The 57524-nt window shown below is 71.6% G+C and carries 48 protein-coding genes and 1 pseudogene (2 of these 49 running past the window's edge); 32 read left to right on the forward strand and 17 right to left on the reverse strand.

Translation table 11 applies throughout. The annotated features are described in order from the left end of the window. Positions 1-93: the 3' end of a hypothetical protein gene (locus ACWEN0_RS29255; protein ID WP_451980400.1), read on the forward strand. 342 nt of this gene lie to the left of the window's left edge; the window shows 93 of its 435 coding nt (coding positions 343-435); the start codon falls outside the window, past its left edge; the stop codon is at positions 91-93. Between the two features lie 250 nt (positions 94-343). Here ACWEN0_RS29255 and ACWEN0_RS29260 read toward each other — a convergent pair whose 3' ends face one another. Then, positions 344-616, reverse strand: a complete 273-nt coding sequence (locus ACWEN0_RS29260) for a hypothetical protein (RefSeq protein WP_451980403.1) — start codon at positions 614-616, stop codon at positions 344-346. Positions 617-652: 36 nt separating this feature from the next. Further along, entirely contained in the window at positions 653-1273 is a 621-nt protein-coding gene (folE, locus tag ACWEN0_RS29265; RefSeq protein ID WP_451980406.1) for a GTP cyclohydrolase I FolE, read from the reverse strand. 86 nt (positions 1274-1359) lie between these two features. Here folE and ACWEN0_RS29270 point away from each other — a divergent pair, with 86 nt between their 5' ends. Next, the gene (locus ACWEN0_RS29270) at positions 1360-2016 is read left to right on the forward strand and encodes a helix-turn-helix transcriptional regulator (protein WP_451980408.1); all 657 of its coding nucleotides are present in this window, start codon (positions 1360-1362) and stop codon (positions 2014-2016) included. 8 nt (positions 2017-2024) lie between these two features. Here the strand turns inward: ACWEN0_RS29270 and ACWEN0_RS29275 are convergent, their stop codons facing one another. The 3 genes from ACWEN0_RS29275 to ACWEN0_RS29285 are packed head-to-tail and all read right to left on the reverse strand — an operon-like array spanning position 2025 to position 4529. Then, positions 2025-2804, reverse strand: a complete 780-nt coding sequence (locus tag ACWEN0_RS29275) for a sulfite exporter TauE/SafE family protein (RefSeq protein ID WP_451980411.1) — start codon at positions 2802-2804, stop codon at positions 2025-2027. Between the two features lie 53 nt (positions 2805-2857). Then, positions 2858-3964: a CU044_5270 family protein gene (locus ACWEN0_RS29280; protein WP_451980414.1), complete on the reverse strand. Its 1107-nt coding sequence runs from the start codon at positions 3962-3964 to the stop codon at positions 2858-2860. Next, the gene (locus ACWEN0_RS29285; RefSeq protein ID WP_451980417.1) at positions 3957-4529 is read right to left on the reverse strand and encodes an RNA polymerase sigma factor; all 573 of its coding nucleotides are present in this window, start codon (positions 4527-4529) and stop codon (positions 3957-3959) included. Before ACWEN0_RS29285 ends, ACWEN0_RS29280 begins: the two co-directional genes overlap by 8 nt. Before the next feature lie 115 nt (positions 4530-4644). On the opposite strand from ACWEN0_RS29285, the gene ACWEN0_RS29290 reads away from it, so the two are divergent. From ACWEN0_RS29290 to ACWEN0_RS29300, 3 genes are all read left to right on the forward strand, one after another. Then, positions 4645-5517 (forward strand): hypothetical protein, encoded by an 873-nt coding sequence (locus ACWEN0_RS29290; protein ID WP_451980420.1) that lies wholly within the window; start codon positions 4645-4647, stop codon positions 5515-5517. A gap of 82 nt (positions 5518-5599) precedes the next feature. Then, complete coding sequence (locus ACWEN0_RS29295) at positions 5600-6643, forward strand: LacI family DNA-binding transcriptional regulator (RefSeq protein ID WP_451980720.1); 1044 nt, start codon at positions 5600-5602, stop codon at positions 6641-6643. A 164-nt stretch (positions 6644-6807) separates the two neighbouring features. After that, on the forward strand, positions 6808-10887 hold the full coding sequence (locus ACWEN0_RS29300) for a beta-galactosidase (RefSeq protein ID WP_451980423.1): 4080 nt from the start codon (positions 6808-6810) through the stop codon (positions 10885-10887). Here ACWEN0_RS29300 and ACWEN0_RS29305 read toward each other — a convergent pair. Both ACWEN0_RS29305 and ACWEN0_RS29310 read right to left on the reverse strand, forming a co-directional pair. Further along, positions 10868-11572 carry a DUF6008 family protein gene (locus tag ACWEN0_RS29305; protein ID WP_451980426.1) on the reverse strand — a complete coding sequence of 235 codons (705 nt, stop codon included), beginning with the start codon at positions 11570-11572 and terminating at the stop codon, positions 10868-10870. The genes ACWEN0_RS29300 and ACWEN0_RS29305 overlap by 20 nt on opposite strands. Positions 11573-11681: 109 nt before the next feature. Next, the gene (locus ACWEN0_RS29310) at positions 11682-12332 is read right to left on the reverse strand and encodes a LysE family transporter (RefSeq protein ID WP_451980429.1); all 651 of its coding nucleotides are present in this window, start codon (positions 12330-12332) and stop codon (positions 11682-11684) included. Between the two features lie 188 nt (positions 12333-12520). On the opposite strand from ACWEN0_RS29310, the gene ACWEN0_RS29315 reads away from it, so the two are divergent. Together ACWEN0_RS29315 and ACWEN0_RS29320 are read left to right on the forward strand one after the other, a co-directional pair. After that, entirely contained in the window at positions 12521-13315 is a 795-nt protein-coding gene (locus ACWEN0_RS29315; RefSeq protein ID WP_451980432.1) for an SDR family NAD(P)-dependent oxidoreductase, read from the forward strand. A 221-nt stretch (positions 13316-13536) separates the two neighbouring features. Beyond that, the gene (locus ACWEN0_RS29320; RefSeq protein WP_451980435.1) at positions 13537-13662 is read left to right on the forward strand and encodes a hypothetical protein; all 126 of its coding nucleotides are present in this window, start codon (positions 13537-13539) and stop codon (positions 13660-13662) included. 1 nt (position 13663) lies between these two features. On the opposite strand, the gene ACWEN0_RS29325 is transcribed toward ACWEN0_RS29320, so the two are convergent. Together ACWEN0_RS29325 and ACWEN0_RS29330 are read right to left on the reverse strand one after the other, a co-directional pair. Further along, positions 13664-15112 carry a cellulose binding domain-containing protein gene (locus ACWEN0_RS29325; protein WP_451980438.1) on the reverse strand — a complete coding sequence of 483 codons (1449 nt, stop codon included), beginning with the start codon at positions 15110-15112 and terminating at the stop codon, positions 13664-13666. A 120-nt stretch (positions 15113-15232) separates the two neighbouring features. After that, positions 15233-17272, reverse strand: a complete 2040-nt coding sequence (locus tag ACWEN0_RS29330) for a phosphocholine-specific phospholipase C (protein ID WP_451980442.1) — start codon at positions 17270-17272, stop codon at positions 15233-15235. Positions 17273-17504: 232 nt separating this feature from the next. Here ACWEN0_RS29330 and ACWEN0_RS29335 point away from each other — a divergent pair, with 232 nt between their 5' ends. The 16 genes and pseudogenes from ACWEN0_RS29335 to mmsB all read left to right on the forward strand — a co-directional run bounded on the left by ACWEN0_RS29335 (position 17505) and on the right by mmsB (position 38327). Then, entirely contained in the window at positions 17505-17750 is a 246-nt protein-coding gene (locus ACWEN0_RS29335; RefSeq protein WP_451980445.1) for a hypothetical protein, read from the forward strand. Between the two features lie 177 nt (positions 17751-17927). Continuing rightward, positions 17928-18767: pseudogene (locus tag ACWEN0_RS29340) on the forward strand (glycoside hydrolase family 16 protein); the annotation flags it as partial. A 248-nt stretch (positions 18768-19015) separates the two neighbouring features. Then, on the forward strand, positions 19016-19939 hold the full coding sequence (locus ACWEN0_RS29345) for a D-alanyl-D-alanine carboxypeptidase family protein (RefSeq protein ID WP_451980448.1): 924 nt from the start codon (positions 19016-19018) through the stop codon (positions 19937-19939). Further along, positions 19936-20895 carry an endonuclease/exonuclease/phosphatase family protein gene (locus ACWEN0_RS29350; protein WP_451980451.1) on the forward strand — a complete coding sequence of 320 codons (960 nt, stop codon included), beginning with the start codon at positions 19936-19938 and terminating at the stop codon, positions 20893-20895. Before ACWEN0_RS29345 ends, ACWEN0_RS29350 begins: the two co-directional genes overlap by 4 nt. Before the next feature lie 193 nt (positions 20896-21088). Beyond that, positions 21089-22138, forward strand: a complete 1050-nt coding sequence (locus ACWEN0_RS29355) for a LacI family DNA-binding transcriptional regulator (protein WP_451980454.1) — start codon at positions 21089-21091, stop codon at positions 22136-22138. A gap of 56 nt (positions 22139-22194) precedes the next feature. Continuing rightward, complete coding sequence (locus tag ACWEN0_RS29360; RefSeq protein ID WP_451980457.1) at positions 22195-23196, forward strand: ABC transporter substrate-binding protein; 1002 nt, start codon at positions 22195-22197, stop codon at positions 23194-23196. 30 nt (positions 23197-23226) lie between these two features. Continuing rightward, positions 23227-24720, forward strand: a complete 1494-nt coding sequence (locus ACWEN0_RS29365; RefSeq protein WP_451980723.1) for a sugar ABC transporter ATP-binding protein — start codon at positions 23227-23229, stop codon at positions 24718-24720. Further along, positions 24717-25748, forward strand: coding sequence for an ABC transporter permease (locus ACWEN0_RS29370; RefSeq protein ID WP_451980460.1), 1032 nt, complete (start codon positions 24717-24719; stop codon positions 25746-25748). Before ACWEN0_RS29365 ends, ACWEN0_RS29370 begins: the two co-directional genes overlap by 4 nt. After that, complete coding sequence (gene yjfF / locus ACWEN0_RS29375; protein ID WP_451980463.1) at positions 25745-26728, forward strand: galactofuranose ABC transporter, permease protein YjfF; 984 nt, start codon at positions 25745-25747, stop codon at positions 26726-26728. The genes ACWEN0_RS29370 and yjfF overlap by 4 nt, the downstream gene beginning before the upstream one ends. Before the next feature lie 29 nt (positions 26729-26757). Next, positions 26758-30567, forward strand: a complete 3810-nt coding sequence (locus tag ACWEN0_RS29380) for a LamG-like jellyroll fold domain-containing protein (RefSeq protein ID WP_451980466.1) — start codon at positions 26758-26760, stop codon at positions 30565-30567. Positions 30568-30591: 24 nt separating this feature from the next. Continuing rightward, entirely contained in the window at positions 30592-32220 is a 1629-nt protein-coding gene (araB, locus tag ACWEN0_RS29385) for a ribulokinase (protein ID WP_451980469.1), read from the forward strand. Then, on the forward strand, positions 32220-32960 hold the full coding sequence (locus ACWEN0_RS29390; protein WP_451980472.1) for an L-ribulose-5-phosphate 4-epimerase: 741 nt from the start codon (positions 32220-32222) through the stop codon (positions 32958-32960). The genes araB and ACWEN0_RS29390 overlap by 1 nt, the downstream gene beginning before the upstream one ends. A 13-nt stretch (positions 32961-32973) precedes the next feature. After that, positions 32974-34473 (forward strand): L-arabinose isomerase, encoded by a 1500-nt coding sequence (araA, locus tag ACWEN0_RS29395; protein ID WP_451980475.1) that lies wholly within the window; start codon positions 32974-32976, stop codon positions 34471-34473. Between the two features lie 16 nt (positions 34474-34489). Next, on the forward strand, positions 34490-35593 hold the full coding sequence (gene chvE, locus ACWEN0_RS29400) for a multiple monosaccharide ABC transporter substrate-binding protein (RefSeq protein ID WP_451980478.1): 1104 nt from the start codon (positions 34490-34492) through the stop codon (positions 35591-35593). Continuing rightward, positions 35590-37110, forward strand: a complete 1521-nt coding sequence (gene mmsA / locus ACWEN0_RS29405; protein WP_451980481.1) for a multiple monosaccharide ABC transporter ATP-binding protein — start codon at positions 35590-35592, stop codon at positions 37108-37110. The genes chvE and mmsA overlap by 4 nt, the downstream gene beginning before the upstream one ends. Beyond that, on the forward strand, positions 37107-38327 hold the full coding sequence (mmsB, locus tag ACWEN0_RS29410) for a multiple monosaccharide ABC transporter permease (RefSeq protein ID WP_451980484.1): 1221 nt from the start codon (positions 37107-37109) through the stop codon (positions 38325-38327). Before mmsA ends, mmsB begins: the two co-directional genes overlap by 4 nt. Before the next feature lie 56 nt (positions 38328-38383). On the opposite strand, the gene ACWEN0_RS29415 is transcribed toward mmsB, so the two are convergent. Continuing rightward, positions 38384-39823, reverse strand: a complete 1440-nt coding sequence (locus ACWEN0_RS29415) for a DUF1996 domain-containing protein (RefSeq protein ID WP_451980487.1) — start codon at positions 39821-39823, stop codon at positions 38384-38386. 220 nt (positions 39824-40043) lie between these two features. On the opposite strand from ACWEN0_RS29415, the gene ACWEN0_RS29420 reads away from it, so the two are divergent. Continuing rightward, the gene (locus ACWEN0_RS29420; RefSeq protein WP_451980490.1) at positions 40044-40844 is read left to right on the forward strand and encodes a substrate-binding domain-containing protein; all 801 of its coding nucleotides are present in this window, start codon (positions 40044-40046) and stop codon (positions 40842-40844) included. A 17-nt stretch (positions 40845-40861) separates the two neighbouring features. Beyond that, the gene (locus ACWEN0_RS29425) at positions 40862-41986 is read left to right on the forward strand and encodes an acyl-CoA dehydrogenase family protein (RefSeq protein ID WP_451980493.1); all 1125 of its coding nucleotides are present in this window, start codon (positions 40862-40864) and stop codon (positions 41984-41986) included. Here the strand turns inward: ACWEN0_RS29425 and glpK (ACWEN0_RS29430) are convergent. After that, complete coding sequence (gene glpK, locus ACWEN0_RS29430) at positions 41983-43932, reverse strand: glycerol kinase GlpK (RefSeq protein WP_451980496.1); 1950 nt, start codon at positions 43930-43932, stop codon at positions 41983-41985. The two genes, ACWEN0_RS29425 and glpK (ACWEN0_RS29430), sit on opposite strands and share 4 nt — an antisense overlap. Before the next feature lie 127 nt (positions 43933-44059). Then, on the reverse strand, positions 44060-44827 hold the full coding sequence (locus ACWEN0_RS29435; RefSeq protein WP_451980499.1) for an IclR family transcriptional regulator: 768 nt from the start codon (positions 44825-44827) through the stop codon (positions 44060-44062). Between the two features lie 152 nt (positions 44828-44979). Here ACWEN0_RS29435 and ACWEN0_RS29440 point away from each other — a divergent pair, with 152 nt between their 5' ends. The 3 genes from ACWEN0_RS29440 to ACWEN0_RS29450 are packed head-to-tail and all read left to right on the forward strand — an operon-like array spanning position 44980 to position 49040. Next, complete coding sequence (locus tag ACWEN0_RS29440; RefSeq protein ID WP_451980502.1) at positions 44980-45801, forward strand: MIP/aquaporin family protein; 822 nt, start codon at positions 44980-44982, stop codon at positions 45799-45801. Positions 45802-45816: 15 nt separating this feature from the next. Continuing rightward, positions 45817-47334, forward strand: coding sequence for a glycerol kinase GlpK (glpK, locus tag ACWEN0_RS29445; RefSeq protein ID WP_451980505.1), 1518 nt, complete (start codon positions 45817-45819; stop codon positions 47332-47334). A gap of 17 nt (positions 47335-47351) precedes the next feature. Continuing rightward, complete coding sequence (locus ACWEN0_RS29450; RefSeq protein WP_451980508.1) at positions 47352-49040, forward strand: glycerol-3-phosphate dehydrogenase/oxidase; 1689 nt, start codon at positions 47352-47354, stop codon at positions 49038-49040. Positions 49041-49050: 10 nt separating this feature from the next. On the opposite strand, the gene ACWEN0_RS29455 is transcribed toward ACWEN0_RS29450, so the two are convergent. Then, positions 49051-49923 (reverse strand): aminoglycoside phosphotransferase family protein, encoded by an 873-nt coding sequence (locus ACWEN0_RS29455; protein ID WP_451980511.1) that lies wholly within the window; start codon positions 49921-49923, stop codon positions 49051-49053. 91 nt (positions 49924-50014) lie between these two features. On the opposite strand from ACWEN0_RS29455, the gene argG reads away from it, so the two are divergent. Beyond that, positions 50015-51469: an argininosuccinate synthase gene (gene argG / locus ACWEN0_RS29460; RefSeq protein WP_451980514.1), complete on the forward strand. Its 1455-nt coding sequence runs from the start codon at positions 50015-50017 to the stop codon at positions 51467-51469. 50 nt (positions 51470-51519) lie between these two features. Here argG and ACWEN0_RS29465 read toward each other — a convergent pair whose 3' ends face one another. The 4 genes from ACWEN0_RS29465 to ACWEN0_RS29480 all read right to left on the reverse strand — a co-directional run bounded on the left by ACWEN0_RS29465 (position 51520) and on the right by ACWEN0_RS29480 (position 55144). After that, positions 51520-52527, reverse strand: a complete 1008-nt coding sequence (locus tag ACWEN0_RS29465) for a medium chain dehydrogenase/reductase family protein (protein WP_451980517.1) — start codon at positions 52525-52527, stop codon at positions 51520-51522. Between the two features lie 71 nt (positions 52528-52598). After that, the gene (locus ACWEN0_RS29470) at positions 52599-53168 is read right to left on the reverse strand and encodes a TetR/AcrR family transcriptional regulator (protein ID WP_451980520.1); all 570 of its coding nucleotides are present in this window, start codon (positions 53166-53168) and stop codon (positions 52599-52601) included. Positions 53169-53214: 46 nt separating this feature from the next. Then, the gene (locus ACWEN0_RS29475; protein ID WP_451980523.1) at positions 53215-54348 is read right to left on the reverse strand and encodes a permease; all 1134 of its coding nucleotides are present in this window, start codon (positions 54346-54348) and stop codon (positions 53215-53217) included. 94 nt (positions 54349-54442) lie between these two features. Continuing rightward, positions 54443-55144, reverse strand: a complete 702-nt coding sequence (locus ACWEN0_RS29480) for a S1 family peptidase (protein ID WP_451980526.1) — start codon at positions 55142-55144, stop codon at positions 54443-54445. A 418-nt stretch (positions 55145-55562) separates the two neighbouring features. Here ACWEN0_RS29480 and ACWEN0_RS29485 point away from each other — a divergent pair, with 418 nt between their 5' ends. From ACWEN0_RS29485 to ACWEN0_RS29495, 3 genes are all read left to right on the forward strand, one after another. Beyond that, positions 55563-56153, forward strand: a complete 591-nt coding sequence (locus ACWEN0_RS29485) for a DUF6801 domain-containing protein (RefSeq protein ID WP_451980529.1) — start codon at positions 55563-55565, stop codon at positions 56151-56153. Positions 56154-56350: 197 nt separating this feature from the next. Next, the gene (locus ACWEN0_RS29490; protein ID WP_451980532.1) at positions 56351-56938 is read left to right on the forward strand and encodes a papain-like cysteine protease family protein; all 588 of its coding nucleotides are present in this window, start codon (positions 56351-56353) and stop codon (positions 56936-56938) included. Continuing rightward, positions 56935-57524, forward strand: the 5' portion of a protein-coding gene (locus ACWEN0_RS29495; RefSeq protein ID WP_451980535.1) for a hypothetical protein. 178 nt of this gene lie beyond the right edge of the window; 590 of the gene's 768 nt are visible here — the first part of the coding sequence; it begins with the start codon at positions 56935-56937; its stop codon lies off the right edge, out of view. Before ACWEN0_RS29490 ends, ACWEN0_RS29495 begins: the two co-directional genes overlap by 4 nt.

Below are 57524 nucleotides of genomic sequence, written 5' to 3' on the forward strand. Positions count from 1 at the left end.
GAGTACGCCCGCCGGGCGCGGCGCGGTGACCTGGCTTCGCGGGTGCGGGCGATCGCCGGGGCGCGCGGTGGCCGCCATCGGCGTGCGGATTAGCGGCGGTTCGGGGCGGGGCCGTTGCTGGGTACGCGCGCAGCGACCTGGCTTCGCGGTGCGGGCCGCCATCGGCGTGAGGACCGGCCGGGTCCGTCCGGATCGGACGGACCCGGCCAGCTCGTGAGGGGCCGGGCGGGGCCGGCCAGTGCGGCCGGATCCACGCCGTGGTGGCAGTGCAGGTTCGCGAAGTGTTCGCCCGGCTCCGGCCCGAGCCTCGCGTGCAGCGGTGACGGGCTCGGCTCGACGACCGTCACCTCGCAGCCGTACGTCCGCGCCGCCGCCTCCAGGCCGATCCAGCGGGCGCCGGCCACGACGACGCGGCCAGCGCGTCGCGCAGCCGGTCGGCGTGGGTGAGGCGGCGCAGGTAGTGGACGCCCTCGAGGTCGTTGCCCGGCACCCGCAGCCGTGGCGGCGACGCACCTGTCGCCAGCGGCAGCTTCGTGTAGCCGAGGCGGTCGCCGCCGACGAGGACGACCCGGCCCCCGAACCCCTTCCGCTCGCAGCGTTTCCGCGGCCTTCGCACCGGTCAGGCCGCCGCCGACGATGACGAAGGCGTCTATCAGGCGCTGACTCCCGTGAGGGCGAAGAACTCCTGCCGCGTCTTGGGTTCCTCGCGCAGCAGGCCGTGCAGCGAAGACGTCACGGTCAGCGCGCCGCTCGCCCGCACCCCGCGCAGCGACATGCAGAGGTGCTCGGCTTCGATGACGACGCCGACGCCCTTCGGGGAGAGCTGCTCCTGCAGCCAGTCCGCGACCTGCTTGGTCAGCCGCTCCTGCACCTGCAGGTCGAGGGCGAACATCTCCACGACGCGGGCGAGCTTCGAGAGCCCGAGGATCCGCTCGCCGGGCAGGTAGCCCACGTGCGCGACGCCGCGGAAGGGCAGCATGTGGTGCTCGCACAGCGACTGCACCGGGATGCTCTTCGCCAGGACGAGCTCGTCGTAGCCCTCGTCGTTGGGGAACGTCGTCAGCTGGAAGTCGCGCGGGCGCAGCATCTCGGCGTAGGCGTGGGCCACCCGCCGCGGCGTGTCGCCCAGGTGCTCGGTCGTCGGGTCCTTCCCCAGCGCCCGCAGCAGGTCGGCGACCGCGCGCTCGGCCGCGCGCAGGTCCATGGCGTCGCGGTCGGGGACGACACCGAGGTGCCGCAGCGGGACCGGTTCGCTGACGGGGTCGACGCTCACAGGGACCTCCTTAGATGACCAAGACGTGCCGACGTTAGAAGCCCGCGCGGGTTTTCGTCAACGATTGTTTGTTTTAGAGTGCTCGGATGCACAAGTCCCAGGCGGGCGCGCTGGCCGCGGTCGCGGCGCTGGACGAGCCGACGCGGCGGCGGCTCTACGAGTATGTCGTCCGGAGGCCCGGGCCGGTGAGCCGCGACGACGCCGCGGCGGCGCTCGGCGTGCCCCGGGCGACCGTCGCGTTCCACCTGGACCGCCTGGTCGGGGAGGGGCTCCTGGCCGTCGAGTTCGAACGCCGCACCGGCCGCTCCGGGCCGGGCGCGGGCCGTCCCGCGAAGCTGTATCGCCGCTCCGACCGGCAGGTGAGCGTCTCGGTGCCGGAGCGGCACTACGAACTCGCGGGCGAACTGCTCGCGTCCGCCGTCGAGGAAGCCGACGAAACCGGCGGCTCGGCGCGGGCGATCCTGAGGCGGCGCGCCCGCGAACACGGGGCCGAACTGGCCGCCCGCGGCGGGGACACGGTCGGCACGCTCGAAGAACTCGGGTTCGAGCCCCGCCTCGAAGACGGCGGGGTGCTGCTCGGCAACTGCCCGTTCCAGCGGCTCGCCCGGACGCACCCGCGGCTGGTGTGCGAGATGAACCTCGGACTCGTCGACGGCCTCCTCGCCGGGGCGGGTGACCGCCGCTACCGGGCCGGCCTCGAGCCGCAGCCCGGCTACTGCTGCGTGCGGCTCTCGCCCGCCTGACGGGCGTTCTAGCGCGGGAGGAACGCGAGGGCGAAGAGGAAGGCGCCGAAGCCGACCAGGGCCGCCGAGGCGACGCGGTGGAGGTGGTTTCCCCGCAGCCGCCGGGCGAGGCGGCTGCCGAGCAGGACCCCGGCGCCGGCCAGGACGCCGAGGACACTGCCGAGTCCGAAGTGGACGGACCCCTGCGCCGCGTAGCCGAGTGTCGCGAACCCCACCAGCGGCAGCTGGATCAGCTGCCCGGCGGCGATCGTCGTCAACGCCGGGACGCCGAGCGCCAGCAGCACCGGGACGAGCAGCACCGGCCCGCCGGTGCCGGTCAGCGCCGAGCCGAACCCGACCGCGGCGCCGACGGCGACCGCGGCGGGCGCGGGCAGCTCACGCGATTCGCGCGGGCGGGCCCACAGGTTGAAGGCCCCGGAGCTGACGGTCACCACGGCGAGGAACAGCCAAAGCACGGTCTCCGGCACCACGCCGTTCACCAGCGCACCGGCCGCGGCGGCCGGTGCCGCGCCGAGGGTGAGGAAGCCGCCGAAGCGCCACGGCATCGCCTGGTGCCGCGCATAGGCGAGGGTGCCGGCGACCCCGGTGAACAGGAAGCACCAGCTGCTCGTGCCCGCCGCCGCGTGGACGTCCAGCCCGGCGAGCCAGGTCAGGGCGGGCGGCAGCAGGACGCCACCGATGCCGACGGCGCCGACGAAGACGCCGACCGGCACCGCCAGCAGCAGGACGGCTCCCGTGCCGCTCGTCAGCAGCCCGGCCACGGCCAGGGCCGCATGACTTCGCAGCACCGTTCACCTCCCGGCCGTGCTCTCTGCCCGCCCGAACCTACGGGCTTCGGGCGCTACTTGGCCGGGGGCTCGCCGAGGCGGGAGGCGACGCCCGTGGTGATCGCGCTGGCGCCGATCTCCGTGCCCGGCTTGATCCACGGGCTCTCCGGCTCCGCGCCCGCGACCTCGCGTTCGCCGAGGAACGCGCCGGTCACCGGGTCGATGATCAGCTGCCGGATCTCGTGGCGGTCGTCGAGGCCGAGCGCGACGCCCGCGCGGCCGTCGAGGTTCGTCTCCGTGGCCAGCACCGTCATACCCGGGATCTTCGCCAGCGCCCGGTACCACTGCGCCCGCAGTCCGGCCGGCATCAGGCCGGCCCGCAGGATCTCGGTGCCGAAGTGGAACATCACGCTCGGCGTCGAGCCGCGGCCCTTCGTCAGCTCCTGCAGCTTCGCGTACAGCGCCGCCGGGTCGTTCGGGAGCGTCGCGTAGAACGCCGGGCTGTCCCAGTCGGCCGGGTCGTCGCACTGCTTGGCCGGCTTGGCCTTCGGGAAGAAGTCACCGCACCGGCCCTGCCACTGGCCCTGGTCGGTGTTCGTGACGTCCGGGACGGGTGCCTGTGCCTGCGGCACGGACCCGCCGAGGAACTTGCCGGTGTTCAGGATCCGGCGGCTCTCCTGCCAGACGTCGTGCGCGTCGGCCGGGATCCAGCGCTGGATCTGCTGCTCCCACAGGTAGGTGTAGCCGGTGTCGTCACCGGTCTGGACGCCGCGCTGGACCCACGTGTGCTCGTCGACGTACCGGAACTGCCCGGGCCCGACCGGCTGGTCGGCCGCGCCGACGCTCAGGTCGGCGGCCCGGTTCAGCACCTGGACCGCCGACATCAGCTTGATGTCCGGCCAGTTCGCGGTCGGGTTCGCGCTCGGGCGCGGGTTCGGCGCCGCGGCCGGCGGACCCGCGGGCGCCGACCCGGTCTGGACGACGACCGTCACCGCGACCACCCCGGCCACGGCGGCGGCGACCGGCACGGCGAACCGCCAGGTCCGCTTCGGTCGCAGCGGGACCACGGTCGTCTCCGCGCCGAGTTCGGCCATCAGCTTCGCGCGGGCCGCGGACAGGTCGGCGGGCGCCGTGCGGGCGTCGCGGTGGAGCTGCTCGAGGGTTTCGTCGAGCTCATGCATGGGGGTTCTCCTCGGTGGGGACGAGCAGGGCCTGGAGGCGGTGGCGCACGCGGTGCAGGCGCGAGCGGACCGTGCTGGCGGGCACGCCGAGCGCCTCGGCGACCTCGGCCGGTTCGAGCCCGGCCCACGACGTCAGCAACAGGACGTCGCGGTCCTGTTCGGACAGTCCGGCGAGCTCGCCGGCGAGCACGCGCAGGCGGGCGGCCGCGTCGACCCGGCCGGCGACGGCGGTGTCGTGGTTCTCGGCCGGCCGGTCCTCGGCGCCCGCCCGCGCGGTCAGCTGGAACCCGCGCACCTCCTGGCGGACGTGGTTGCGCAGCAGGTTGGTGGCGATGCCGTAGAGCCACCCGCGGACGGGCGCCTTCTCGGGGTCGTAGCTGGCGCGTCTTCGCAGGGCGACGACGAACGTCTCGGCCACGAGGTCGTCGGCGGCGTGCCCGCCCACCCGGCCCGCGAGGTAGCCGCGCAGGGGAGGAGCGTACTCGTCGAAGAGCCGCGAGAAGACCTCTTTCGGATCCCGGGCGGCGAGGTCGGGCCGGTCGAGCCGTTCCACGATTCTGGTCACGCTACTGGTTGTCGTGAACCGCAGCCCGCGTCCCGGCCGCCCGCCCGGATGAGACGCAGGCCACATCCCGGCCGTCCGCGCCGAACACCGGAGGGGCCTGCGGACAACAGCCGGTATGCACAGAGGAAACGCGATGCTGCTGGCCGGGACGTGCGCGGGTGCCGTGGTGGCGATGCTCGTCGTGGCGGCGGCGGTGCGGCCGCCGGCTCCCGTCGCGGCGGCGAGCCCGGCCCTGCCGGCCGCGCCGGCCCTGACGACGAGCGTGGCGACGACCGCGACGTCGGCGACCCGCTCGAAGTCGCCGCTGCCGGACGGCGCCGCGCTGGCCGCGCTGGTGCCCGGCAGGCTCAGCGTGCTCGTCCGTGACCGCCGGACCGGCCGGGACGTCGTCTCCTACCGGCCGGACGCGACCTACACCTCGGCGTCGCTGGTCAAGCTCTTCATCGCGCTGGAAGCACTGCGGCGCGACCTGCCCGCCGGCCAGGTCGCGGAGATGCTGTCGCGCAGTGACGACGACGTCGCCAGCGGGCTCTGGGTGCAGCTCGGCGGGCCCGCGATCGTCACGGCGTGGGCCGAGCGGATCGGGCTCGAGTCGACCCGCCCGCCGGCCGACGACGGGCACTGGGGGAGCACGCTCGTCAGCGCCGCAGACGTCGCGCGCGTGTACCGCTACCTGATGGAGGACTTCCCGGCCGGGCCGCGGCAGACCGTCCTGCGGGCCCTCGACGGCGCCACCGAGCACGGTGCCGACGGGTTCGACCAGTTCTTCGGCATCCCGGACGCGGTCACCGCCACGGACTGGGCCGTCAAGCAGGGCTGGTCCTGCTGCGACCCCGGCCGCACCCTGCACACCAGCGGGCTCGTCGGCGACCGCCGGTACATCGTGGTGGTCCTCAGCGCCCAGCCGTCGTCGACCGGGTGGGCGACGGCGTCGCGGCACATCACGGCCGTCGTGAAAGCGCTCTCCGGTCCGCTCGGCTGGTCCTGACGCGCCCGGCGTCCGCCGCCGCGGGGCCGTTCGGCGGTACCGTCTCGGGGTGGTGGAACGGCGCGAGGCGGAGGGGGCCAGGGTGGTGGACCGGGCGAAGGCGGGGGAGCAGGCCAGGACGCCGGCCGCGGCGCCGCGGCAGCCGAGCCTGGCCGACGTCGCCGGCATGGCCGGGGTGTCCCACATGACCGTCTCGCGCGTGGTCAACGAGAGCGGGCCGGTGCGCCCGGAGACCCGCGAGCGCGTGCTCGCCGCCGTGCACAAGCTCGGCTACCGGCCCAACACCGCCGCGCGGACGCTGGTCACCGGCCGGTCCGGCACGCTCGGCGTGGTCGCGCTGGAGTCCAACCTCTACGGGCCGGCGAGCACGCTCTACGGCATCGAGAACGCCGCGCGGGAAGCCGGCTACGGCATCGCGATCTGCAGCGTCACCCGGCCCGGGCGGACGTCGATCGGCGACGCGGTCGAGAGCCTGCGGCGCCAGGCCGTCGAAGGCATCGTCGTCATCGCCCCGCACGTCACGGCCGGGCGCGCGCTGGCCGCGGTGCCCGCGGACATCCCGGTGGTGGCGGTCGGCGGCGGCGACGCGGCGCCGGTGCCGGTCATCTCGGTCGACCAGTACGACGGCGCCCGCCGCGCCACCGAGCACCTCCTGGCCCTGGGCCACCGGACGGTCTGGCACGTCGCCGGCCCCGAGGACTGGCTGGAGGCCCGCGACCGCGAACGCGGCTGGCGCGAGACCCTCGAACGTCGTGGCCTGCGGGTGCCCGCGGTCGTCCGCGGCGACTGGAGCCCGCGGTCCGGCTACGAGGCCGGCCGCGCGCTCGCCGGCAAGCGCGGGCTCAAGGCGGTCTTCTCCGCCAACGACCAGATGGCGCTCGGCCTGCTGCGGGCGTTCACCGAGGCCGGCATCCGGGTGCCGGAGGACGTCCACGTCGCCGGGTTCGACGACGTGCCGGAGGCGGCGTACTTCAACCCGCCGCTGACCACCGTCCGCCAGGACTTCATCGAGGTCGGCCGCCGCACGTTCGGGCTCCTGGAAAACCGGATGGCGGGCGGCGACGCCGGGGCGCGGCACCTCGTGCCGGCCGAGCTGATCGTGCGGGAGAGCACCGGCCCGCGCTGATGTCCCGTGAATGACCTGTTCCGGACAGGGATCGGACGACTGTTAGCGTTAACACGACGTCGGCACTGATCCATCCCGGTGTTGCATCTTGACCGCTTCTGTGGAGTTGCCAAAGGATCGTGTGCGGTTCTGGTTCAGTGCTGCTCCAGCCGGAGGTCCCCGCCATGCGCTCCGCCGTCGCCGCCCTGCTCGCCGCCGTCCTCGCGCTCGTCGGCGTCGTCGTCCCGCAAGCCGCGGCCGCGCCACCGAAACAGCCGCACACCGTGACCTACGACGGCTACTCGTTCCTGGTCGACGGCAACCGGACCTACCTGTGGTCGGGGGAGTTCCACAGCTACCGCGTCCCGAGCCCCGACCTGTGGCTCGACATCTTCCAGAAGATGAAGGCCGCCGGCTTCAACGCGACGTCGCTGTACTTCGACTGGGGCTACCACTCGCCGCGCCAAGGCGTCTACGACTTCACCGGCGTCCGCGACCTCGACAAGCTCCTCGACATGGCGCAGCAGGCCGGGCTCTACGTCATCGCGCGGCCCGGGCCGTACATCAACGCCGAGGTCGACGGCGGCGGCTTCCCGACCTGGCTGTCCACCACCCCCGGCCACACGCGCAGCGCCGACCCGGTCTACCTGAAGTATTCCGACGAATGGCAGACGCAGATCGACCGGATCATCGCGCGGCACCAGCTCACCACCGGCACCGGCAGCGTGCTCGCCTACCAGGTCGAAAACGAGTACTACAACGGCAACGCCGACGGCCGCGCCTACATGAAGCACCTCGAGGACAAGGCCCGCGCCGACGGCATCACCGTTCCGCTGGTGGGCAACAACAACGGCACCTTCAACGCCGGAGAGGCCGCGCTCGACGTCGACGCCGCCGACTCCTACCCGCAGGGCTTCGACTGCTCCAACCCCACGCGCTGGAACGGCGTGCCGGACATCAGCTACGACCACGTCCCCGGCAAGCCGCTGATCACCGCCGAGTTCCAGGGCGGCGCCTTCGACCCGTGGGGCGGGCCCGGCTACGAGAAGTGCGCCCAGCTGATCAACGACCAGTTCGCGAACGTCTTCTACAAGCAGAACATCGCGGTCGGCGCCACCGGCCAGAGCTTCTACATGCTGCACGGCGGCACGTCGTGGGGCTGGAGCGCGATCCCGCAGAACTACACCTCCTACGACTACGGCGCCGCGATCACCGAAGGCCGCCAGTTCGACCCGAAGTACGACGAAGACAAGCTCATCGGCTACTTCACCCAGTCCGTCGCCCCGCTGACCAAGACCGACGGCCTGGCCGGCGCGCCGCTCACCGACCCGGCGCTCACCGACACCGCCCGGATCAACCCGGACACCCGCACGCAGTTCCACACCCTGCGCCACACCGATTCGACGTCGACCGCGACGAACACGACCACGATGGCGCTCGACCTCGCCGCGCACGCCGGCTACACCTACGACGACCGCGCGGCCGAGCTCGGCTACACCGGCACCTGGAGCCACCCCGGGTCCGAAGTGGACTACACCGGCGGCGACTACCAGCACACGGAGTCGTTCTCCGAGGTCACCGGCGACAGCGTGAGCATCCCGTTCACCGGCACCGGGATCCGGTGGGTGACGTCGAAGGACCCGAGCCACGGCATCGCCGACGTCTACCTCGACGACGCGAAGGTCAGCACGGTCGACCTCTACGGGACGAGCAAGCAGAACCAGGTCACCGGCTACGAGGTCCGCGGCCTGCCCGCGGGGGCGCACACGCTCAAGATCGTCGTCACCGGGCAGAAGAACGCCAAGGCGACCGGGCCGTTCGTCGTGGTCGACGCCGTCGACCTGCTGTCGGGCAGCACCGACTACTACCCGGTCGTGCCGCAGCAGCCCGGCACCGGTCTCACCCTGAACGGCCGTCAGTCGAAGATCGTCGTCGCCGGGTACGACCTCGGGCGGACGCGGCTGCAGTACTCGACGTCGGAGGTCATGACGAGCGCGGCCATCGGCGGCCGGGACGTCGCGGTCCTCTACGGCGACCAGGGCGGTCCCGGCGAGACCGTGCTGCGGTTCGCGAACCAGCCGTCCGTGCAGGTCCTCGCCGGTGCCGCGACGTCCACCTGGGACGCCACCCGCGGCGACCTGCGGCTGAACTACACCCACGACGGCCTGACGCGCGTGCTCGTCACCGCACCCGGGCAGCGGCCCCTGCTCCTGCTGCTCGCGGACAAGGCGACGGCGAAGACGTTCTGGCGCCAGGACACCGCGGCGGGCCCGGTGCTGGTCCGCGGCACCCACCTGGTGCGGACCGCGGCCGACGACCACGGCACCCTGAACCTCACCGGCGACACCGGCACCGACGGCGCGTTCGAGGTCTTCGGTACCGAGAAGTCGGTGACGTGGAACGGATCGCGGGTCGCGGCCCAGCCGACGGCCAGTGGCAGCCTCACCGCCACCGCACCGGCCGCGACGCCGGTGACGCTGCCCGCGCTCACCGGCTGGAAGCACCAGCAGGAGTCACCGGAGAGCCAGCCCGGCTTCGACGACTCGGCGTGGCCGGTGGCCGACAAGGACACCAGCAACAGCTCGACGACGCTCGGCACGAAACCGGTGCTCTTCGCCGACGACTACGGCTTCCACACCGGCAACACCTGGTACCGCGGCCGGTTCACCGGCGACGGGAAGCAGACCGGCATCACGCTGTCGAGCCAGAGCGGCGGCCCGGCGGGCGCGTTCTCGGCGTGGCTCAACGGCGTCTTCCTCGGCAGCTCGAAGGACCCGCAGCACACGTTCCCCTTCCCGGCGGGCACCTTGCGCGCCGGCGAGAACGAGATCTCCGTGCTGACCGTGAACATGGGCCACGAGGAGGACTACGGCGCGGCCAACGGCAACAAGGCCGCGCGCGGGCTCACCTCCGCGCGGCTGACCGGGGCCCCGCTGACGTCGGTGACGTGGCGGCTGCAGGGCGTCCGCGGCGGCGAAACCGGGCTCGACCCGACGCGCGGCCCGCTCAACACCGGCGGGCTGTACGGCGAGCGCGCGGGCTGGTCGCTGCCCGGCTTCCCGGACGGGCGCTGGACGCCGGCGTCGCTGCCCGCGAAGGACACGACGCCGGGCGTCTCCTGGTACCGGACGACGGCGGACCTGGACCTGCCGCGCGGCCAGGACACCTCGCTCGGCCTGACGATCACCGACGACCCCGGGCGGCAGTACCGCGCACTGCTGTTCGTCAACGGCTGGCAGCTCGGCCAGTACGTCAACTACCTCGGACCGCAGCACAGCTTCCCGGTCCCGGCCGGGATCCTGAACCCGAACGGCCACAACACCCTCGCGATCGCCGTGTGGAACCTCGACGGCAGCACCGGCGGGCTCGGCAAGGTCGCGTGGACGAACTACGGCAGCTACCGCTCACCGCTGGCCGTGGCGCAGAACGCCTCGCCCGGCTACGACCCCGGGCGGTACGCGATGCCGGCCGCGCCGACGGCCGGGGTGTCGCTGACCGCACCGGACACGGCGTCGGGCGGGCAGCGGTTCACCGCGTCGGCGACGGTGCGGGTGCCCGCGGGCGCGCCGACGGCGTTCGACGTGCGGCCGGTGCTCACCGCCCCGGCCGGGTGGACGGTCGGCACGGCGTCCCCGCCGTCGGTGGCGAAGATCGACAGCGGCAGGTCGGCGACGTTCACCTGGCCCGTCACCGCACCCTCCACAGTGGACACGGCGGCGCTGAAGGTCGCGGTGGCGTACCGGCAGGCCGGTCGGCCGGGCACGGCGAGCGACGAGCGGATCGTCGGCGCGGTACCGCCGGCGCCTCCCGCCGGACAGGTCGCCGTCAGCTCACTGCCGTTCCTCACCGCGACGAACGGCTGGGGCCCGGTCGAGCGCGACACGAGCAACGGCGAGGCGGCCGCGGGCGACGGCAGGCCGATGACGATCGGCGGCGTGTCCTACGCGAAGGGCCTCGGCGTCCACGCGCCCGGCGACGTCCAGCTGTACCTGGCCGGTGCGTGCTCGCGGCTGACGGCTTCGGTCGGCGTCGACGGTGAAACCGGCACCGGCGGCAGCGTCAGCTTCAGCGTCGCGGTGGACGGCGCGACCAAGGTGACGACGCCGGTGGTGCGCGGCGGCCAGGCGGCCGTGCCGATCGACGTCGACGTCACCGGGGCCCAGGTCCTGGACCTGCTGGTGGCCGACGGCGGCGACGGCAACGGCAACGACCACGCGGACTGGGCGCTGCCCACGCTGACCTGCGCTACGCCGCCCGCCGGGTGAGGTCCGGGACGGGCCGGGCGGTGAACGTCGCCCGCACCTCCCGGCGCTCCTTCCCCAGGTGGTACAGCGCCAGCCCGAAGATGATCGAGCCCACCACGTTCGCGACGAAGTGCCACCAGACGCGGTAGGTGGTCAGGCCCGGACCCGGGTCGATCAGGCCGAAGAACGTGGACAGGCCGATCGCGCGGGAGCCGAACGCCACCGACAGCGTCAGGACGAGGTGCTCGAGCCCGTGCAGGCCCTGCATCCACACGCCCATCTTCGCCCAGCGGCGGGCGCGGGTCTTGAGCGCCCGCCGCGTGATCACCATGACGCCGGCCAGCCCGGCCAGGAAGATGAAGTTGCCGGTGAGGTGCAGCAGTTCCATCCCGAACGTCGGCCGGCCGGGCAGCAGCATCTGCAGGCCGTTCGCCAGGCCGGTGCCCCACGGCGTCATCCACGCCGGGGAGTTCGGGTGCCCGAGCCAGTAGCCGACCTGCGCGATGTGCTCCTGGACGTGGCCGAGCTGGCCGAGCACGCCGAGGCCGATCACCGCGACCGAGCCGCGGTACACCCACGGCCGCACCGGCCCGCGGTTCGCGTAGGCGAGGATCCCGACCGCCGCCCACATCGCCAGCGCCCAGAGCACGAGCAGCGTCGCCCCCGCGACGTCCCAGCCGGACATCGCACCCATCGGCATGGTCATGGCCGTCTCCCGTCGTCTCCTGCCGAGACTAACCGGGAAAGCGGCTCGCGACGTCTTCCGGCGTGCGCCCGGCAACGGGACAAACCGTTACACCGCAACGCTTTTCCGGTCAGGCGAGGACAAGTCGGACGGCGAGCGCGGTGATCACCGCACTCGACACCAGCGCCGTCACGAGCCGGCCGCGCGGTCCGGTGAGGACCCGCCCGAGCAGGGCCCCGCCACCGGCGAGCAGGGCTTGCCAGCTCGCCGAGGCGGCGAAGGCGGCGAGCACGAACACGGCTTGGCCGGGCACCGGCACGGCGGTGCCGGCGCGGCCGCCGACGACCAGGGCGGTGAAGTAGACGACCGTCGTCGGGTTCACCAGCGTGATGCCGAGCAGGCTGACGTAGGCGCGTCCGGGGCCGAGCGGCGTGACCGGCCCGGTGGCGGCGTCGCGGTGGGACCGCAGTGCCGAGACGGCCCCGCGGACCGCCAGCACGACCAGGATCCCGGCCGAGACCAGCCGCAACGGCCCGGCGACCGGGGTGATGACGCCCGCGACCGCGGCCCCGCCGAGCACCGCCACCAGCGCGTACACGCCGTCGGCGGTGGCGACGCCGAGGGCGGCGGCCAAGCCGGTGCGCAGGGACGTGCGGGCGGTGAGCGCGACCAGGTAGGTCGCGACGGCGCCGACCGGGATCGCGATGCCGTAGCCGGCCAGCAGGCCGGCGAGCAGCGCGGCGGTCACGGCTTCGCGGCGATCGACCCCCGCGGACGGCACGGCTGCTGCCGGACCGGCGCGGCGGTCGCGGCGACGGTCGGCAGGAGGGACGTGCGGTGCGTGGTCATGGCGCAGATCGTGGCGGCCGGGGATGCGCGGCGGCAACCGGTTTTCCCAGCCGGTGCGCTCCGGCGAGCTGTGCTTGAATCGCTCGGAACGCACGGCCGAGGCGAGAAAGGGCTTTCACGATGCGGGTCGACCTGAGCGGGAAGACGGCGCTGGTCACCGGGTCCACGCAGGGCATCGGCGCGGCGATCGCGGCGGGCCTCGCGGCCGCGGGTGCGCGCGTCGCGATCAACGGGCGGAGCGAGACGGGGGTCCTGAAGGCGATCGCGCGCCTGAAGGAGGAGGTGCTGGACGCGGACCTGGTGCCCGCCCCGGGCGACGTCTCGGACGAGGCCGGCGCGGCCCAGGTCGTCGAGGAGGTGCCCGACGCCGACATCCTGGTCAACAACCTCGGCATCTTCGGCGCGCAGGAACCGCTCGAGATCACCGACGCCGACTGGCGGCGCTACTTCGAGGTCAACGTGCTGGCCGCGGTGCGGCTCACCCGCGCCTACCTGCCGGGGATGACCGGGCGCGGCTGGGGCCGGATCCAGTACATCGCCAGCGATTCGGCCGTCGTGATCCCGGCCGAGATGATCCACTATGGAGTGTCGAAGACGGCGCTGCTCGGCGTCTCGCGCGGGTTCGCCAAGCACGCGGCCGGCACCGGCGTCACGGTGAACGCGGTGATCGCGGGCCCGACGCACACCGGTGGCGTCGAGGACTTCGTCTACGAGCTGGTCGACAGGGATCTGCCGTGGGACGAGGCCCAGCGAGAGTTCATGAAGAAGCACCGGCCGCAGTCGTTGCTGCAACGCCTGATCGAGCCCGAGGAGATCGCGAACCTGGTGGTGTACCTGAGTTCGCCGTTCGCCTCGGCCACCACGGGTGCCGCGGTGCGCGCCGACGGCGGGTACGTCGACGCGATCCTGCCGTAGGACCCGCTCCCGCCCGGGCGCACGGGGGAGGCCCGGGAGGGAGCGGGAGTGGGTGGCCGGGGTTTCACCGCACCGGCACCCCGTTCAACGACTCGCCCGGCCGGGAGTTCCCCCGACGCGGAGTGACGTGCGTCGCGGCCGTTCGGGGTACCCCGCGCAGGGGTCGCCCGGACGAGCACGGGGGCTGTACCGATCGGGCTCCGTCGTTCATGATCGACTTCATGGACCACATCGAGACACCGGTCAAACCCGGGCGGGGCCTGCGCCGGGTCCTCCTCGCGGCGGCGGCGGGCGCCGTGCTCGCCGCCGCCGCGTGGGTGGCCCTCTGGCTGGCCATGCACCTGTGACCTACGGCGTGACCGGGATGTTCGTCAGACCGGACCTGGCGTTCGTCACCGTGTTGGAGGCGTACACGACGTTCGGGTCGGCCGAGCACTTCGACACCGAACTGATCTTGATCGCGTAGTCGCCGACGCCGCCGAGATCGGACTTGTTGCCCCGCCAGACGTTGCCGCAGCCGTTGTCGAACGACGGGCTCGTGCTCGGGTTGTGGTTCTCGTAGCCGTTGGCGAACGTGCCGGGCGGGGCGAACGTGCCCGTGTTGTTCTCGATCGTGTAGCCGATGCCCTTGACGTCGATCCAGGAGTCGGCCGAGTTCTCGCCGGAGATGCCGCGTCCGTCGAAGGTGTTGCCCCGGATCACGCCGTCGAACGTGCCTTCCTTGACGTCGATCGGCTCGGCCGCGACGAACGGGCCGATGTGGTTGTCCAGCACCTGGATCCGGTCGCCGCGGTCGACGCCGCCGGAGTTGCCGTGGCAGCCCCAGTTCGAGTTCGCCGAACCGAGGTAGACGCCTTCGCCGTACCCCGGCTGGACGAGTCCGGTGTAGGTGATCGTCGAGTTCTTCAGCACGCTGTCGGCCGAGGAGCGGCGGAAGTGGATCGCCTCCTCGTCGATGTGGTTGACGTTCACGCCGTCGATCGTCGTGTGCGGGGAGTTGTCGGCGACGATGCCCTTCTTGGACTCCTGCACGGTGAACCCGGTCAGGGTCCAGTAGGGCGCGCCGGAGAGCCACAGGCCGTAACCCGAGTCCCAGCCGGGCGTCGGCGCCGGGCAGTCGGGAGCGGCACCGGACGGGCCGTCGTTGACCAGGACGGCGTTCGCCGGGCCCGACAGGGTGATCGGTTCCGCCGCCGTGCCGGGCCTGGTCGTGACGAACGAGCCGTGGTAGGTCCCGGCGGCGAGCTTGATCGTCTGGCCCGGTGCCGCGTTCGCCAGCGCCGCCTGCAGCTGGGCGGCGGTCGAGACGTTCACGGTGTCCCCGGCGGGCGGGGTGGTGGTCGTGGTGGGCGGCGGTGTGGCCGGGGTCGTCGGCGTGGTCGTGACCTGGCCGCCCGCACACGGGGTGCCGTTGACCGTGCAGCCGGCGGGCAGGCCGCCGCCGGCGACGGTGAAGCCGAAGTTCGCGCTGCCACCGGGCTTGACCGTGCCGTTGAACCCGGCGTTCGTGAACTTGTAGTGCTGCCCGGTCTGCGTCTTCGCCGAGCTCCACGAACTGGTCACCGCCGAGCCCGCGGGCAGGTCGAACTCGACGGCCCAGCCGGCGGCGGGCGCGTCGCCGTGGTTGGCGATCGTGTAGCCGCCGCCGTAGCCGCCGGTCCAGACCGACGTCTGCGCGAAGGTGGCGGACAGGTTCGCCGCGGCGGCCCCCGCGCTGACACCGCCGGTCAGCGCGAGGGCGACCGCCGCGGCGGAAACGGTTGCGGTACCGAGGAAAACGGCACGTCGTGGGGACACCAAGGGCCTCCGGAAAGGGGAACTGCGGAGGTGTTGCGGCGTACACCCGGACGTTCCCTTTATAGGTCACCCATGTGACGTGCGTCAATGAGCTGAACAACCGTCATGGATGTGAACGGATCAGCCGGTGACGCTCGCCGCGCCCGTCTCGACGTGACCGCTGAACCGGCGCAGGAACTTCGGGTCCGCGTCGAGCGTCGCCGACAGGTCGTACCAGCCGGAGCCGTAGGCGACCGGGTTCCAGTCGTCGGTCACGGTCTGACCCGCGGTCAGGGTGTAGGTCCACGGCCCGTCGGTGCGGTAGTGGTTCGCGGTCACCGTGATCTTGACCGTCGTCTGCCCGCCGTTGCGCAGGGTCAGCCGCAGCTTGTTGTCCGCGGTGTAGCTCCCGAGGACGTCGACGCCCGCGCCGGCGCTGTTCGCGTCCCCGGCGAGGACCCAGCGGAACCGGTTGGGCCCGTGCACGGCGACGCCGTACTTGCCGCCGCCGTAGAGCTGGATCCGCCAGGTGTCGCTGACCTGGGCGCCGGGCGCGAGGTCGTAGGGCCACGGGCCGTCGGTCTGACCGTCGTTGCGGTAGGCCATCAGCTGCAGGGCCGCGGTGCCCTGGTTGGCGAACGTCGTGGTGAGGATCTGGTGGTCGGCGCTCAGCGACGTCGTCACCAGGGGCTTGTAGGGGAGTGCCCGGGCCGGGCGGGTGCCGGTCTCCTGCACCGGGGCCTGCTGCTTGCCCGTCGCCGGGGGCGCCGGCTTCGGCAGGTTCTTCTGGGTGTCGTCGGCCTGCTTGCGCAGGGCCGCGGTGTCGGGCAGCAGCGGGATCTGGACGTTCTGCGTGCCGAAGTCGAAGCACGTCATCAGGTCGCCGCAGATCGCCCGGCGCCACGCGCTGATGTTCGGCTCGGCGACACCGGTCCAGCGCTCGAGGAAGCGGATCACCGACGTGTGGTCGGTGACCTCCGAGCTGACCCAGCCGCCGCGGCTCCACGGCGAGATCACGGTCATCGGCACGCGCGCGCCGAGCCCGATCGGCTGGCCGCCGATGTACTCGCCGGCCGTCCCGGACGGCGCGACCGGCGGGGCGACGTGGTCGAAGAAGCCGTCGTTCTCGTCGTAGTTGATGAGCACCACGGTGGACTCCCAGAGCTTGGGGTTGTTCCACAGGGCGTTGAGGACGGTCTGGGTGTAGGCGGCGCCGTCGACCGGACGGGCTTCGGGGTGCTCGCAGTAGCCGTAGGGCGCGACGATCCACGAGACGCGGGGGAGCGACCCGCTCGCGCAGTCGGCCTTGAACTCGGCGAGCACGTGGTCGACGTCCTTGCCCTGGCCGGAATCCGGGCCCCAGGTCTTGAACACACTGGCCCGTTTGGACAGATCGGAGGTGTAGTCCTGGTGGTAGGCCTTGAACAGCCACAACGGGTTGTCGCCGTAGTCGCCGACGAAGGAACCGCCGGCGTCGCCGACCTCCTTGTTGGCGTACACCTTCCACGAAACCCCGTGCTGCTGCAGGCGTTCCGGGTAGGTCGTCCAGCTGAAGACCGGCTTGTAGTCGGCGGGGTTGTAGTTCGCCGGCCCGCCCGCCTGGCCGGCGGCGTCGATCGTGCCGGTGAACAGGTAGAGCCGGTTGGGCGTGGTCGGGCCCTGCACCGAGCAGAAGTAGTGGTCGCAGACGGTGAACGCGTCGGCGAGCGCGCGGTGGAACGGGATGTCGCCCTGCGCGAAGTACCCCATGGTCATCTCGCCCTTGGCGGGGATCCACGCGTTGTTCGCGCCACCGGCGATGGCCTGGTGCTGGTCGGTCCAGCCGTGGCCGAGGTCGCCGAGGTCCTGACCGTCCACTTTGGTCGTGTCCACCCGGAACGGCAGCAGGTACTTCCCGTCGCTGCGCCCGGAATCCGGCTGGTGGAAGACGTCCTGGCCGTTCGGCAGCACGATCGCCGAGCGGTCGCCGTAGCCGCGGACGCCCTTCATCGTGCCGTAGTAGTGGTCGAACGACCGGTTCTCCTGCATCAGCACCACGACGTGCTCGACGTCGGAGAGGCTGCCGGAGACGCGGGGTTCGGCGAGCGCCTCGGCCATGCCGGGCGGCAGGGCGCCGAGGGCGCCGGCGGCGGCGACTCCGCCGAGGAAGCTGCGTCGGGTGAACTCGTGCGGGTCGGCCATCACGGGAGCCTCCAGGGGGACCTCGGCAGGGCGACGCCAGCGTAGATGATCGAAGCTGCTCGCAACTACCGACGTTCGGACGTAATCGAGCACCGAGTGTTCATGCATTGTTCGGTTCGACGGCCGGCGGCGTGACACTTTCCGGTGACCCGGAGCTGAACCGGCGTCCGGCGGGGAATCTTTCCCAGCACAAACCCCTGGCGCACAGGGGATTCAGTGGAGGGAGAGCACGATGAAGACCCGAATCGCTTCCTGGACGGCGGCCGCCGCACTCACGGTTTCCGCGGTGGTCGCCGCGGCCGGCCCGGCGTCGGCCGACCCGGTGCCGGGCAACCCGAACCAGTTCTACGCCTACTGCTCGGTCGACCTGCTCGGGGTGCCGCTGGCGTGCACCGAGACCGACGCCGCCCACGCGTCGCACATCTGCCAGTACGTCGCCACCGGCGTCGGCCTCGGGCTCGACTGCATCCTGCGCTGAGGCCCGGGTTGCCCGAAAGTACCCGGTGGTCCGGACCATCGGGTACTCGTCGGAAAATGTCCGACCGGATAGCCTTGTTCTTCGCCACCGTCCCGGCCATACTTTGTTGCCATCCACAACAAATAGGGTGCCGGTGAGCCGCCAGCCGTCGCCCGCGGAACGGAAGGGGCGACGACGATGTCGACCAGGATCTCCGCCCGATGGCGGCGGACCGCCCGCCTGCTGGTGGTGCCCGCGGCGCTGCTCGCAGCCGGCGCCGTGGTGGCCGCACCGCAGAGCCAGGCCGCGCCCGCTTCACCGCTGGCTTCCTTCAGCGACGACTTCGACGGCCCGGCGGGCAGCGGCGTCGACGGCTCGAAGTGGGTCCACGAAACCGGCGACAACGTGAACAACCACGAGCGCCAGTGGTACACCGACGGCACCGCCAACGCGGCGCTCGACGGCCAGGGCCACCTCGTGATCACCGCCAAGAAGGAGAACAGCGGGAACAACTGCTGGTACGGCGCCTGCGAGTACACCTCGGCGCGCCTCAACACCTCCGGCAAGTTCACCGCGTCGTCCGGGCACGTCGAGGCCCGGATGAAACTGCCGCGCGGGCAGGGCATGTGGCCCGCGTTCTGGATGCTCGGCTCCGACATCGGCAACGTCGGCTGGCCGCAGTGCGGCGAGATCGACATCATGGAGAACGTCGGCTTCGAGCCGAACACGGTGCACGGCACCATCCACGGCCCGGGCTACTCCGGTTCCGGCGGCATCGGCGCGCCGTACAACGGCCCGAACTTCTCCGACGACTTCCACACGTACGCGATCGACTGGTCGCAGGACAAGATCGTGTGGTCGGTGGACGGCAACGCCTACCAGACCCGCACGCCGGCCGACGTCAACGGCAACCAGTGGGTGTTCAACCACGACTTCTTCGTGATCCTGAACCTCGCGGTCGGCGGCTACTGGCCCGGCGACCCCGACGGCAGCACCCAGTTCCCGCAGCAGCTGGTGGTCGACTACGTCCACGTGAGCTGAGCGGTTCCCGACCAGCGGGACCGGCTGTCCTCCGCGCGCGGCGGAGGGGGGCCGGTCCCGCGCCACGCCGGCCGGTCTTCCGGCGTCGTAACCCGGTACGGCGACTTCGGCGGGCCGGCTTTGGTACAGAACCGCGACATTTCTGGTTCAGACCTGTCGACCAACCCCGACGGCCCGGCGATCTTCCCCGGACACAGTGATCGGGGTGTGCCTCCGCGGCACACCCCGGCACCCGGAGGAGACCCATGGCCCGTACCCGCATCCCACCCGTCGCCGGCGGGTTCGCCGCCGCCGCGCTGGTGGCCGTCGCCGCGACGTGCTGGGTGCTCTTCCCGCCCACCGTCGACGGGCGGCCGAGCGCCGCGCGGCCGGCCGTCGACCTGCCGCTGCCGTGGCCGGCCGAAGGACAGGCCAGTGCCGAGGTCCAGGGCCTCGGCTCGCTCGGCAGCCGCGGCGAGCGGCGGCCGGTGCCGATCGCGAGCGTCACCAAGGTGATGACCGCGCACGTCGTGCTGAAGGACCACCCGCTCGGCGCGGGCGAACCCGGCCCGCTCGTCACCGTCGACGACCAGGCCGCCGCCGAGTCGGCGTCGTCCGAAGAGTCGACCGCGCCCGTGCGCGCCGGCCGCCAGATCGGCGAACGGGACCTGCTGGCGTTGATGCTCGTGCCGTCCGGGAACAACGTCGCCCGCCTGCTCGCCCGCTGGGACGCGGGCAGCCAGGAAGCGTTCGTCGAGAAGATGAACCGCGAGGCCGCCGCGCTCGGCATGACCGACACGACCTACACCGGCGCGAGCGGCATCGAGGACTCGACCACGAGCACGGCCGCCGACCAGCTGCTGCTGGCGCGCGAAGTGATGCGGAACCCGGTGATCCGCGCGATCGTCGCGACGCCGAGCCTGCGCGTCGACGGCGTGCCCGGCGACGTCGTCAACACCAACACCCTCCTGGGCCGCGACGGCGTCATCGGGCTGAAGACCGGCTCGTCCACGGCGGCCGGCGGCGCGCTGATGTGGGCGGCGAAAGCCCGTGACGGCGCGCTCATCCTCGGCGTCGTGCTCCACCAGAGCCCCGGCGGCAGCCCGGCGCAGGGGTTGCAGGCGGCGTTGGACGCCAGCGAGAAGCTGATCGCCGGGATCCGGCGGGAACTCCCGGCGGCGCCCCGGTGACGACGACCCTCGAACCGAAAGCGCCGCCGGAGCGGGGAACCTGGCGTCGCGGCCGCGTCATCGCCGGGTTTTCCGCCCTGACCGCGCTGCTCCTGCTCGGCCACTCGCTGGTGCCCAACGCCGTGGGCAACGCGGGCAGCCTGCTGGAGACGTTCCTGCCGTGGACCGGCCTGCTCGTCGTGCCGCTGCTCGTGGCGGCCCTGATCCGGCGCTCCGCGCTGGCCCTCGTGTCACTGCTGCTGCCGGCCGTGGTCTGGGGCGGGTTCTTCGGCGGCAGGCTGTCCGACAAGACGGCGGCCGGCGGCGACCTCACGATCGTGTCGCACAACGTCAACGACGAGAACCCGGACCCGGCCGGCACCGCGCGTGCCCTGGCCGCCTCCGGTGCGCGGGTCATCGCGCTGGAGGAACTGAAGAGATCCGAGGTGCCGAAGTACGAGGAGGCGCTGGCCGCCGCGTACCCGCACCACTCCGTGCAAGGGACCGTCGGGATCTGGAGCACGCTCCCGCTCGGGACCACCCACCCCGTCGCGATCATGCCGTGGACGCGGGCGCTGCGGACCACAGTGGACACTCCGAAGGGCCCGGTGGCGGTGTTCGTGGCGCACCTGCCGTCGGTGCGGGTCCGGGTCGACTCGGGCTTCACGGCGAACGGCCGTGACGAGGCGATCGGCCTCCTCGCCGGCGCGGTCGCCGCGGACCCGTCGCCGCGCAAGGTGCTCGTCGGGGACTTCAACGGCACGACCGACGATCGCGGGCTCGCGCCGATCACCGCCCGGATGCGGTCCGCGCAGGACGAGGCGGGCGACGGCTTCGGGCTCAGCTGGCCGGCGTCCTTGCCGCTGGCCCGGATCGACCAGGTCTTCGTCGACGGGGTGCGCCCGGTCGCGGCCTGGACGTTGCCCGCGACGGGCAGCGACCACCTCCCGGTGGCGGCCTCGGTGGCGCTCGGCTGAAGCTCGTGAGTGAGCAACAGTGTTCCGGCACTGTTGCTCACTCACGACCTTCGGTGCGGAAGACCGGTGGTCGGGGGCGTGACTGGACCGTTACGCGACCCGGGCTTGACCGCGTGGGTGTTATCGCTAACACTGACTCCTCGCCGTCACCGGAACGGGTGACGCAGACCAGTGCCGGTCCGCACGGAAGGGGATGCCGGTGGCCGAACGACCTCGCTCCGGCGGCCCGGTCCGGGTGACCGCCGCCGGTACGCGGCAGCCGAGCCTGACCGACGTCGCGGGCGTGGCGGGCGTGTCCCACATGACCGTGTCCCGGGTGATCAACGGAACCGGTCCCGTGCGGCCCGAGACGCGCGCCCGGGTGCTCGCCGCCATCGAGGAACTGGGCTACCGCCCGAACTCCGCGGCCCGCGCGCTCGTCACCGGGCGCACCGGCACCCTCGGCGTTGTCGCGCTCGAGTCCAACTTGTACGGTCCGGCCAGCACGCTCTACGGCATCGAGAACGCCGCCCGGGAAGCCGGGTACGCGATCACGATCTCCAGTGTCAGCCGGCCCGGCCGGTCGTCGATCGCCGACGCGGTGGAGAACCTCCGCCGCCAAGCCGTCGAGGGCGTCATCGTCATCGCCCCGCACGTCACCGCGGGCAAGGCCCTCGAAGCCGCGCCCGCGGACTTCCCGGTCGTCGCGGTCGGGGGCGGGGAGGCCGCGCCGGTCCCGGTCATCTCCGTCGACCAGCGCGACGGCGCCCGCCGCGCCACCGAACACCTCCTGGCGCTGGGGCACCGCACGGTCTGGCACATCGCCGGGCCGGAAGACTGGCTCGAGGCCCGCGACCGCGAGCTCGGCTGGCGGGAGACCCTCGAGCGCCACGGCGCGAACGTGCCGCGGGTGATCCGCGGCGACTGGAGCTCGCGCTCCGGCTACGAGGCGGGGCGATCCCTCGCCGGGGAGCCGGACCTCGACGCTGTCTTCGCCGGCAACGACCAGATGGCCCTCGGCCTGCTGCGCGCGTTCGCCGAGGCCGGGATTTCGGTGCCCCGGGACGTGCGCGTGGCGGGCTTCGACGACGTCCCCGAGGCGGCGTACTTCACGCCGCCGCTGACCACGGTGCGCCAGGACTTCATCGAGGTCGGCCGGCGCACGTTCGGCCTGCTCACCGAGCGGCTGGGCGGGGGCGACCGGCACGCGCGCGCCCTGGTCGTGCCCGAGCTGATCGTCCGCGAGAGCACCGGGCCGCGTTAGCGCGTTCCGCGCGCCGGACCGGAGCGGACCACCTCTGAATGTTAACGCTAACAGAAATGATCACCGTCGATCGAGGAGTGAACGTGCTGAAGAAGCGATGGGCCGCCGCAGCGGCCACGGCGGCCGGACTCGTGCTGCTCACCGCCTGCGGGAGTGGTGGTTCCTCAGGCGGCTCCGGCGGGGCGATCACGCTCGGGTTCGCCCAGGTGGGCGCCGAGAGCGGGTGGCGGACGGCCAACACCAAGTCGATCCAGGACTCGGCGAAGACCGCCGGCATCGAGCTCAAGTTCTCCGACGCGCAGCAGAAGCAGGAGAACCAGATCTCCGCGATCCGCTCCTACATCCAGCAGAAGGTCAAGGTCATCGCGTTCTCGCCGGTCGTCGAATCCGGCTGGGACACCGTGCTCAAGGAGGCCAAGACGGCCAACATCCCGGTCATCCTCACCGACCGGGCCATCGACTCGCCGGACAAGTCGCTCTACAAGACCTTCCTCGGCTCCGACTTCATCGCCGAAGGCAAGAAGGCGGGGGAGTGGCTGACCAAGGAGTTCGCGAGCGCCACCGGCCAGGTCAACATCGTCGAGCTGCAGGGCACCACCGGTTCGGCCCCGGCCAACGACCGCAAGAAGGGCTTCGCGGACGTCATCGCGGCGGACCCGAAGTACAAGATCGTCGCGTCGCAGACCGGTGAGTTCACCGGCGCCAAGGGCAAGGAGGTCATGGAGGCCTTCCTCAAGTCCCAGCCCAAGATCGACGTCCTCTACGCGCACAACGACGACATGGCCCTCGGCGCCATCGAAGCGATCGAAGCCGCAGGCAAGGTGCCGGGCAAGGACATCAAGATCGTCTCGGTCGACGGCGTCAAGGACGCGCTCACCGCACTGGCCGACGGCAAGATCAACCACGTCGTCGAGTGCAACCCGCTGCTCGGCCCGCAGCTGATGGACCTGGTCAAGAAGGTCGCCGCGGGCGAGCAGGTGCCGGCGCGCATCGAAACCCAGGAGACCGAGTTCGACCAGGCGTCCGCGAAGGCCGCCCTGCCGCAGCGGCAGTACTGAGAGGTCACCGTGTCCACCGAAATCCTGACCATGACCGGGATCCGCAAGGAGTTCCCCGGCGTCCTCGCCCTCGACGACGTCGACTTCCGCCTCTTCCCGGGCGAGGTCCACGCGCTGATGGGCGAGAACGGCGCCGGCAAGTCCACCCTGATCAAGGTGCTGACCGGGGTGCACGGGGTGGACGCGGGCACGATCACCCTCGCCGGGACCGCCGTCGCCTTCGGCGGCCCCGGCGAGGCCCAGCGGGCCGGCGTCAGCACGGTCTACCAGGAGGTCAACCTCTGCCCGAACCTGTCCGTGGCCGAGAACGTCTGCCTCGGGCGGGAACCCCGCCGCTTCGGCCGCATCCAGTGGGGCCCGATGCGGCGGCGGGCCGAGGAGCTCCTGGCCCGCCTCGACGTCCACGTGGACGTCTCGGCCGAGCTGGGCACCTGCTCGATCGCCGTCCAGCAGCTGGTCGCGATCGCCCGCGCGCTCGACGTCGACGCGCGGGTGCTCGTGCTCGACGAACCGACGTCCAGTTTGGACAGCGGCGAGGTCGAGCAGCTGCTCGGGGTCGTCCGGTCGCTGCGCGAGCAGGGGATGGCGATCCTGTTCGTCTCGCACTTCATCGACCAGGTCTTCGCCGTCGCCGACCGGATGACCGTGCTGCGCAACGGGAAGCTGATCGGCGAGTACCGCACGGCCGACATCACGCCGGTCGACCTCGTCACCAGGATGATCGGCAAGGAGCTGCAGGTCCTCGAGAAGCTCGAAGACTCCGGCCCGACCCGCGCGGAGGTCGCGGACGCGCCGGTGCTCCTGTCCGCCGAAGACCTCGGCCGCAGGGGCGGCGTGGCACCGTTCAGCCTCGACATCCACGCCGGGGAAGTCGTCGGGCTCGCCGGGCTGCTCGGTTCCGGGCGCACCGAGCTGGCCCGGCTGCTCTTCGGCGCCGACCACGCCGACAGCGGAACCGTCCGCCTGGACGGGGAGGCCGCGAACCTGCGCACCCCGCGCGCCGGGCTCGACCACCGCATCGCGTTCTGCTCGGAGAACCGCAAGACCGAAGGCCTGGTCGAGGAACTGACCGTCCGCGAGAACATCGTCCTCGCGCTCCAGGCGTCGCGCGGCTGGGCGCGGCCGCTGTCGCGCCGGCGTCAGGACGAGATCGCGCGCAAGTACATCGAGACGCTCGACATCCGCCCCGCCGACCCCGAGGCGCTGGTCGGCAACCTTTCCGGCGGCAACCAGCAGAAGGTCCTGCTGGCCCGCTGGCTCATCACCGAGCCGCGGCTGCTCATCCTCGACGAGCCGACCCGCGGCATCGACATCGGCGCCAAGACGGAGATCCAGCGGCTGGTCACCCGGCTGTCGGCCGACGGCATGGCCGTGCTGTTCATCTCCGCCGAGCTCGACGAGGTGCTGCGGCTGAGCCACCGCGTCGTCGTGCTGCGCGACCGGAAGGTGGTGGCGCAGCGGGAGAACCGGGCGCTCACCGCCGACGAGATCATGGCCACGATGGCCGAGGGAGCCGTCTCATGACCAAGCACCGGTTGTTCTGGCCCGTCGTGGCGCTGCTCGCGCTGCTGGCCGGCGACCTCATCGCGCACCCGGCGTTCTTCTCGATCGAACTGCGCGACGGCCACCTCTACGGGAACCTCGTCGACATCCTCAAGAACGGCGCCCCGCTGATCCTCATCGCGATCGGCATGACGCTCGTCATCGCCACCCGCGGCATCGACCTCTCGGTCGGCGCGGTCGTCGCGATCAGCGGATCGCTGGCCTGCCTGTGGATCGCCGACCACCCCGGCGGCGTCGGCGCGACGCTCGTCGCGGTCGGGCTGGCGCTGGGGCTTTCGCTCGTGCTCGGCGGGTGGAACGGCTGGCTCGTCGCGGGGCTGGGCATCCAGCCGATCATCGCGACGCTGATCCTGATGGTCGCCGGCCGCGGGATCGCGCAGCTGATCACCGGCGGGCAGATCATCACCATCAACTCCGGCCCGTACGAGTGGATCGGCAGCGGCTTCGTGCTGACGCTCCCGAGCGCGATCCTCGTCGCCCTCGCCGTGTTCGTGCTCGCCTCGCTGCTGGTCCGCCGCTCGGCGCTCGGCCTGCTGGTGGAGTCCGTCGGCGGCAACCCGGAGGCCAGCCGGCTCGCGGGACTGCGGTCGGCGCGGCTGACCTGGCTGGTCTACGTCTTCTGCGCGCTGTGCGCGGGCATCGCCGGGCTGATGATCAGCGCCAACGTGCACAGCGCCGACGGCAACAACGCCGGTCAGTTCATCGAGCTGGACGCGATCCTCGCCGTCGTCATCGGCGGCACCCAGCTGACCGGCGGCCGGTTCTCCCTCGGCGGCTCGGTCATCGGCGCCCTGCTCATCCAGACGCTGACCACGACCGTCTACGCCCTCGGCATCCCGCCCCAGGCGATCATGCTGTTCAAGGCCGTCGTCGTGCTCGCGGTGTGCCTGCTGCAGTCGCCCGCCTTCCGCCGCAGGCTCCGGCGGCGGCGCCGGCCCCACCCCCGCACCCCGGCCACCGCGCCGGAGAAGGTCGAGGTCGCGGCATGACCACGCTCGCCCGGGTCAAGGGCTACCGGCCACGGCAACGCCACCTGCCGATCCTGGCGACGATGGCCCTGCTCATCGGCGCCTACGTCTTCGGCGCGTCGAGCTACGAGGCGTTCGGGTCCGGGCAGGTCGTCCTGGACCTGTTCATCAACAACGCCTTCCTGCTCGTCGTCGCCGTCGGCATGACGTTCGTGATCCTCACCGGCGGCATCGACCTGTCCGTCGGCTCGGTCGTCGCGCTGTCCACAGTGGTCTCCGGCGACCTGCTGCAGAACCACGGCTGGCCGGTGCCGGCCGCGGTCGCCGCGGTCCTGGCGATCGGCGCGCTGCTGGGCGCCGGCATGGGCGCGCTGATCCACGTCTTCGAGATCCAGCCGTTCATCGCCACCCTGATCGGGATGTTCTTCGCCCGCGGGCTCTGCTACACGATCACCACGCAGGCGTACTCGATCGACAACCCGACCATCGCGACCCTGGCCCAGACGCAGATCCCGCTGGGCGGCGAGCTGCACATCTCGATCAGCGTGGTCGTCGCGCTGGTGGCCGTGGCCGTCGCGGCCTACGTCCTGGCGTTCACGCGGTTCGGGCGGACGGTCTACTCGATCGGCGGCAACGCCCGGTCCGCGGTGCTGATGGGCCTCAAGGTCGGCCGCACGAAGATCGCGGTGTACACGATCAGCGGCTTCTGCTCGGCGCTCGGCGGCCTGCTCCTCGTGCTGTACAAGTCTTCCGGCGACCCGCTCAACGGCATCGGCCTGGAGCTGACGGCGATCGCGGCGGTCGTCATCGGCGGCACCCTGCTCACCGGCGGGTCCGGCTACGTGCTGGGCACCGTGCTCGGGATCATGGTGCTGGGCATCATCCAGACGCTGATCACCTTCGACGGCACCCTCAACTCCTGGTGGACGTCGATCATCACCGGCGCCCTCCTGTTCGTCTTCATCGTCCTCCAACGCCTCGTCACCCGACGGGCTCGCTGACTGTGAGCGCTCACACTCGAAGGAGAGTCATGCCCCGCAGATTCCGGCGCCCCCTGGCCGTGCTCGCGGCCCTGACCCTGTTCTCGGCCTTGCCCGTGACGGCCGCGGCGGCCGACCCCGACCCGGCGCTCGCCGGGCACTGGACGTTCGACGAAGGCAGCGGGACGACCGCCGCCGACACCGCGGGCAGCCACCCCGCGACGCTGAACTCCGGCGCGGGCTGGGGCCCGGGCCTCCGCGGCGGTGCCCTGACCACCGACGGCACCAGCGGCTTCGCCGATGCCGGAGCGCCCGTGCTCGACACGACGAAGAGCTTCTCGGTCAGCAGCTGGGTGAAGCTCGACAAGACCTCGGGTTACCAGACGTTCGTGAGTGTCGACGGCAGCCAGGTCAGCAATTTCTTCCTGCAGTTCCGCGACGACTCGCGCCGGTTCGCCTTCACCCGCCTGGCCGGGGACGCCCCGGCCGACGGCGTCGTCGCTTCGGCGAACTTCGACCCGGTGGCCGGCCAGTGGTACCAGCTCACCGGCGTGTTCGACGCGGCCGCGTCGACCCTCGCGCTCTACGTCGACGGCACCCGCCAGGCCACCGTCGCCGCGCCCGCGGGCTGGGCCGGGACCGGGCACCTGGTCATCGGCCGTGGCAAGTACGGCGGCAATCCGGTGGACTACGTCGACGGCACGATCGACGACGTCCGCGCCTACACCGGCGCGCTGACCCCGGCCGCCGCCGCCCGCCTCGCCATCGCCGGGCACTGGACCCTCGACGAGGGCACCGGCACGACCGCGGCCGACGACTCCCTCGACGCCCGCACCGCGACCCTGTCCGGCGGCGCGACCTGGGGCGACGGCGTCGTCGGCCCGCACGGCGTCGCCCTCGACGGCACCGGTTCCGCGGTCGAGGCGCCCGCGCCGGTGGTCGACACCGCGCAGAGCTTCTCGGTGTCCGCCTGGGTAAAGCCGACCGCGGCGACCGGCTTCCGGACCGCCGTCAGCGTCGACGGCTCGGCGATCAGCGGCTTCTACCTCCAGCGCGCCGCCGACGGTCGCTTCGCGTTCACGCGCCGGGCGTCCGACGGCGACAGTGCTTCGTCCTCTGCGGTCTCGACACTGCCCGCGCAGGCCGACCAGTGGCAGCACCTCGTCGGCGTCTACAACCGGGCGGCGGGGACGCTTTCGTTGTACGTCAACGGAACCCTGCAGCAGAGCGTCCCGTTCACCACGCCGTGGACCGCGGGCGGGCACCTGGTCATCGGGCGCGGCAAGTGGGCCGGCGCCCCGGCCGACTGGTTCGCCGGGGGTGTGGACGACGTCCGCGCCTACCCGACGCCGTTGACCGCGTCCGCCGTCGCCGCTCTGGCCGCGAGCGGCTCGTGGCACTTCGACGAGGGCACCGGAACGGTCGCGCGTGACTCGTCGGCCAACGCGGCCGACGGGGTTTTGAAGGGCGCGACGTGGACCGCGGGCGCGGCGGGCAAGGCCGTCCAGCTCGACGGAAATTCCACTGTGGACATGGGCACGTCGCCCGCGTTCGACACCGGCACCGGCTCGCTGTCCCTGGCGGCTTGGTTCCGGACGACGGCCGACGGCACCCTGGCCGACCACGGCGACGGCTACGCGCTCGGCGTGACCGGCGGCAAGCTCACCGCCCGCGTCGGCACGATCCAGGTGACCACCGCCGGCGGCCGGCTCGCCGATGGCAACTGGCACCACGCCGCTGTCGTCCTTGACCGCGCTTCGCAGCGGCTCACCGTCTACGCCGACGGCGACGCCTCGGCGGTCACGAGCACGTGCGGCACACCCACCGGCACCACGCTGGACGTCTCCTCCTGCCCGGCTTCCGGGACCGCTGCCGCTCCGCTGACCGTGGGTGCCGGGTTCACCGGCACGATCGACGAGCTGGAGCTGCGCCGCTTCCCGCTCACCGCGGCCCAGATCGGCACCTTGGCGGGGGCGAACCAGCTGGCGGTCGACGCCACCGTCGTCCGCGCCAACACCCGCCCGACCACCTACGGCTCGATCCTGGAGGACATCAGCCACTCCGTCGAGGGCGGCCTCTACGCCGAGCTGGTTCGCAACCGCACCTTCAAGGAGGCCTACCAGGGCGGCAGCGGCGCGGGCGACACCCCGGTCCCGTACTGGTCCCTGCTCGCCTCGGCCGGTGCCACCGGCACGTACGCGATCGACACCGCCACGCCGCTGAACACCGCTTTGGACCGTTCGCTGAAGCTGCACGCCGAGGTGGTCCCGGCCGGTGGGCGAGTAGCGGCCGCGAACGTCGGCTACTACGGCGTCGCCGCGAAGCCGTCCACGAAGTACACGGGCAGCTTCTTCGCGAAAGGCACGTGGACCGGCGCGGTCCGCGTCAGCCTGGAGAAGCCGGACGGCACCGTACTGGCGAGCAAGGACCTCGCGGCTCCGGGCGCGGCGTGGGCGCAGCAGACGTTCAGCTTCACCACGCCGTCGACGATCTCGCCGTCCACCGACAACCGGATCGTCGTCTCCCTGGTGAACACGGGGAAGAAGGTCCTCGCCGGGGACGCCTGGTTCCAGCAGGTGTCGCTGTTCCCGCCGACGTTCAAGAACCACGGCGTCCGCCTCGACCTCGGGCAGAAGCTGGCGGCGATGAAGCTCGGCCTGTTCCGCGTCCCGGGCGGCAACTACCTCGAGGGCAACACCCTCGACACCCGGTTCGCCTGGAAGAACACCATCGGCAAACCGGAGGAACGGCCGGGCCACCAGAACACCGCGTGGGGCTACTGGTCCACCGACGGCTTCGGCATCCTCGACTACCTCAAGCTGTCCGAGGACATCGGCGCCCAGCCGCTGCTGGCCCTGTTCGCCGGCTACACGTTGAACGGCCAGCACGTCAGCCAGGCCGACTACCCGCAGTACGTCCAGGAAGCCCTCGACGAGATCGAGTACGCCATCGGCGACGCCACCACGACGTGGGGCGCGAAGCGGGTCGCCGACGGGCACCCGGCGCCGTTCGACCTGCACTACGTCGAGGTCGGCAACGAGGACTGGTTCGACGGTTCCGGGTCCTACGCCTGGCGCTTCACCGACATGGACAACGCGATCAAGGCGAAATACCCGCAGCTGACGGTCATCGCGACGACCGGCGGCCTGCAGGGCGGGCCGGCGTCGAGCACGTCCACCGGGGTGCGCCCGGACGCCGCGGACGACCACTACTACCAGTCGCCGCAGTGGTTCACGGACAACTCGACGCGCTACGACACCGCGGACCGCTCGGGCCCGGAGATCCTCGTCGGCGAGTACGGCGCCCAGGACGGCCGGCCCACCGGCACCCTGGCCGCCGCCATCGGCGAGGCGGCGTTCCTGACCGGGCTCGAGCGCAACAGCGACGTCGTCATCGGCTCGATGTACGCGCCGGTGCTGGTGCAGGAGAACCAGTCGAACTGGCCGGTCAACCTGATCGGCTTCGACGCGGGGAGCAGCTACGGCTCGCCGTCGTACTGGGTGCAGCAGATGTTCTCCAGCACGCTCGGCAAGCAGATCGTCAGCAGCCGCCTCAACCAGGGCAGCCCGCTGCGGCAGGTGGTCAACGTGACCACCAAGGGCGGGAGGAAGACCTTCACGGTCAAGCTCGTCAACCCGACCGGCCAGGTGCAGACGACGCGGCTGGCGCTCACCGGCGTCACCGCGGTGGACGGCACCGGGACGCTCACCACGCTCACCGGCGACCCGGCCGCGCGCAACAGCCTCGCCGCGCCGGCCGCGATCGTGCCGCGGACCAGGGAGATCACCGGCCTGGCCGCGACTTCGAAGCTCACACTGCCGGCCGACTCCGTGACGACGCTCGTCATCACCGGCCGCTGAACACACCAGTGAGGAGAGGACACCGTGGCAGAACCACTCACCGTCGGCGTCGACTTCGGCACGCTGTCGGGCCGCGCGGTGGTCGTCCGGGTCCGTGACGGCGCCGAGCTCGGCAGCGCGGTCTTCGAGTACCCGCACGGCGTGCTCGACGAGACGCTGCCCGCCACCGGCCGCGCGCTGCCGCCGGACTGGGCGCTGCAGGTGCCCGCGGACTACGTCGGAGTGCTGCGCAACGCCGTGCCGGCGGCGGTGCGGGACGCCGGCGCCGACCCGGCCGACGTCATCGGCGTCGCCACCGACTTCACGGCGTGCACGATGATCCCGACGACCGCCGACGGCACGCCGCTGTGCGAGCTGCCGGAGTTCGAGGGCAACGCCCACGCGTACGTCAAGCTGTGGAAGCACCACTCGGCCCAGCCGCAGGCCGACCGCATCAACGAGCTGGCCCGGGCCCGCGGCGAGAAGTGGCTGCCGCGCTACGGCGGCCTGATCTCGTCGGAGTGGGAGTTCGCGAAGGCGCTCCAGGTGCTCGAAGAAGCTCCGGACGTCTACGCGGCGATGCGGCACTGGGTCGAGGCGGCCGACTGGATCGTCTGGCAGCTGACCGGCGTCTACGTCCGCAACGCGTGCACGGCCGGGTACAAGGGCATCCTGCAGGACGGCCACTACCCGAGCCGCGACTTCCTCCGCGAACTCGACCCGGGCTTCGAGTCCTTCGTCGCGGACAAGCTCGAACACCCCCTGGGCGAGCTGGGCTCGCGCGCGGGCAGCCTGACCGCCGAAGCCGCGGCGTGGACCGGGCTGCCGGAGGGCATCGCGGTCGCGGTCGGCAACGTCGACGCCCACGTCACCGCGCCCGCCGCGAACGCCGTCGAGCCCGGCCAGATGGTCGCGATCATGGGCACCTCGACGTGCCACGTGATGAACGGCGCCGAACTGCGCGAGGTCCCCGGCATGTGCGGGGTCGTCGACGGCGGGATCGTGACCGGGCTCTGGGGCTACGAAGCCGGGCAGAGCGGCGTCGGCGACATCTTCGGCTGGTTCACCGACCACTTCGCCCGCGACGGGCACGACCGGCTCACCGAGCTGGCCGCGCGGCAGGAGATCGGCGAACACGGCCTGGTCGCCCTGGACTGGCACTCCGGCAACCGCTCGGTCCTCGTCGACCACGAGCTGTCCGGCGTCATCGTCGGCCAGACCCTCGCCACCCGCGCCGAGGACGTCTACCGCGCGCTGCTGGAGGCCACCGCGTTCGGCACCCGCAAGATCATCGAGACGTTCACCGCCGCCGGCGTCCCGGTCACCGAGCTGATCATCGCGGGCGGCCTGATGAAGAACACACTGCTCATGCAGATCTACGCCGACGTCACCAACCTCCCGCTGTCGGTGATCGGCTCGGCGCAGGGCCCCGCGCTCGGCTCGGCCATCCACGCGGCCGTCGCCGCCGGCGCCTACCCGGACATCCGCGCGGCCGCCGCGGCGATGGGCTCGGTCCAGCGGGCGGTCTACCGGCCGGTGCCTGAGAACGTCGCCGCTTACGACGAGCTCTACGCGGAGTACACGACGCTGCACGACTACTTCGGCCGCGGCGGCAACGATGTCATGCACCGTCTGGCCGCCCGCCGCCGCACTGTCGCGAAAGGACGGTCCTGATGTCCCTGACCGACGAAGTCCTCGACACCGTCGCCGAACTGCGCGAAACGGTCGCGAACCTGCACGGCGAGCTGACCCGCAACGCACTCGTCATCTGGACCGCGGGCAACGTCTCCGCGCGGGTGCCCGGCCGCGACCTGATGGTCATCAAGCCGTCGGGCGTGTCCTACGACGACCTGTCGGCCGACACCATGGTGGTCACCGACCTGCACGGCGAGCTGGTCCACGGCGAACTCGCGCCGTCGTCCGACACCGCCGCGCACGCCTACGTCTACCGGCACCTGCCGGAGATCGGCGGCGTCGTCCACACCCACTCGACCTACGCCACGGCGTGGGCCGCGCGCGGCGAGCCGATCCCGTGCGTGCTCACGATGATCGCCGACGAGTTCGGCGGCGAGATCCCGGTCGGCCCGTTCGCGCTGATCGGCGACGACTCCATCGGCCGCGGCATCGTCGAAACGCTGCGCACGAGCCGCTCCAAAGCCGTGCTGATGCGCAACCACGGCCCGTTCACCGTCGGCCGCACCGCGCGCGACGCGGTCAAGGCCGCCGTGATGGTGGAGGACGTGGCCCGCACCGTGCACAAGGCCTTCGAGCTGGGCACGCCCGAACCCCTGCCGCCCGAGGACGTCGACCGGCTCTACGCCCGGTACCAGAACGTCTACGGCCAGCCCACCGTCTTTCGGGGGCCCCGGGTGGCGGAGCCCCCGGCCCCGGGGCGGAGCCCCGGATGTCACTGATTCAAGGAGAACGATGACCCGCGCGTCGAAACCCCAGCTCTGGTTCCTCACGGGGAGCCAGGCCCTCTACGGCGAGGAGACCCTCGAGCAGGTCGCCGGCCAGTCCCTGCGCATCCAGCAGCTCCTGGCCGCCGCCGGCGGGCTGCCGGCCGAGATCGTCGGCAAGCCGGTGCTGACCGAAGCGTCGTCGATCCGGCGCGTGCTGCAGGAAGCCAACGCCGACGCCGCGTGCGTCGGCGTGATCGCGTGGATGCACACCTTCTCGCCCGCGAAGATGTGGATCACCGGGCTGGACGCGCTGCGCAAGCCGCTGCTGCACCTGCACACCCAGCTCAACGAAACCCTCCCGTGGTCCACGATCGACATGGACTTCATGAACCTCAACCAGGCCGCGCACGGCGACCGCGAGTTCGGGTTCATCCAGACGCGCCTGGGCGTGCCGCGCAAGACCGTCGCCGGCCACGTCGCCGACCCGGCCGTGGTCGCGCGGATCGACGCGTGGGCGCGCGCCGCGATCGGCGCCGACCACCTCCGGAACCTCCGGCTGGCCCGGTTCGGCGACAACATGCGCGACGTCGCCGTCACCGAAGGCGACAAGGTCGAGGCCGAGCTGCGCTTCGGCGTCTCGGTCAACACCTACGGCGTCAACGACCTCGTCGAGGTCGTCGACGCGGTGTCCGATGTAGACGGTCTTGTCGCGCAGTACGCCGAGGACTACGACCTCGTCCCGGAGCTGGCGGCCGGGGGAGCGCGGCACGAATCACTCCGCTACGCGGCGAAGATCGAGGCCGGGCTGCGAAAGTTCCTCAGCGACGGCGGGTTCGGCGCGTTCACCACGAACTTCGAGGACCTCGGCGGCCTGCGTCAGCTGCCCGGCCTCGCCGTGCAGCGGCTGATGGCCGACGGCTACGGCTTCGGCGGCGAGGGCGACTGGAAGACCTCCGCGCTGCTGGCCGCGGTCAAGGCGATGGGCGTCGGCGTCGGCTGGGGCACCTCCTTCATGGAGGACTACACCTACCACTTCGGGCCGGGCACGCCGAAGATCCTCGGCGCGCACATGCTGGAGGTCTGCCCGAGCATCGCCGCCGCGAAGCCGTCCTGCGAGATCCACCCGCTCGGCATCGGCGACCGCGAGGACCCGGTGCGGCTCGTGTTCGACGCCCAGCCCGGCCCCGGCGTCACACTCGGCCTCGTCGACCTCGGCGACCGGTTCCGCCTGGTGGCCAACGAGATCGAGGTCGTCGCGCCGGACGAGCCGCTGCCCAACCTGCCCGTCGCGCGGGCGGTCTGGGAGCCGGCGCCGACGCTGGCGACGTCCGCCGAGTCGTGGATCACCGCCGGCGGCCCGCACCACACCGTGCTCACCCAGGCCGTGGGCACCGAAACCCTTCGCGACTTCGCGAACCTCCTCGGCGTCGAGCTGCTGGTGATCGACCGCGACACCACCCCGCACGACTTCGCCGACCGCATCCGCTGGAACCAGGCGTACCACCGGCTCGCTCAGGGCTTCTGAGAAAGGAAAGGGAACAATGAAGTTCATTCGAGGAATCGCGGGGATCGCCGCCGCGGGACTGGTGCTCACGCTCTCGGCGTGCGGCTCGAGCCAGAAGACGGCGGACCAGGCGGCCGCGTCGAGCGCCAGTGCGGCGGGCGGTCTGGTCGGCGTCACCATGCCGACGAAGTCGTCGGAACGCTGGATCCACGACGGCGACAACATCAAGGCCGCCCTGGAGAAGCTCGGCTACCAGGTCGACCTGCAGTACGCCGAGAACGACATCCCCACCCAGGTGAACCAGATCGAGAACCAGATCACCAAGGGCGCGAAGCTCCTGGTCATCGCCTCGATCGACGGCACCGCCATCACCACCCAGCTGCAGGAGGCGGCCGACCGCAAGATCCCGGTCATCGCCTACGACCGGCTGATCCGCAACTCGCCCAACGTCGACTACTACGCCACCTTCGACAACTTCAAGGTCGGCGTCGAGCAGGCGAACTCGCTGGTCAAGGGCCTGGGTGACGGGCCGGGACCGTTCAACGTCGAGCTGTTCGCCGGGTCGCCGGACGACAACAACGCCACGTTCTTCTTCAACGGCGCGATGTCCGTGCTCAAGCCCCTGATGGACAGCGGCAAGCTCGTCGTGAAGAGCGGCCAGACCGACTTCGCCCGCGCGGCCATCCTGCGCTGGGACCCGGCCACCGCGCAGCGGCGCATGGAGGACCTGCTCACCAAGACCTACACCGGTGGCGCCAAGGTCGCGGGCGTGCTCTCGCCGTACGACGGGCTGTCGATCGGTATCCTCTCGGCCCTGAAGAGCAACGGCTACGGCACCGCCGGCCAGCCCTACCCGGTCGTCACCGGGCAGGACGCCGAGGTCGCCTCGGTCAAGTCCATCATCGCCGGTGAGCAGTACTCGACGGTCTTCAAGGACACCCGCAAGCTCGCCGACACCACGGTCAAGATGGCCGACGCCGTCCTCAAGGGCCAGCAGCCCGAGGTCAACAACACCAAGGACTACGACAACGGCAAGAAGGTCGTCCCGTCGTACCTGCTGCAGCCGGTGACCGTGGACAAGACGAACTACCAGAAGGAGCTCGTCGACTCCGGCTACTACACGGCAGGTCAGCTGAAATGACCGAACTGCTCGGCATGCGCGGGATCACCAAGACCTTCCCCGGGGTCAAGGCGCTGTCGGACGTCACGCTTTCCGTGCGCCGCGGGGAGATCCACGCGATCTGCGGGGAGAACGGCGCCGGGAAGTCCACCCTGATGAAGGTGCTCTCCGGCGTCCACCCCCACGGGACGTACGACGGCGAGATCGTCTTCGACGGGCAGCGGTGCGAGTTCGGGTCGGTGCGCGACAGCGAACGGCGCGGGATCGTGATCATCCACCAGGAGCTCGCGCTGTGCGGCCAGCTGTCGATCGCGGAGAACATCTTCCTCGGCAACGAGCGGCGCAAGCGCGGCTGGATCGACTGGAACCGCACCAACCACGAGGCCGGCGCGCTGCTCCAGCGCGTCGGCCTCGCCGAAAACGCGACCAGGGCGGTGCAGGAGCTCGGCGTCGGCAAGCAGCAGCTGGTCGAGATCGCCAAGGCGCTGTCCAAAGAGGTCGAGCTGCTCATCCTCGACGAGCCGACCGCGGCGCTGAACGACGACGACTCGGCGCACCTGCTCGACCTCCTGCGCGGGCTGCGCGACGAGGGCGTCACGTGCGTGATCATCTCGCACAAGCTCGGCGAGGTAACCGCGATCGCGGACACCGTCACGATCCTGCGCGACGGCAAGACGATCGAGACGCTCGACGCGGCGGGCCTGACCGAGGAACGCATCATCACCGGGATGGTCGGGCGCGACCTCGAGCACCGGTTCCCGCCCCGGGAGCCGGACATCGGCGAAGAGGTGCTGCGGATCGAGGACTGGACGGTCTACAGCCCCAACCAGCCCGACTGGCTCGTCGTCGACCACGCGTCGCTCTCGCTGCGGCGCGGGGAGATCGTCGGGCTGGCCGGGCTGATGGGCGCGGGCCGGACCGAGCTCGCGATGAGCGTGTTCGGCCGGTCCTACGGCAAGAACATCACCGGGCGGATCTTCAAGCACGGCGAGGAGATCGACGTCCGGTCGGTGCGCGACGCCGTCCGCCACGGCATCGCGTACGCCACCGAAGACCGGAAGCGCTACGGGCTCAACCTGATCGAGGACATCCAGCGCAACGTGTCCGCGGCCGGGCTGGGCAAGCTGGCGAAGCGGGGGTGGGTGAACGAGCACGCCGAGCACGACACGGCCGCCCGCTACCACCGCGAGCTGCGGATCAAGGCGCCGTCCGTGCGCAGCGTGACCGGGAAGCTCTCCGGCGGCAACCAGCAGAAGGTCGTGCTGGCCAAGTGGATCTTCACCGACCCGGACGTGCTGATCCTCGACGAGCCGACCCGCGGCATCGACGTCGGCGCCAAGTTCGAGATCTACACGATCATCAACGAGCTGGCGGCGCAGGGGAAGGCGGTGCTGGTCATCTCCTCCGAGCTGCCGGAGCTGCTCGGGCTCTGCGACCGGATCTACGCGCTGTCGGCGGGGCGGATCACCGGCGAGGCGACCCGCGAGAAAGCCACCCAGGAACTGCTGATGCAGTACATGACCAAGGAACGGGAATGACCACGACCGAAGCGCGGCCCGACGCGCCCCCGGCCGAGCGCTCCGCCCGGCGGATCTCGATCAACCCGCGCCAGAGCGGCATCTACGTCGCGTTCGCGCTGATCGTGGTGCTGTTCGAGGTGCTCACCGGCGGCGCGCTGCTGGAACCGCAGAACATCTCCAACATCATCGTGCAGAACAGCTACGTGCTGATCCTCGCGATCGGGATGATCCTGGTGATCATCTCCGGGCACATCGACCTGTCCGCCGGGTCGGTCGTCGCGATGACCGGCGCGGTGTCGGCCGTGCTGATGGTGAACTGGCAGCTGCCGTGGTTCTGGGCGGTGCTGATCACCCTGGTCGTCGGCGCGGTGATCGGCGCGTGGCAGGGCTACTGGGTCGCCTACTTCGGCATCCCGGCGTTCATCGTCACCCTGGCCGGGATGCTGGCGTTCCGGGCCCTGACCCTGACGGTGCTCGGCAACCAGGGCATCGGCCCGTTCCCGGACGCGATCCGCACGCTGTCGAACGGTTTCACCGACGGCTACCTGGGCAACATCGGCCTCGGCCCGCTGGGCGGCGCCGACCTGGTGTCGCTGCTCGCGGGCGTCGCGGCGGTGGCCGGGATCGCGTTCACGCAGTGGCGCAAGCGCGCGGGCCGGCTCGGCTACGGCCAGGACGTCGACCCGTTCCCGGTGTTCGTGCTGAAGATCGCCGGGATCGCGGTACTGGTGCTGGCCCTGGTCGTGCAGCTGGCGCGGTTCAAGAACCTGCCGTGGGTGCTGATCCTGCTGGCCGCGCTGGTGCTCGGCTACTCGCTGGTGGCGGGCAAGTCGGTGTTCGGCCGGCACATCTACGCCGTGGGCGGCAACCTGCAGGCCGCGACGCTCTCGGGTGTCAAGGTCAAGTCGGTGACGTTCTGGATCTTCGTCAACATGGGTGTGCTGGCGGCGCTGGCCGGGATCATCTTCGCGGGCCGGCTCAACCAGGCGGGCCCGACGGCGGGTGTCAACTTCGAGCTGGACGCGATCGCGGCGGCCTTCATCGGCGGCGCGGCGGTCCAGGGCGGCGTCGGCAAGGTGGTCGGCGCGATCACCGGCGGCCTGATCATGGCGGTGATCAACAACGGCATGTCCCTGATCGGCGCCCCGAGCGAGCGGGTGATGCTGGTCAAGGGCGTCGTGCTGCTGGCGGCGGTCGCGTACGACATCTGGACCAAGCGCCGCGCGGCTTCCTGACCCGGCTGTCGTGAGTGGTAATTCGGGTGGGAACCCGAATTACCACTCACGACGCCTCACTGGTTGCAGCGCTTGCCGGTGTTGATGCAGTTGACGACCTGGTTCATCAGCCGCTGGCCCATGACGTTGGCGAAGTCGTCGTGGTCCGAGCGGGGGTTGTGGCTTTCCTGCGGGAAGGCGTCCACTTTGTACTGGCCCTTGACCTGGACGTCGTGCGGGATGTCGTAGACCAGCTTGATCACCAGCTGCGGCACGTTCTCGAAGCCCTGCGGGCACTTGCCCTGCTGGTCGGCGAACACGATGTGCGTGCGGTGGTTGGCGCTGTCGATGTTCTTGCCGTCCCAGCAGTTCGGGAAGGCGTGGATGCGCTCCACCCGGCTGCCCTGCGGGCAGATCGGGTAGTGGTCGGTCAGCCGGTCTTCGAAGCCCGTGCACGTCCAGCTCGGCCGGGCGTTGGCCGGGCCGTTGGTGCTCTGCTTGGCGTCGCCGTAGAGAATGCGGAGGAACTGCGGCATCGCGACGACCTTGTTCGCGCCGCCGCTGGTGAACGTGATCGTCGCCGAGCGGACGCGCTGGATCGCGCCGTCGTTGCCGGCCACTTCGTTCTTGTCGTTGACGCCGGGCAATGCCGCGGGCTTGCCGGTGCTGTTCTGGCCGCCGTTGTCGAGCCCGCCCTGGCCGTTCTGCTTGAGCACGCACGCCGCGAGCCCGCCCAGGTTCGTCGGCTTCGCCGCCCGGCGGCCGATCGCGATGGCGATCCGGTCGATCGTCGCGGCGCGCTTGTCCTTCAGCGGGCCGACGACGGCGTTCTGGATGTCCTGCGACGTCTTCAGGTCACCCTTCGCGATCCGCGCGTTCGCCTCGTCGATCTGCTTGTCGAGCAGGTCGAGGTTGCGGTTCACCTCGTCCATCGCCTGGTCGGGGACGTCGGGGAGCTTGCTCGCGACGTCCGGGCAGTCGACCTGGGTGCTCGCCTTGTCGCTCGCGCTGGCGGCGCGGTCGGGCTGGGTGGCGGGCGGGTTCTCGTCCTCGCCGCCGGTGTCGATGCGGACGACGGGCCAGAAGTAGGCGGACTTGTCGCCGTTGCGGCACGTCGTGCCGGCCTTCGCCAGGCTCTTGTTGTTGGAATCGGCGTTCGTCGAAAGGTTTCCGACGTAGTCGTGCAGGTGCTGGGCGCCGTTCTTGACGCCGGGCTGGGCGATGAAGTTGTCGGGGTTGAAGTGCTGGTTTTCGTTGCGGCCGCAGTCCACGGTGAACGTGCCGCGCGCGCCTTTGCCCTGCAGCGCTTTGTTCACGTTAACACCAGAGGGCACCTTTGCGATGTCGATGAAGAACGACGCGTCGGCGGGGTCGGCGCTCGCTTCACCGGTGCGTCCGGCCGTGGTCGCGACCACGATGCCGCCGGCGGCGAGCGCGAGGGCGAGGCCGCCCGTCGCGATCTTGGTGCGGCGGGTGATGCGATGTCTGCCCGTGGCGGGGGAGGTTTTCCGGGGCATGGTCACCTTCTTCGGTTGTTCCGGGCACGACGGGACCGGCCTGCGTGCCCGGCGGGGAAACGCGCGGAACCCGGGGGAGCGACCCGGCTTCCGGGGTCACTGGTTCCGGCACTGGCAGAAACGGGCGCGGCGCGGAGCCGGTTCAACGCCGTTATCGGTTTGTTATTTATGGAAAGTGAAAGAAGTTCACGTCCAGTCGTGTGATCGTTAACATCGGCGCATGCCCGACGACGCAGGTCCAGCCCGGCGGGGCACGCTCGGCGTGATCGCCACCGGCACCGAAGCGTCGGGCCCGGTCCTGCACGGTCTCCGCGCGGCCGCCCGCGAACACGGCTTCGCCCTCAACGTCTTCAGCGTGCCGGGGCACGGCCGCCCGGCCGTGCTCGCGGCGGTGGCGGGCCTGCGGCTGCAGGGCGTGGCGGGGATCGTCGTGCTGGACCCGCGGCTCGTCGAGGACCTGCCGCGCGCCCTCGGCGTCCCGCTGGTCGCGGCCGCGTCCGCCGACCAGTACGAGGGCGCCCGAAGAGCCACCGAGCACCTCCTCGAGCTCGGCCACCCGACGGTCTGGCACGTCGGCGGGCCCGAGAACCGCCCGGTCGCCCGCGACCGGGAGCGGGGCTGGCGCGAAACGCTGGAACGCCACGGCGCCGACGTGCCCCCGGTCGTCCGCGGCGACTGGTCGGCCCGCTCCGGCTACCGCGCCGGGCAGTCGCTCGCCGTCGAAGCCGGGGTGTGCGCGGTGTTCACGGCCAACGACCACATGGCCCTCGGCCTCCTGGCGGCGTTCGCGGAGGCGGGGATGCGGGTCCCGCGCGACGCGCACGTCGTCGGCTTCGACGACGTCCCCGAGGCGGCCTACTTCGCGCCGCCGCTGACGACGATCCGCCAGGACCGCGTCGCCGCGGGCCGGCAGACGCTGGCGGTCCTCACCGCGCTGATCGACGGCGTGGCCCCGCTGCCGCGCATCCCGGTCGAAGTGCGGCTGGTGGTCCGGGAAAGCAGCCGTCCGTCGGGGCCCTGAGCGGCTACCCTGAAACGATGGCGCGCACCTGGGGGACCTCGCCGGCGTTCGACGCGGCGCTGGCGGAGGTGGCGAGCCGGGCCGGGGAGTTCACCCGGCGGCGGCACGTGCCGCCCGACGTCGTCGGCAAGTTCCGCCTCGCCGGCTTCTACCGCGCGACCACCCCGAAGCGGTTCGGCGGCGACGCGCGACCGCCCGCGGAGTTCCTCCGCATGGTCGAGCGGATGTCCGAAGTGGACGGTTCGGCCGGCTGGGTCGCGAGCTTCGGCTCGTCGGGCGTCTACCTCGCGGCCCTCCCGCCGGAAACCCAGGCGCTGCTCTACGCCGACGGGCCCGACCTCGTCTTCGCCGGCGCGCTCTTCCCCGTGCAGCCGGCCGAAGCGGTGCCCGGCGGCTTCCGCGTGCGCGGGCAGTGGCGCCTGGCCAGCGGCTGCCTCGCCGCCGACTACCTCGGCGTCGGCATCGGGGCCGGCGAAACCGGCCGGCCGCGCACCGCGGTGCTGCCCGCCGCCGACGTCGAGGTCGTCGACACCTGGGACGCGGTCGGGATGCGCGGCACCGGCAGCCACGACCTGCGCGTGGACGGCGTCGTCGTCCCGGCGGAGTGGACGTTCGTCCGCGGCGGCGCGGCCACGATCGACGAGCCGCTCTACCGCTACCCGGCGCTCGCCTACGCCGCCCAAGTGCTCGCGGTGGTCAACCTCGGCATCGCGCGCGCCGCGCTGAACCACGTGACCGGCTTCGCCGCCGGCCGCACCGGGCTCACCGGCGGGCCCGCGCTCGCCGACCGCGCGTACGCCCGGATCGCGCTGGCGAAGGCCGAAGCGGACCTCCGTTCGGTGCGGGCGTTCTTCTACGAGGCCACTGACGAAGCCTGGGAAGCGGCGCTGGCGGGCACGCCGGAGCCGGCCCAGGCGAGCCTGCTCCGGTTGGCGGCGGCGCACGCGGCCCGCGTCGGCTTCGAGGTGGTCGAGGCGGCGTACCGCCTCGGCGGGACGGCGGCGATCGGGAGCGACCATCCGTTGCAACGTCACCTGCGCGACGCGGCGGTGGTGCCCCAGCACGCGTTCCTCACCGAAGGCGTGTACGACGCCGCGGGCGCGGTCTTCCTGGGCGCGCAACCCTTCCCGGGCTATCCCTAGAGCGTCAGCCGGTCGCCGAGGTCGCGGACGTGCGCGGCCTCGCCGCAACCGAGGCCCAGCTGGCGGCGGCGCTCCGCCACGAACGCCCGGCCGAGGCCCGTCCGGTCCGAAGTGGACATCGTGCGGCGCAGCTCGTTGAGCAGGCCGCGTTCCTCGCCGCGGACGTGCGCGTCGACGACGTTCTCCAAGCGCAGCAACGCCTTCTCGAAGTCGTCGCCCTCCAGCACGGCCAGGAGGTCGTCGGCGAACGGTGCGCCGGGGCCGGCGGGCCGGACGATCCGCTCGGTCGCCGTCGCGTGCGCGACCAGCAGCGCCGCCAGCTCCGCGACCAGCGCGGGGCGGTCGGCCTCGGTGTTGCGCAGGTCGCGGAAGAGCTGCTCGAACCGTCGGTGGTCGGCCAGCAGCACCTCGACCAGGTCCGAGCCGGGCGCGACCGCGGCCGGGCCGGGACGCATCCAGCCGAACGTCAGCTCCACCGCCTGGCGCCAGTGCGCGTACTCGGAGTCGCGGCGGGCCGGATCCATCGCGGGCAGCCACTGCCCGGCGCGGTGCCAGTTGCGCCGCAGCCCTTCGAGGTCCGGCCAGTACCCGACGGACAGCCCGGCCGCGTAAGCCGCGCCGAGCGACACCGTCTCGGCCACCATCGGGCGGACGACCGGCACGTCGAGGACGTCCGCGACGAACTGCATCAGCAGGTTGTCGGCGGTCATCCCGCCGTCGACCTTCAGGGACGAGAGCGCGAGCCCGGAGTCGGCGTTCATCGCGTCGACGACCTCGCGCGTCTGCCAGCCGGTCGCCTCCAGCACGGCCCGCGCGAGGTGGCCCTTGGTGATGTACGACGTCAAGCCGGCGATCACGCCGCGCGCTTCGCTGTGCCAGTGCGGCGCGAACAGGCCGGAGAACGCGGGCACGATGTAGCAGCCGCCGTTGTCCTCGACCGTCCGCGCGAGGGTCTCGATCTCGGGCGCGCTGCCGATCAGCTCGAGGCCGTCGCGGAACCACTGCACCAGCGACCCGGTGACGGCGATCGAGCCTTCCAGGGCGTACACCGCGGGCTCGTCGCCGATCTTGAAGCCGACCGTGGTGAGCATGCCGTGGGTGGACAGCACGGGTGTCGAACCGGTGTTGAGCAGCAGGAAGCTGCCGGTGCCGTACGTGCACTTCGCCTCGCCGGGCGCGAAGCACGTCTGGCCGAACAGCGCGGCCTGCTGGTCGCCGAGCGCCGCCGCGATCCGGATGCCCGGGACCACGCGGGACGTCGTCCCGTAGACCTCGGTCGACGAGCGGATCTCCGGCAGCATCGCGCGGGGGACGTCGAAGAAGTCGAGCAGCTCGTCGTCCCAGGACAGCGTGCGCAGGTTCATCAGCATGGTGCGCGAGGCGTTGGTGACGTCGGTGACGTGCACGCCGCCTTCGGACCCGCCGGTGAGGTTCCAGATGAGCCAGGACTCGATGGTGCCGAACAGGACGTCGCCGCGCTCGGCGCGTTCGCGCAGGCCGGGCGTGCGTTCGAGCAGCCAGCGGACGCGCGGCGCGGAGAAGTACGTCGCCAGCGGCAGGCCGCAGAGCTGCCGCACGCGGTCGGCGCCGGGTTCGCGGGCCAGCTGTTCGAGCATCGAGTCGGTGCGGGTGTCCTGCCAGACGATCGCGCGCCCGATCGGGTTGCCGGTGTGCCGGTCCCACAGCACGGTCGTCTCGCGCTGGTTGGCGATCCCGAGCCCGACGACCTGGTCCGCGGTCGCGCCGGCGTCGGCGAGGGCCTGCGGCACGATCCGGGACAGGTTCCGCCAGATCTCGACGGCGTCGTGCTCCACCCAGCCGGGCCGCGGGAAGTGCTGCTGGTGCTCCCGCTGCACGACCGAGACGAGCCGGCCGCGGGCGTCGAACAGGATGCACCGGGTGGAGGTGGTGCCCTGGTCGATGGACATCACGTACCGCTGGACCACGCCTGCACCTCCTCGGAAGCCGACCGCCCGGGATGGCCGGGTAGTGCGCGGCGGGGATCCTGCCCGGCGGCGGGCGTGCCGGGGGTGGGGGACCGGCGGGGTCGGTCGTCGGGCACGCGCACCTCCTTCACCATCGGGACGCACCCAGGTCACGGGACACCGCGCGCGCCGCGTCGCGGACGTGGCCGAGCAGCCGGGGGCTCGGGCCGCCGTCCGGCTCGCAGACGCGCTCCACCGCGCCCGTCACGCCGATCGCGCCGACCACGATGCCGCCGTGGCCGCGGATCGGCGCGGCGATCCCGGCTTCGCCGGAGATCATCTCGCCGTTCTCGACGGCCCAGCCGGCCTCGCGCACCTTGCCGCAGGCGCGCTTGATCGCCGTCTGCGTGACCAGGGTCCGGCGGGTGTAGGCCTCGGGTTCGCCGGTGCGCAACGATGCCACGAGAGTCGTGTCGTAGGCCAGCAGCACTTTGCCGAGCGCGGTCGCGTGCAGCGGCAGGAGCGTGCCGACGTCGAGGGACTGCAGGCTGTCGTCCGGGCGGAACACGTGGTGCACCACCAGCACGCGGCCCTCCAGCGGCGCCCCGATCCGGACGGCCTCGCCACTGCGCGCGGCCAGCGCGTCCGCCCAGTTGATGGCCCGCGACCGCAGTTCGTTGACGTCCAGGTAGCTCGTGCCCAGGTGCAGCAGCGCCGCGCCGAGCTGGTACTTGCCGGTGTCGCGGTCCTGCTCGACGAACCCGACGCCCTGCAGCGTGCGCAGGATCCCGTGCGCGGTGCCCTTGGCCAGTTCGAGGGATTCGGCGATCTCGCCGACACCCAGCCGGCCCGTGCCGCGCGCCAGCAACCGCAGGATCGCGGCGGCGCGTTCGATGGACTGGATCGGACCGGGCACGACCCCAACCTAACCCGACCGGCCCTGATTCGACAATGTCGAACATCCACATCGGCCGTTCGACAATGCCGACCGGCGTCCGTTGACCGCTCCGCAACCCGAACTTAACTTTCACTCACCAGGGGGAAGAACGGTCCTTTGTGGAGGAAGCAATGGTGCGAAACCTCAAGGCCCACGGGCTCGCCGGCGAGATGGCCGCCGAGTTCGTGGGGACGATGATCCTCATCCTGTTCGGGTGCGGGGTGGTGGCGCAGGTCGCCGCCGCGGGCATCGGGGACCACGACAGCATCGCCTGGGCCTGGGGACTCGGCGTCACGCTCGGTGTCTACGTCGCTTCGCGGATCAGCGGCGCACACCTGAACCCGGCCGTGACCGTCGCGCTGGCCGTGTTCAAGGGCTTCGAATGGCGCAAGGTCGCCCCCTACGCCCTGGCCCAGACCGCCGGTGCGTTCCTCGCCGCGCTGCTCGTGCGCTGGAACTACACCGAGGTGCTCCACGCCAAGGACCCCGGCCTCACGATCAAGACCCAGGGTGTCTTCTCGACCCTCCCGGGTAACGGCACGCTCCCGGTGGGTGACTGGGGCGCCTTCCGCGACCAGATCATCGGCACCGCGATCCTCGTCCTGGTGATCTTCGCCATCACCGACCTCCGCAACACCTCGCCGGGCGCGAACCTGGCGCCGGTCGTCGTCGGCTTCCTGGTCGTCGCGATCGGCATGGCCTGGGGCACCGACGCCGGCTACGCGATCAACCCGGCCCGCGACTTCGGCCCCCGCCTGGCCTCCTGGCTGACCGGCTACGACACGGCCTGGTCCGACCAATACGGCTTCCCCTACTGGTGGATCCCGATCGTGGCCCCCGTCATCGGCGCGGTCATCGGCGGCGGGATCTACAAGTTCCTCATCGAGCGCCACCTGCCCGCGGGTGAGCCGCTCGACGCCATGCCCGCCAAGGACCTCGAGCCCGCCAACTGAGTGAGGAGCACCCCCATGCCTGACTACGTCGGCGCGGTTGACCAAGGCACCACCAGCACCCGCTTCATGATCTTCGACCACGGCGGCAACGAGATCGCCCGCCACCAGCTCGAGCACGAGCAGATCCTGCCCAAGCCCGGCTGGGTCGAGCACGACGCCACCGAGATCTGGGAACGCACCCGCTCGGTCATCGCGACCGCGCTCAACAAGGCGAACCTGACCCACAGTGACCTCGCCGCGCTGGGCATCACCAACCAGCGCGAGACGACTGTCGTGTGGAACCGCCGCACCGGACGCCCGTACTACAACGCGATCGTCTGGCAGGACACCCGCACCGACCGGATCGCCTCGGCGCTGGAGCGCGAGGGCAAGGGCGACGTCATCCGCCGCAAGGCCGGCCTGCCGCCCGCGACGTACTTCTCCGGCGGCAAGCTGCAGTGGATCCTCGAAAACGTCGACGGCGTCCGCGAAGACGCCGAGAAGGGCGACGCCCTCTTCGGCACGACGGACTCGTGGCTGATCTGGAACCTCACCGGCGGCCCGAACGGCGGCGTCCACGTGACCGACCCGACCAACGCGTCGCGCACCATGCTGATGGACCTCGAGACCCTCGAATGGGACGACGAGCTCCTGTCGTTCTTCAACGTCCCGAAGCAGATGCTGCCGGCGATCCGGCCGTCGTCGAACCCCGGCTTCTTCGGCACCACCCGCGCCGACGGCCCGCTCGGCGGCGAGGTCGCGCTCACCGGCGTCCTCGGCGACCAGCAGGCCGCGACCGTCGGCCAGGTGTGCTTCCGGCCCGGCGAGGCCAAGAACACCTACGGCACCGGCAACTTCCTGCTGCTCAACACCGGCCACGAGCTGGTCCGCTCGAAGCACGGCCTGCTCACGACGCTGTGCTACCAGTTCGGCGACGACAAGCCGGTCTACGCGCTGGAAGGCTCGATCGCCGTCACCGGTTCGGCCGTGCAGTGGCTGCGCGACCAGCTGGGCATCATCAGCGGCGCGGCGCAGAGCGAGAGCCTGGCCCGCCAGGTCGAGGACAACGGCGGCGTCTACTTCGTCCCGGCGTTCTCGGGCCTGTTCGCGCCGTACTGGCGCTCGGACGCCCGCGGCGCGATCGTCGGGCTCACCCGCGCCACGACCAACGCGCACATCGCGCGGGCCACCCTGGAGGCGATCTGCTACCAGACCCGCGACGTCGTCGAGGCCATGCAGAACGACTCGGGCGTCACGCTCGACGTGCTGCGCGTGGACGGTGGCGTCACCGCCAACGAACTGTGCATGCAGCTGCAGGCGGACATCCTCGGCGTGCCGGTGTCGAAGCCGGTCGTCGCCGAGACCACCGCGCTCGGCGCCGCCTACGCGGCCGGGCTGGCCGTCGGGTTCTGGCGCTCGACCGACGAGCTCGAGCAGAACTGGAACGAGGACAAGCGCTGGGCGCCGTCGTGGACGGACGAGCAGCGCGCGGAGGGCTACGCGGGCTGGCAGAAGGCCGTCGGCCGCACGCTCGACTGGGTCGACGTGCAGTGACCACAAGGAGGAACACCGTGACACCGCTATCCCCGGCTTACCGCGCGGAGACCCTGCGCAAGCTGGCTCGTGAAGAGGTCGACGTCCTGGTCGTCGGCGGGGGAGTGACCGGCGCCGGCGTCGCGCTCGACGCGGCGTCACGGGGGCTCTCGACCGCGCTGGTCGAGGCCCGCGACTTCGCCGCCGGCACGTCCAGCCGGTCGTCGAAGCTGATCCACGGTGGCCTGCGCTACCTGGAGCAGCTGGACTTCAAGCTGGTGCGCGAAGCCCTGAAGGAGCGGGGCCTGCTGCTGCAGAAGCTGGCCCCGCACCTGGTGCGGCCGGTGAAGTTCCTGGTCCCGTTGCAGCACCGGGTGTGGGAGCGCGGCTACATCGGCGCCGGCGTCACGCTGTACGACACCCTCGGCGGCGCGCGGGCGCTGCCGAGGCACCGGCACCTGTCGAAGCGCGGCGCGTTCAAGGCCGCGCCGGGCCTGGCCGACGACGCGCTGATCGGCGCGATCCAGTACTACGACGCCCAGGTCGACGACGCCCGCCACACGATGACCATCGCGCGGACGGCGGCCGAGCAGGGTGCTTCGGTGCTGACGCGGGCCCGCGTGACGTCGCTGCTTCGCGACGGCGAGCGGGTGGTCGGCGCGAAGGTCGTGGATCGCGAAAGCGGCGTCGAGTTCGAGATCCGGGCGCGCACGGTGGTCGCCGCGACCGGCGTGTGGAGCGACGACATGGCGGAGGCGGCCGGGATCCCCGCGCCGTTCACCGTGCGCGCGTCGAAGGGCATCCACCTGGTGGTGCCGCGGGAGAAGATCGACCTCGACACCGGGCTGATCCTGCGCACCGAGAAGAGCGTGCTGTTCGTGATCCCGTGGGGCCGCCACTGGATCGTCGGCACGACGGACACCGAGTGGGACCTCGACCGCGAGCACCCGGCGGCGAGCCGCGCGGACGTCGACTACGTGCTGGACCACCTCAACGCCGTCCTGCGTACCCCCGTGACGCACGACGACATCGAGGGCGTCTACGCCGGGCTTCGGCCGTTGCTGGCGGCGAAGGCGGCCGCGACGACGAAGCTGTCGCGGGAGCACGCCGTGGCGCACCCGGTGCCGGGCCTGGTGATCGTGGCCGGCGGCAAGTACACGACGTACCGGGTGATGGCCGCGGACACCGTCGACGTCGTGGTCGAGGAGGTCGGCCGCCCGGCCCCGCCGTCGTGGACCGACCGGCTGCCGATCGTCGGCGCCGAGGGGTACCACGAGCTGTGGGAAGACCGGTACTCGGTCGCGTCGAAGACGGGACTGTCGCTGACCCGCGTCGAGCACCTGCTGCAGCGGTACGGGACGCGGATCTGGAACCTCGTCTCGCTGATGGAAGAAGACCCGTCGCTGGCTTCGCCGATCACGGAGACCTCCGAATACCTTCGCGTGGAAGCCGTGTACGCGGTTTCGCACGAAGGCGCGTTGCACCTGGAGGACGTCCTGACCCGGCGGACGCGGATCTCGATCGAGGAACGCGACCGCGGCGTCGCGGCGGCCCCGGTGGTCGCTTCGCTGATGGCACCGCTGCTGGGCTGGGATGCGCACCGCACGGACCGCGAGGTGGCGAACTACCTGGCCCGCGTCGAGGCGGAGCGCTCGGCACAGGAAGCCCCGGACGACGCGGCGGCGAACGCCACCCGCCTCGCGGCGCCGGCGCTCCTGCCGAGCTGATCCGGCGTGCTCACGGGGCGGGGCGGCAGCCCAGCTCCGTGAGCACGTACCGCGCGTTGGCCGAGATGACCGGGTTGGTGCGGCGGTAGTACGGGAGCTGGATCACGGCCATCGACAACGCCCGGCCGCGGCCGCGCGCCCAGGTGGCGTCGTCGGGGGCCACGGCGTCGCGGAAGGCGTCCCGGGTGTCCGCGGTCAGCAGGTTCCACGCGGGGATCAGGTCGATCGCCGGGTCTCCGAGGCCCGCGGTCGCCCAGTCCAGGACGCCGGTCAGCCGGCCGTCGCGCAGCAGCAGGTTGCTCGGCATCAGGTCCCCGTGCACCCAGTGCGGCGGCCCGGTCCACGGGGGAGCGCCGAGTGCTTCGTCCCACACCGCCAGCGCGGCCGCCGGGTCGAACGGCTCGCCGGTGCGGCTCAGCTCGGCGATCGCCTCCCGGGTGGCCGAATCCACTGTGGACAGCGGTCGTCCGCGACGGGCCGGCGGACCCGCTGCCCGGTTCGCCCGGACCGCCAGGACGAACTCCGCCAGGCCGCGGGCCGCGCGCCCTTCGAGCGCCGGTGAGCCGTCGAGCCAGCCGTGCACGGCCCACGGCCAGGGGTACCCCTCGGCCGGCTCGCCGACCGCGACGACGGCCGGGACCGCCACCGGCAGGTCACCCAGGGTGCCGAGGACCCGGCGTTCTCGCTCGATGTCGGCGGTGCCGCCCGGGGTGAGCGGCAGTCGCACGGTCAGTGCGCTGCCCAGGCGGTACACCGCGTTGACCGTGCCGCCGGAGGCCAGGGGAGTGACCGGCAGCTCCGCCCAGCGGGGGAACTGCCCGCGCACCAGCCGCCGGACCAGGGCGGTGTCGATGGCGTGCTCGTCGGCGTGCATCCGGCCCATGTGATCACCGAACCACGCACGTCAACGGGGTTTCCGTGACGCCGGGCACCCCGGATTGCACGACGATGCATGGCCGTGCATAATCATTCGCATGTCCAAGGTGCTCACTTCCCTGCCCGTCGGCGAGCGTGTCGGTATCGCCTTCTCCGGTGGCCTCGACACTTCCGTAGCGGTCGCGTGGATGCGCGACAAAGGCGCGGTCCCCTGCACCTACACCGCCGACATCGGCCAGTACGACGAGCCCGACATCGAGTCGGTCCCCGGCCGGGCCGGGCAGTACGGCGCCGAGATCGCCCGCCTGGTCGACTGCAAGGAAGCCCTCGTCGAGGAGGGGCTCGCGGCGCTGACCTGCGGCGCGTTCCACATCCGCACCGGCGGCCGCAACTACTTCAACACCACCCCGCTCGGCCGCGCGGTCACCGGCACGCTGCTGGTGCGCGCGATGCTCGAGGACGACGTCCAGATCTGGGGCGACGGCTCCACCTACAAGGGCAACGACATCGAGCGGTTCTACCGCTACGGCCTGCTGGCCAACCCCTCCCTGCGCGTCTACAAGCCGTGGCTCGACGCGGACTTCGTCACCGAGCTCGGTGGCCGCAAGGAGATGTCGGAGTGGCTGCTGGCCCACGACCTCCCGTACCGCGACAGCACCGAAAAGGCCTACTCGACCGACGCCAACATCTGGGGCGCCACGCACGAGGCGAAGTCCCTGGAGCACCTGGACACCGGGATCGAGATCGTCAAGCCGATCATGGGCGTGGCGTTCTGGGACCCCGAGGTCGAGATCGCGACCGAGGACGTCACGATCGGCTTCGAGCAGGGCCGGCCGGTGACGATCAACGGCAAGGAGTTCGCCACCGCCGTCGACCTGGTGCTGGAGGCCAACGCCATCGGCGGGCGGCACGGGCTGGGCATGTCCGACCAGATCGAGAACCGGATCATCGAGGCCAAGAGCCGCGGCATCTACGAGGCGCCGGGCATGGCGCTGCTGCACGCGGCCTACGAGCGGCTCGTCAACGCCATCCACAACGAGGACACCCTCGCCAGCTACCACAACGAGGGCCGCCGCCTCGGCCGGCTGATGTACGAAGGCCGCTGGCTCGACCCGCAGGCCATGATGCTGCGCGAGTCGCTGCAGCGCTGGGTCGGCACCGCGATCACCGGCGAGGTGACGCTGCGGCTGCGCCGCGGCGAGGACTACTCCATCCTGGACACCACCGGCCCGGCGTTCAGCTACCACCCGGACAAGCTGTCGATGGAGCGGACCGAGGACTCGGCGTTCGGCCCGGTCGACCGGATCGGCCAGCTGACCATGCGGAACCTCGACATCGCCGACTCGCGGGCCAAGCTCGAGCAGTACGCGAGCCTCGGCATGGTCGGCGGCACCTCGCACACGCACCCGAAGCTGATCGGCGCCGCCCAGGCCGCGTCGACCGGCCTGATCGGCGCGATGTCTGAGGGCGGCGCCCAGCAGATCGCCTCGCGCGGCAAGACCGACGACGTCGAGCTGCTCGACAGCGCCGCGATGGAGTTCGGCACGGACTGATCCGCAGGACCCGAAGGCCACCACGTCCGCCGTGGTGGCCTTCGGTGCGTTCAGGGGACGAGCACGACCTTGCCGGTGACCGTGCCGGATTCGGCCAGGGTCAACGCCTTCGCGGCTTCGGTGAGCGGGATGCGCGCGGCGACCTGGGCCTGCAGGGTGCCGGCGACGGCGAGGTCGAAGACGGCCGTCAGGTCTTCGGCGAGCTTCGCGCGGAAGCGGTCGAGGTTCCGCTTGCCGCCCCAGACGTTGAAGAAGTGCGCGTGGCGGCGGTTCGGCAGCACGTTCCACCACAGCAGCCGCGCGAACAGCTTCAGCACCGGCAGCCGCGAGTTGCCCGGGTCGTCCTTCGTGGCCGCGCTGCCGTAGGCGACCAGCGTTCCGCCGGGGGCGAGCAGCCGGAACGAGTCGACGACGCCGGGCCCGCCGACGTGGTCGAACACGGCGTCGACGCCCCGCGGCGCCAGCGCGCGGACCTGCGCCGGGATGTCGCCGCGGTAGTCGACGTGGGTCGCGCCGAGCGCGGTCACGACGTTCTCGTTGCGCGCCGACGCGGTGCCGATGACGGTGATGCCCGCGGCCCGGGCGAGCTGGACGAGCGTCGTGCCGACGCCGCCGCTCGCGCCGTGGACGAGGATCGTCGCGCCGGTCTTCACCTTCGCGATCCGGTGCAGCATCTGCCACGCCGTGATGCCGTTGACCACGAACGTCTCGGCTTCGGCGGCGTCCAGGCCGGCCGGGACCGGGACGAGGTCGGCGGCGGGCAGGACGAGATGGCTGGTCCAGCCGCCGATCTTGGTCATCGCGGCGACGCGGCGCCCGACGAGCGCGGGGTCCTCGGCTTCGAGCACCGTGCCGACCACGTCGTACCCGGGCACGAAGGGGAAGGCCGGCTGGTCGTAGTACTTGCCGCGGCGCATCTGCTGCTCGGCGAAGGAGACGCCGCTCGCCTCGACGCGGACCAGGGCCTCGCCGGCGCCGGGCCGCGGGATCTCGCGGTGCTCGACCCGCAGGCCCTCGGGCTCGACGAGGCCGGGGAGGACGATTTCGGTGGTGGTCATGACGGTTCCTTCCGGTCGTGAGTGACTGGTCAATCACTCATCGGGCGTGAAAAACGGACTTCGGGTGGGGCTCAGTTCTTGCCGGGGTGGCGGATGCCGGCCGACAGCACGGCCGCCCAGTCGCCGGCGTGGTCGTCGAGGTCGAGGGTGGCGATCAGGTGGCAGAGCTGGCCGTAGGCGATGAAGCGCTGCACCTGGTCGTCCGGCGCGCCGGAGCGGGACCGGGCGAGCTCGGTGACCTTCTCGAGGCCGCGACGCACGGCGTCGGCGATCTCGGGGGTGTCGGCCGCGGACTGGGCGTGCACCTGCAGCATGAGCAGGTTCCGGTCGGCGATCAGTTCGGCGTAGGCGCCGCCCATCTCGTAGAGGATCTTCTCGGGGGCCTCGCCGTCGGCCCGCGCGGCGCCGTTGGAGAGCGCGTGGGCCACGAGCTCGAAGCACCGGTCGAGCGCGGCGACGAACAGGGAAACCTTGCTGGGGAACAACTTGAAGACGTAGGCGGGGGAGATGTCGGCCTTCGTGGCCACCGCGCTGATCGGCGTGCTGTGGTAGCCGCCGCGGGCGAACTCGGCGATGGCCGCGTCGACCACGACGTCCCGCCGGGCGTCGGAGGTGGAGAGGGTGGCACCGCGCTTCGTCATGTGAGTGACTGTACACTCACTCTGGCCGGGAACGCAAACCCGCCGGTCAGCCGGGGGAGCCGCCCATCATCCGGAGCATCCCGGCGCCGCCGGTGCGGAAGAACCGCGTCACCAGTGCCGCCGCCAGCAGCAGGAACGCGAGGTCGAGCCACGTCGTGTAGTTCCACGAGATGCCCTCGTGCATGACCGTCGCCGACCGCGTGGCCGGGATCAGGCCCGTCGCGCCGAACAGCAGCTCGACGACGTACCCCGCGCCCACCATCGCCGCGTAGAACGTGCCGAGCAGCACCAGGGTCATGCGGGCGCCGTAGTACTTCCGGTAGATGTTCAGGATCGGGAGGATCAGCAGGTCCGCGAAGAGGAATGCGACCACACCGCCGAAGCTGATGCCACCGTTCCACAGCACCGCCGCCAGCGGCACGTTCCCGATCGAGCAGACGAACGCGAGGATCGCGACGACCGGGCCGATGAGCGGACCCCAGACCGCCGACGCCACCGGGTGGCCGGTGAAGAACAGCGCCTGCCACCACTCCCGCGGCACCCACGCGCCGACCGCGCCCGCGATCAGCAGCCCGATCACCAGGTCGCGCAGGATCGCCGCCCACTCCATGACGAACACGTGCGCCACCGCGGTGAAGCCGTCGGCGGAGAACAGCCGCCGCGTGAACGTCCCCGGGCCCTGGACGGACATGTCCATCGCCGCGTGGCCCTCCATCGAGCCCGCGACACCCTTGTCGGCCTGTTCACGGGCCTTCTCCAGCAAGTGCCGGCGGACGAAGATCCGGAACAGCACCGCGAGCAGCACGATCATGATCGGCCCGCCGACGAACTCGGCCGCGGTGAACTGCCAGCCCATCAGCAGCGCGAGGATGATCCCCAGCTCGACGACCAGGTTCGTCGAGCCGATCTCGAACGCCATCGCGGCGGTGAAGTGCGCGCCCCGCCGGAACAGCGACCGCGCCAGCGCGACCGCGGCGTACGAGCAGGACGACGACGCGGCGCCCAGCAGCGACGCCACGGCGAGGGTGCGCGGCCGGTCGTCGCCCAGCAGCCGCACGATCGTCGACTTCCGCACGACCGCCTGCACGACGGCGCTCAGCAGGAACCCGAGGATCAGCGCCCAGAGGATCTCCCAGGTCATCGACCCGGCCAGGGCCAGTGCTTCCCAGACTTCACCCACGAGTTCCGGATGCTATCCGTCCGCCGGGGCGACGGCCACGCGAGAGCGCCCGCCACGTCCACAGTGGACGCGACGGGCGCTCCCGGGTGGTGGCTCAGACACCCGCGGTGGAGGAGATCCAGTCGCGGTACTTCGTGACGTTGATGTAGGCGGTGTAGGACTGGCGGTCGCTGGTGGAGGCGACGCCGACCTGCTTGCCGTTCGCGTACATCGGGCCGCCCGAGTCGCCGCCCGCGGTGATGCCGTCGCCGCGGTTCGCGCACACCGAGGTGCCGGCCGCGCCGTCCGGGCAGTCGATCGAGGTGACGCTGACCTTGGCCACCTTGAGCAGCTGCGACTGGCACTCGATCTCCGGCTTGTCGGTGCAGGTCGCCCCCCAGCCGTAGACCTCGGCCTGGTCGCCGACCTTGACGTCGCCCTCGCTGCCCAGCGGCGCGTAGTCGGTCTGGACCTGCTGGTCGATCTGCACCAGCGAGATGTCGGCGTCCGGCGACTCGTGCACGGACGTGGCGTTGACCGTGGTGCCCTTGGTCTGGTCCAGGTCGCCGACGTGGAAGCTGATCGGCTTGCCGTCCGCGCCCTGCGTGCAGTGGCGCGCGGTGAGGATCCAGTCCGGCGCGATGATCGTCGCCGAGCAGATTTCCTGACCACCCGCGAACATCCGGGCGGCCGAGTGGAGCGAGTCCGCGGTGCTGCCGTCGATGATGGCCGGCTGGGCGGCCAGCGACGGTGCCGCGGCCGCGAGGGCCGAGAACAAAACGCCCGAGACGAGGACGCCGGTTCGCGCGATACGCACTTTGGGATCAACCTCCATCCGCGGACCGGAGCCGCGCGGTGACGTGTGGTGAAGTACGCACCCACCGTCACTGCTGTGGGTGAATCTCCGAAACCCGCCGATAGTCGGTTGATCCAAAACGCGACTTTCGTCGTGCGCTGTCCGGCCCAGCCGTGAGACCACGCGATCGCCTGCGACGAGGTCGGGGCGGCGGCGAGCGTGGCCGCTACGCGGGCCCTACACCCGCGCTCTCGTGATGCTGACGCGCGTGAGTGCCGGAACGCCGGAAACTGTCACGCGCGAACCACCGCGTGACAAAAAACAAAGCGCGTCACGTCGAGTCGCATGACAAATTCCCGGCTCACGGAAATGCGTATTGGCCGGTTGGGAACTTTCCGCCTAGCATCCGAATCGCCGTTCGACGACGAAAGGAACCGACATGACGGAAACCCTGGTGCGGAAAAGGCGATTCCTCGGAACCGGGCTCGCCGCGCTGCTGGCGGGCGTGGTGGCCGTCGTTTCCGCGGGACCGGCCGCGGCGGCCGAGAAAACGCTCACCTACAAAGGCGGCTTCCCGCTCATCGGCGACCAGCAGGTGACCGTCGTCGTGAAGGCCGACATCCCGGCGACCGCGACCGCGGGCACGCCGGTTTCGGTGCCGTTCAGCCTGGACGTCGACGCCGGGCAGGCGGCCGGGGACGGCCTGCGCCTGGTCGGCGCCACGAAGGTCTCGGGCACGATCAAGTCCGAGGTGAACGTCGCGATCGGCGGCCAGTCGGTCGCGATCCCGGTCGAGCTGCCGATCCCGGAGACGCCCGTCCCGGCCGAAGGCAGCCTGAAGTTCACCGCGCAGGGCCAGGTCGACTTCACCGTCCCGGCGGGCACCCCGGCCGGCGAAGCGACCAGCAGCGTCGGCTCCGCGGCGACCACCCACGTCGCCACCGACAGCAGTCTCGGCGAGTTCGACGTCGACCTCACACTCGACCCGCCGGGCCAGGACGCCACCCTCGGCACCACGACGATCGGCTGACCCGCCGGCGCCGGCCCGCCGGAATCCGTCCGGCGGGCCGGAGCCGATGCCGGAATCCGGCACCCGGGAAATGCCGGGATCCGCCGGAAACCGTTCCCTCCCAACGTGATCCTCCCTTAGTAGGTACCGGGACACCGGGCGTGCGCGGAGTATTTCTCGCCACCACGTCGAATCGTCACCGACTGGAGGACCACTTCGTGAAAACCACTTCAGGAGTCCTTCGTGGACTCGCCGCGGTTTCGGCCGCCGCGGCCCTCGTCGTCGCGGTGCAGGCACCCGCCGCCGCGGCCGCCGCCCGGACCGATCTCGGCATCAGCATGCAGGCCCAGCAGAAGGACCAGTGGTGCTGGGACGCCAGCGGAAACACGATCGCCGACTACTGGGGACACACGCTTTCCCAAACCCGGTTCTGCCAGATCGCGCACAACGAATCGGGCAGCGACTGCGCCGACAACCAGGGCTACCTGTCCGACCAGCAGCGGGTTTTCCGCTATCTCGGCTTCTCGAACATCGGGTCGTACAACTCGAACGGGCAGGTGCTTTCCTTCACGACCATCAAGAACCAGATCGACGCGGGGCAGCCGATCGGCACCCGCATCGGCTGGCGCTCGGGCGGCGGCCACATGCACGTCCTGTACGGGTACGACAACTCCGGCGGCGCCACCCGCGTCGAATACGGCGATCCGTGGCCGGACAACAGCCGCTACAACTCGATGAACTACGACACCTACCGCTCCAACAACCAGTTCCAGTGGACCCACACGCTGTACGGGATCGAGGGATGAGCGTGCTGAAGAAGGCGATGGGCGCGGCCGTGCTGGCCGGCGCCGCGATGCTCACCACGGCCGGCGCCGCCGGCGCGGCGACCGGGCCCGCCGGCACCCGGACCGCGGCCGACACCGCCGCGATCGGCCAGGTCGCCGGTGGTCAGGCCACCCTCGACCGCCTGACGACGACCCGGTTCCCGGGCGCCCACGCGGCGGCCGCGGCGTCGCGGGCGAACGCGGACGCGCGCACCCAGGTCGCCGTCTACGAACCGACGGCCGCCTTCGTCGCCGGGACGTCGGACGTCCCGGCCGCGCTCGCCTACGTCGCGGTGCCGGCCCGCACCGGCGACGGCACCACCGCCACGGTCTGGGCCGAGCGCCAGGGCCCGGCCTGGACCGTCGTCAACGTCGCGTCCGGCGACTACGAGCAGAAGTACGCCCAGGCCGCGGCCGGCGGCTACCTCCTGCACGAGCCGCAGGTCAACGCCTGGTACGCGGTGCACGGCGAAGCCGTCACGGTGCTGGACGGCTCGGTCACCGGCCTGGCCGCGGGCACGAAGCTGACGCTGGCGGACTACCGCGCGGCGCTGCACCAGCGGTACGC

The organism is Amycolatopsis sp. NPDC004378 (genome assembly GCF_053602455.1).

What these genes read in the sequence shown, in the direction of transcription:
- ACWEN0_RS29335 (WP_451980445.1), top strand. Translation starts at nt 17,505, where the DNA reads ATGAAGACCCGAATCGCTTCCTGGACGGCGGCCGCCGCACTCACGGTT.
- araA (WP_451980475.1), top strand. Translation starts at nt 32,974, where the DNA reads ATGACCCGCGCGTCGAAACCCCAGCTCTGGTTCCTCACGGGGAGCCAG.
- chvE (WP_451980478.1), top strand. Translation starts at nt 34,490, where the DNA reads ATGAAGTTCATTCGAGGAATCGCGGGGATCGCCGCCGCGGGACTGGTG.
- ACWEN0_RS29390 (WP_451980472.1), top strand. Translation starts at nt 32,220, where the DNA reads ATGTCCCTGACCGACGAAGTCCTCGACACCGTCGCCGAACTGCGCGAA.
- ACWEN0_RS29305 (WP_451980426.1), bottom strand. Translation starts at nt 11,572, where the DNA reads ATGACCATGCCGATGGGTGCGATGTCCGGCTGGGACGTCGCGGGGGCG.
- ACWEN0_RS29380 (WP_451980466.1), top strand. Translation starts at nt 26,758, where the DNA reads ATGCCCCGCAGATTCCGGCGCCCCCTGGCCGTGCTCGCGGCCCTGACC.
- mmsB (WP_451980484.1), top strand. Translation starts at nt 37,107, where the DNA reads ATGACCACGACCGAAGCGCGGCCCGACGCGCCCCCGGCCGAGCGCTCC.
- ACWEN0_RS29440 (WP_451980502.1), top strand. Translation starts at nt 44,980, where the DNA reads ATGGTGCGAAACCTCAAGGCCCACGGGCTCGCCGGCGAGATGGCCGCC.
- ACWEN0_RS29345 (WP_451980448.1), top strand. Translation starts at nt 19,016, where the DNA reads ATGGCCCGTACCCGCATCCCACCCGTCGCCGGCGGGTTCGCCGCCGCC.
- mmsA (WP_451980481.1), top strand. Translation starts at nt 35,590, where the DNA reads ATGACCGAACTGCTCGGCATGCGCGGGATCACCAAGACCTTCCCCGGG.
- ACWEN0_RS29355 (WP_451980454.1), top strand. Translation starts at nt 21,089, where the DNA reads ATGCCGGTGGCCGAACGACCTCGCTCCGGCGGCCCGGTCCGGGTGACC.
- ACWEN0_RS29270 (WP_451980408.1), top strand. Translation starts at nt 1,360, where the DNA reads ATGCACAAGTCCCAGGCGGGCGCGCTGGCCGCGGTCGCGGCGCTGGAC.
- ACWEN0_RS29415 (WP_451980487.1), bottom strand. Translation starts at nt 39,823, where the DNA reads ATGCCCCGGAAAACCTCCCCCGCCACGGGCAGACATCGCATCACCCGC.
- ACWEN0_RS29425 (WP_451980493.1), top strand. Translation starts at nt 40,862, where the DNA reads ATGGCGCGCACCTGGGGGACCTCGCCGGCGTTCGACGCGGCGCTGGCG.
- ACWEN0_RS29290 (WP_451980420.1), top strand. Translation starts at nt 4,645, where the DNA reads ATGCACAGAGGAAACGCGATGCTGCTGGCCGGGACGTGCGCGGGTGCC.
- ACWEN0_RS29320 (WP_451980435.1), top strand. Translation starts at nt 13,537, where the DNA reads ATGGACCACATCGAGACACCGGTCAAACCCGGGCGGGGCCTGCGCCGG.
- yjfF (WP_451980463.1), top strand. Translation starts at nt 25,745, where the DNA reads ATGACCACGCTCGCCCGGGTCAAGGGCTACCGGCCACGGCAACGCCAC.
- ACWEN0_RS29280 (WP_451980414.1), bottom strand. Translation starts at nt 3,964, where the DNA reads ATGCATGAGCTCGACGAAACCCTCGAGCAGCTCCACCGCGACGCCCGC.
- ACWEN0_RS29455 (WP_451980511.1), bottom strand. Translation starts at nt 49,923, where the DNA reads ATGGGCCGGATGCACGCCGACGAGCACGCCATCGACACCGCCCTGGTC.
- ACWEN0_RS29300 (WP_451980423.1), top strand. Translation starts at nt 6,808, where the DNA reads ATGCGCTCCGCCGTCGCCGCCCTGCTCGCCGCCGTCCTCGCGCTCGTC.
- ACWEN0_RS29365 (WP_451980723.1), top strand. Translation starts at nt 23,227, where the DNA reads ATGACCGGGATCCGCAAGGAGTTCCCCGGCGTCCTCGCCCTCGACGAC.
- ACWEN0_RS29470 (WP_451980520.1), bottom strand. Translation starts at nt 53,168, where the DNA reads ATGACGAAGCGCGGTGCCACCCTCTCCACCTCCGACGCCCGGCGGGAC.
- ACWEN0_RS29485 (WP_451980529.1), top strand. Translation starts at nt 55,563, where the DNA reads ATGACGGAAACCCTGGTGCGGAAAAGGCGATTCCTCGGAACCGGGCTC.
- ACWEN0_RS29370 (WP_451980460.1), top strand. Translation starts at nt 24,717, where the DNA reads ATGACCAAGCACCGGTTGTTCTGGCCCGTCGTGGCGCTGCTCGCGCTG.
- ACWEN0_RS29360 (WP_451980457.1), top strand. Translation starts at nt 22,195, where the DNA reads ATGATCACCGTCGATCGAGGAGTGAACGTGCTGAAGAAGCGATGGGCC.
- glpK (WP_451980505.1), top strand. Translation starts at nt 45,817, where the DNA reads ATGCCTGACTACGTCGGCGCGGTTGACCAAGGCACCACCAGCACCCGC.
- argG (WP_451980514.1), top strand. Translation starts at nt 50,015, where the DNA reads ATGTCCAAGGTGCTCACTTCCCTGCCCGTCGGCGAGCGTGTCGGTATC.
- ACWEN0_RS29465 (WP_451980517.1), bottom strand. Translation starts at nt 52,527, where the DNA reads ATGACCACCACCGAAATCGTCCTCCCCGGCCTCGTCGAGCCCGAGGGC.
- ACWEN0_RS29330 (WP_451980442.1), bottom strand. Translation starts at nt 17,272, where the DNA reads ATGGCCGACCCGCACGAGTTCACCCGACGCAGCTTCCTCGGCGGAGTC.
- ACWEN0_RS29315 (WP_451980432.1), top strand. Translation starts at nt 12,521, where the DNA reads ATGCGGGTCGACCTGAGCGGGAAGACGGCGCTGGTCACCGGGTCCACG.
- ACWEN0_RS29420 (WP_451980490.1), top strand. Translation starts at nt 40,044, where the DNA reads ATGCCCGACGACGCAGGTCCAGCCCGGCGGGGCACGCTCGGCGTGATC.